This window comes from Actinoplanes sp. NPDC023714 (genome assembly GCF_040639855.1).
In the GTDB taxonomy this organism is placed as follows: Bacteria; Actinomycetota; Actinomycetes; order Mycobacteriales; family Micromonosporaceae; genus Actinoplanes.
Genome location: NZ_JBFAAR010000004.1, coordinates 520,815 through 578,070, shown reverse-complemented (window position 1 = coordinate 578,070; position 57,256 = coordinate 520,815). Strand labels below are relative to the sequence as shown.

General features: G+C 72.1%; 46 protein-coding genes (1 of these 46 running past the window's edge). 19 read left to right on the top strand and 27 right to left on the bottom strand.

The window, feature by feature from the left end; genetic code table 11:
• From AB0G10_RS21895 to AB0G10_RS21875, 5 genes are all read right to left on the bottom strand, one after another.
• On the bottom strand, positions 1 to 2,554 hold the 5' portion of the coding sequence (locus AB0G10_RS21895; protein ID WP_360924442.1) for a LuxR C-terminal-related transcriptional regulator. It extends 119 nt beyond the left edge of the window; 2,554 of the gene's 2,673 nt are visible here — the first part of the coding sequence; its start codon is at positions 2,552 to 2,554; the stop codon falls past the left edge of the window.
• 114 nt (positions 2,555 to 2,668) lie between these two features.
• The gene (locus AB0G10_RS21890) at positions 2,669 to 4,138 is read right to left on the bottom strand and encodes an alpha-amylase (protein WP_360924439.1); all 1,470 of its coding nucleotides are present in this window, start codon (positions 4,136 to 4,138) and stop codon (positions 2,669 to 2,671) included.
• Positions 4,135 to 6,822 carry a glucosidase gene (locus AB0G10_RS21885; protein WP_360924436.1) on the bottom strand — a complete coding sequence of 896 codons (2,688 nt, stop codon included), beginning with the start codon at positions 6,820 to 6,822 and terminating at the stop codon, positions 4,135 to 4,137. The genes AB0G10_RS21890 and AB0G10_RS21885 overlap by 4 nt, the downstream gene beginning before the upstream one ends.
• 21 nt (positions 6,823 to 6,843) lie before the next feature.
• Positions 6,844 to 8,550, bottom strand: coding sequence for a sulfate permease (gene sulP / locus AB0G10_RS21880; protein WP_360924434.1), 1,707 nt, complete (start codon positions 8,548 to 8,550; stop codon positions 6,844 to 6,846).
• 69 nt (positions 8,551 to 8,619) lie between these two features.
• Entirely contained in the window at positions 8,620 to 9,114 is a 495-nt protein-coding gene (locus AB0G10_RS21875; protein ID WP_360924431.1) for a DUF1269 domain-containing protein, read from the bottom strand.
• A 215-nt stretch (positions 9,115 to 9,329) separates the two neighbouring features.
• Between AB0G10_RS21875 and AB0G10_RS21870 the strand changes: the two genes are divergently transcribed.
• From AB0G10_RS21870 to AB0G10_RS21850, 5 genes are read left to right on the top strand one after another with little or no spacing between them, the layout of a single operon-like run.
• Positions 9,330 to 9,605: a hypothetical protein gene (locus AB0G10_RS21870; protein ID WP_360924427.1), complete on the top strand. Its 276-nt coding sequence runs from the start codon at positions 9,330 to 9,332 to the stop codon at positions 9,603 to 9,605.
• Positions 9,606 to 9,615: 10 nt separating this feature from the next.
• A complete protein-coding gene (locus tag AB0G10_RS21865) occupies positions 9,616 to 10,059 on the top strand; it encodes a hypothetical protein (RefSeq protein WP_360924424.1) in 444 nt (147 codons plus the stop codon).
• Complete coding sequence (locus tag AB0G10_RS21860) at positions 10,043 to 11,200, top strand: AI-2E family transporter (RefSeq protein WP_360924421.1); 1,158 nt, start codon at positions 10,043 to 10,045, stop codon at positions 11,198 to 11,200. The genes AB0G10_RS21865 and AB0G10_RS21860 overlap by 17 nt, the downstream gene beginning before the upstream one ends.
• The gene (locus tag AB0G10_RS21855; RefSeq protein ID WP_360924418.1) at positions 11,197 to 11,691 is read left to right on the top strand and encodes a DUF1269 domain-containing protein; all 495 of its coding nucleotides are present in this window, start codon (positions 11,197 to 11,199) and stop codon (positions 11,689 to 11,691) included. Before AB0G10_RS21860 ends, AB0G10_RS21855 begins: the two co-directional genes overlap by 4 nt.
• Entirely contained in the window at positions 11,688 to 13,088 is a 1,401-nt protein-coding gene (locus tag AB0G10_RS21850) for a DUF2252 domain-containing protein (RefSeq protein ID WP_360924415.1), read from the top strand. The genes AB0G10_RS21855 and AB0G10_RS21850 overlap by 4 nt, the downstream gene beginning before the upstream one ends.
• A gap of 46 nt (positions 13,089 to 13,134) precedes the next feature.
• Here AB0G10_RS21850 and AB0G10_RS21845 read toward each other — a convergent pair whose 3' ends face one another.
• Entirely contained in the window at positions 13,135 to 14,595 is a 1,461-nt protein-coding gene (locus AB0G10_RS21845; RefSeq protein ID WP_360924412.1) for a hypothetical protein, read from the bottom strand.
• A 218-nt stretch (positions 14,596 to 14,813) separates the two neighbouring features.
• On the opposite strand from AB0G10_RS21845, the gene AB0G10_RS21840 reads away from it, so the two are divergent.
• From AB0G10_RS21840 to AB0G10_RS21830, 3 genes are read left to right on the top strand one after another with little or no spacing between them, the layout of a single operon-like run.
• Positions 14,814 to 15,236: a DUF6325 family protein gene (locus AB0G10_RS21840; RefSeq protein WP_360924409.1), complete on the top strand. Its 423-nt coding sequence runs from the start codon at positions 14,814 to 14,816 to the stop codon at positions 15,234 to 15,236.
• Positions 15,237 to 15,260: 24 nt separating this feature from the next.
• Entirely contained in the window at positions 15,261 to 15,725 is a 465-nt protein-coding gene (locus tag AB0G10_RS21835; protein ID WP_360924407.1) for a DUF6325 family protein, read from the top strand.
• Positions 15,726 to 15,730: 5 nt separating this feature from the next.
• Positions 15,731 to 16,057, top strand: coding sequence for an SHOCT domain-containing protein (locus tag AB0G10_RS21830; RefSeq protein ID WP_360924404.1), 327 nt, complete (start codon positions 15,731 to 15,733; stop codon positions 16,055 to 16,057).
• A 57-nt stretch (positions 16,058 to 16,114) separates the two neighbouring features.
• Here the strand turns inward: AB0G10_RS21830 and AB0G10_RS21825 are convergent, their stop codons facing one another.
• Genes AB0G10_RS21825 through AB0G10_RS21805 form a run of 5 tightly spaced genes read right to left on the bottom strand, consistent with a single transcriptional unit; the run spans position 16,115 to position 21,505 of the window.
• A complete protein-coding gene (locus AB0G10_RS21825) occupies positions 16,115 to 17,161 on the bottom strand; it encodes a YbdK family carboxylate-amine ligase (protein ID WP_360924401.1) in 1,047 nt (348 codons plus the stop codon).
• Between the two features lie 13 nt (positions 17,162 to 17,174).
• The gene (locus AB0G10_RS21820) at positions 17,175 to 17,651 is read right to left on the bottom strand and encodes an RDD family protein (protein WP_360924398.1); all 477 of its coding nucleotides are present in this window, start codon (positions 17,649 to 17,651) and stop codon (positions 17,175 to 17,177) included.
• On the bottom strand, positions 17,648 to 18,193 hold the full coding sequence (locus tag AB0G10_RS21815; protein ID WP_360924395.1) for a hypothetical protein: 546 nt from the start codon (positions 18,191 to 18,193) through the stop codon (positions 17,648 to 17,650). Before AB0G10_RS21815 ends, AB0G10_RS21820 begins: the two co-directional genes overlap by 4 nt.
• Positions 18,190 to 20,970 (bottom strand): HAD-IC family P-type ATPase, encoded by a 2,781-nt coding sequence (locus tag AB0G10_RS21810; protein ID WP_360924392.1) that lies wholly within the window; start codon positions 20,968 to 20,970, stop codon positions 18,190 to 18,192. The genes AB0G10_RS21815 and AB0G10_RS21810 overlap by 4 nt, the downstream gene beginning before the upstream one ends.
• A gap of 22 nt (positions 20,971 to 20,992) precedes the next feature.
• Positions 20,993 to 21,505 (bottom strand): DUF6069 family protein, encoded by a 513-nt coding sequence (locus AB0G10_RS21805; RefSeq protein WP_360924389.1) that lies wholly within the window; start codon positions 21,503 to 21,505, stop codon positions 20,993 to 20,995.
• 157 nt (positions 21,506 to 21,662) lie between these two features.
• Here AB0G10_RS21805 and AB0G10_RS21800 point away from each other — a divergent pair, with 157 nt between their 5' ends.
• The 5 genes from AB0G10_RS21800 (at position 21,663) to AB0G10_RS21780 (ending at position 29,259) form a co-directional block, all read left to right on the top strand.
• Positions 21,663 to 22,934: a histidinol-phosphate transaminase gene (locus AB0G10_RS21800; protein WP_360924386.1), complete on the top strand. Its 1,272-nt coding sequence runs from the start codon at positions 21,663 to 21,665 to the stop codon at positions 22,932 to 22,934.
• 67 nt (positions 22,935 to 23,001) lie between these two features.
• Positions 23,002 to 25,071: an ATP-binding protein gene (locus tag AB0G10_RS21795; protein WP_360924383.1), complete on the top strand. Its 2,070-nt coding sequence runs from the start codon at positions 23,002 to 23,004 to the stop codon at positions 25,069 to 25,071.
• On the top strand, positions 25,068 to 26,261 hold the full coding sequence (locus tag AB0G10_RS21790; protein ID WP_360924380.1) for a GAF domain-containing sensor histidine kinase: 1,194 nt from the start codon (positions 25,068 to 25,070) through the stop codon (positions 26,259 to 26,261). The genes AB0G10_RS21795 and AB0G10_RS21790 overlap by 4 nt, the downstream gene beginning before the upstream one ends.
• Before the next feature lie 30 nt (positions 26,262 to 26,291).
• A complete protein-coding gene (locus tag AB0G10_RS21785) occupies positions 26,292 to 26,876 on the top strand; it encodes a hypothetical protein (protein ID WP_360924377.1) in 585 nt (194 codons plus the stop codon).
• 31 nt (positions 26,877 to 26,907) lie between these two features.
• Positions 26,908 to 29,259 (top strand): PAS domain S-box protein, encoded by a 2,352-nt coding sequence (locus AB0G10_RS21780; RefSeq protein WP_360924374.1) that lies wholly within the window; start codon positions 26,908 to 26,910, stop codon positions 29,257 to 29,259.
• Between the two features lie 4 nt (positions 29,260 to 29,263).
• Here the strand turns inward: AB0G10_RS21780 and AB0G10_RS21775 are convergent, their stop codons facing one another.
• On the bottom strand, positions 29,264 to 30,031 hold the full coding sequence (locus AB0G10_RS21775) for a HAMP domain-containing sensor histidine kinase (RefSeq protein WP_360924371.1): 768 nt from the start codon (positions 30,029 to 30,031) through the stop codon (positions 29,264 to 29,266).
• 92 nt (positions 30,032 to 30,123) lie between these two features.
• Positions 30,124 to 32,142, bottom strand: a complete 2,019-nt coding sequence (locus AB0G10_RS21770) for an ATP-binding protein (protein ID WP_360924368.1) — start codon at positions 32,140 to 32,142, stop codon at positions 30,124 to 30,126.
• A gap of 170 nt (positions 32,143 to 32,312) precedes the next feature.
• On the opposite strand from AB0G10_RS21770, the gene AB0G10_RS21765 reads away from it, so the two are divergent.
• The 4 genes from AB0G10_RS21765 to AB0G10_RS21750 all read left to right on the top strand — a co-directional run bounded on the left by AB0G10_RS21765 (position 32,313) and on the right by AB0G10_RS21750 (position 36,540).
• Positions 32,313 to 33,476, top strand: a complete 1,164-nt coding sequence (locus tag AB0G10_RS21765) for a S8 family peptidase (RefSeq protein ID WP_360924365.1) — start codon at positions 32,313 to 32,315, stop codon at positions 33,474 to 33,476.
• 171 nt (positions 33,477 to 33,647) lie between these two features.
• Positions 33,648 to 34,979 (top strand): NAD(P)/FAD-dependent oxidoreductase, encoded by a 1,332-nt coding sequence (locus AB0G10_RS21760; RefSeq protein WP_360924362.1) that lies wholly within the window; start codon positions 33,648 to 33,650, stop codon positions 34,977 to 34,979.
• A 113-nt stretch (positions 34,980 to 35,092) separates the two neighbouring features.
• Complete coding sequence (locus AB0G10_RS21755; RefSeq protein WP_360924359.1) at positions 35,093 to 35,521, top strand: response regulator; 429 nt, start codon at positions 35,093 to 35,095, stop codon at positions 35,519 to 35,521.
• 83 nt (positions 35,522 to 35,604) lie between these two features.
• Positions 35,605 to 36,540, top strand: a complete 936-nt coding sequence (locus AB0G10_RS21750; RefSeq protein ID WP_360924356.1) for a PfkB family carbohydrate kinase — start codon at positions 35,605 to 35,607, stop codon at positions 36,538 to 36,540.
• On the opposite strand, the gene AB0G10_RS21745 is transcribed toward AB0G10_RS21750, so the two are convergent.
• From AB0G10_RS21745 to AB0G10_RS21735, 3 genes are read right to left on the bottom strand one after another with little or no spacing between them, the layout of a single operon-like run.
• A complete protein-coding gene (locus tag AB0G10_RS21745; RefSeq protein WP_360924353.1) occupies positions 36,526 to 37,119 on the bottom strand; it encodes a dephospho-CoA kinase in 594 nt (197 codons plus the stop codon). The two genes, AB0G10_RS21750 and AB0G10_RS21745, sit on opposite strands and share 15 nt — an antisense overlap.
• 10 nt (positions 37,120 to 37,129) lie before the next feature.
• A complete protein-coding gene (locus AB0G10_RS21740) occupies positions 37,130 to 38,335 on the bottom strand; it encodes a hypothetical protein (protein ID WP_360924350.1) in 1,206 nt (401 codons plus the stop codon).
• 29 nt (positions 38,336 to 38,364) lie between these two features.
• Complete coding sequence (locus AB0G10_RS21735; RefSeq protein WP_360924347.1) at positions 38,365 to 40,344, bottom strand: MDR family MFS transporter; 1,980 nt, start codon at positions 40,342 to 40,344, stop codon at positions 38,365 to 38,367.
• Between the two features lie 93 nt (positions 40,345 to 40,437).
• Between AB0G10_RS21735 and AB0G10_RS21730 the strand changes: the two genes are divergently transcribed.
• Positions 40,438 to 41,436 (top strand): SDR family NAD(P)-dependent oxidoreductase, encoded by a 999-nt coding sequence (locus AB0G10_RS21730; protein ID WP_360924344.1) that lies wholly within the window; start codon positions 40,438 to 40,440, stop codon positions 41,434 to 41,436.
• Between the two features lie 175 nt (positions 41,437 to 41,611).
• Here AB0G10_RS21730 and AB0G10_RS21725 read toward each other — a convergent pair whose 3' ends face one another.
• On the bottom strand, positions 41,612 to 42,157 hold the full coding sequence (locus AB0G10_RS21725) for a TetR family transcriptional regulator (RefSeq protein WP_360924341.1): 546 nt from the start codon (positions 42,155 to 42,157) through the stop codon (positions 41,612 to 41,614).
• Positions 42,158 to 42,282: 125 nt separating this feature from the next.
• On the opposite strand from AB0G10_RS21725, the gene AB0G10_RS21720 reads away from it, so the two are divergent.
• On the top strand, positions 42,283 to 43,365 hold the full coding sequence (locus AB0G10_RS21720) for a hypothetical protein (RefSeq protein WP_360924338.1): 1,083 nt from the start codon (positions 42,283 to 42,285) through the stop codon (positions 43,363 to 43,365).
• 129 nt (positions 43,366 to 43,494) lie between these two features.
• On the opposite strand, the gene AB0G10_RS21715 is transcribed toward AB0G10_RS21720, so the two are convergent.
• The 10 genes from AB0G10_RS21715 to kdpF all read right to left on the bottom strand — a co-directional run bounded on the left by AB0G10_RS21715 (position 43,495) and on the right by kdpF (position 57,003).
• A complete protein-coding gene (locus tag AB0G10_RS21715; protein ID WP_360924335.1) occupies positions 43,495 to 43,791 on the bottom strand; it encodes a MoaD/ThiS family protein in 297 nt (98 codons plus the stop codon).
• Positions 43,788 to 44,783, bottom strand: coding sequence for an exo-alpha-sialidase (locus tag AB0G10_RS21710; protein WP_360924332.1), 996 nt, complete (start codon positions 44,781 to 44,783; stop codon positions 43,788 to 43,790). The genes AB0G10_RS21715 and AB0G10_RS21710 overlap by 4 nt, the downstream gene beginning before the upstream one ends.
• A 176-nt stretch (positions 44,784 to 44,959) precedes the next feature.
• A complete protein-coding gene (locus tag AB0G10_RS21705) occupies positions 44,960 to 46,513 on the bottom strand; it encodes a methyl-accepting chemotaxis protein (RefSeq protein WP_360924329.1) in 1,554 nt (517 codons plus the stop codon).
• A 54-nt stretch (positions 46,514 to 46,567) separates the two neighbouring features.
• Positions 46,568 to 47,236: a response regulator gene (locus AB0G10_RS21700; RefSeq protein ID WP_360924326.1), complete on the bottom strand. Its 669-nt coding sequence runs from the start codon at positions 47,234 to 47,236 to the stop codon at positions 46,568 to 46,570.
• The gene (locus AB0G10_RS21695; protein ID WP_360924323.1) at positions 47,233 to 49,674 is read right to left on the bottom strand and encodes a DUF4118 domain-containing protein; all 2,442 of its coding nucleotides are present in this window, start codon (positions 49,672 to 49,674) and stop codon (positions 47,233 to 47,235) included. Before AB0G10_RS21695 ends, AB0G10_RS21700 begins: the two co-directional genes overlap by 4 nt.
• A gap of 248 nt (positions 49,675 to 49,922) precedes the next feature.
• The gene (locus AB0G10_RS21690) at positions 49,923 to 52,415 is read right to left on the bottom strand and encodes a DUF4118 domain-containing protein (RefSeq protein WP_360924320.1); all 2,493 of its coding nucleotides are present in this window, start codon (positions 52,413 to 52,415) and stop codon (positions 49,923 to 49,925) included.
• Between the two features lie 12 nt (positions 52,416 to 52,427).
• Entirely contained in the window at positions 52,428 to 53,189 is a 762-nt protein-coding gene (locus AB0G10_RS21685; RefSeq protein ID WP_360924317.1) for a potassium-transporting ATPase subunit C, read from the bottom strand.
• 6 nt (positions 53,190 to 53,195) lie between these two features.
• On the bottom strand, positions 53,196 to 55,271 hold the full coding sequence (gene kdpB, locus AB0G10_RS21680; protein ID WP_360924314.1) for a potassium-transporting ATPase subunit KdpB: 2,076 nt from the start codon (positions 55,269 to 55,271) through the stop codon (positions 53,196 to 53,198).
• Positions 55,268 to 56,914 carry a potassium-transporting ATPase subunit KdpA gene (kdpA, locus tag AB0G10_RS21675; RefSeq protein ID WP_360924311.1) on the bottom strand — a complete coding sequence of 549 codons (1,647 nt, stop codon included), beginning with the start codon at positions 56,912 to 56,914 and terminating at the stop codon, positions 55,268 to 55,270. Before kdpA ends, kdpB begins: the two co-directional genes overlap by 4 nt.
• On the bottom strand, positions 56,914 to 57,003 hold the full coding sequence (gene kdpF, locus AB0G10_RS21670; RefSeq protein ID WP_360924308.1) for a K(+)-transporting ATPase subunit F: 90 nt from the start codon (positions 57,001 to 57,003) through the stop codon (positions 56,914 to 56,916). Before kdpF ends, kdpA begins: the two co-directional genes overlap by 1 nt.
• Between the last annotated feature and the right edge of the window lie 253 nt (positions 57,004 to 57,256).

Below are 57,256 nucleotides of genomic sequence, written 5' to 3'. Positions count from 1 at the left end.
CGGCGATCTCCTCGGTCGGGAGCATCGCGGCCATCCCCCGCAGCACGTCCAGCTCCCGCTTGCTGAGCGCCTCCACCACGACCGGCTCGGCGCTCACCGCCGGGGCGGCCGCGCCCGCCGCCACGGCGCCCGGGGCCGCGCCCAGCCCGCCGAACTGCACCGCCAGCCGCTCGTCGTCGCGCAACAGCCGGCGCAGCTGTCCCCAGGCCTGGTGCACCGGGCGCCGGTGGTTCTCGGCACCGGCGACCCGCAGCGCCCGCCGCAGCGCCTCCCGGGCCCCGGTGGCGTCCTCGGCCTGCGCCGCCAGCACGGCGAGCAGCAGCCAGGCGTCCAGCGCGATCGGCGCCGGCACCCCGGCCGCGTCGGCGACGGTACGGGCGACGTCGTGCGCCCGTGCGCCGTCGCCGCGCACCGCCGCGAGGGCCGCCCGCACCACGGCGACCTCGGGCGACGCGGTGTCCGGGCAGCGGTCCAGCAGCCCGGCCGCGTCGTCCGGCCGGCCACCGGCGATCAGCAGCCGGATCTGGCTGAGCAGCACCTCGCGGGTGAGCCAGCGCGGCGCCGCCATCTCGGCGGTGGCCTGCTCGGCGGCCCGCAGCGTGTTCACCGCGCCGCGGAGCTCGCCGCGGGTGTGCAGGCGCCGGGCCCGCACCACGGCGTACGCCAGCATCGCCGGGGCGCCCGCGTCCGGGCCGCAGAGCGGCTGCGCCATCCGCAGGTGCCGGTCGGCGGCCTCGATGTCGTAGCGCTCCAGGGCCACCCAGGCGAGCGCCACCTCGGCGACCCCGGGCCGTTCGCCGCGGCCCAGACCGGCGTCGGTGGCCAGCTCGAGGGCCTGCCGGGCGTTGGTCTCGGCCCGGCCCAGCCGGCCCCGGTACGCCTCGGCCAACGCCAGCTGACCCAGGCAGTCGATCCGGACCGTCTCGCACCCGGGCACGATGCTCCCGGCAGCGTCGGCCAGGGCGTCCACCGCGGCGTCGACCGAGCCCAGGTTGTTCAGCGCGGTGCCCTCGGCGGTCCGCAGCAGCACCCGCAGCTCGGGGTGCCGGGCCAGGCGCTCCGGCGGCGCCACCGCGAGGAACGTCTCGGCCACCGAGCACAGCTCGCCGACCCGGTCCGGCTCGGGACCGCCGGCCAGCAGCAGGATCTGCACCAGGAAACCGGTGAGGGTCAGGCCGTCGCCGCAGGCGCTGCCGTGCACCGCGAGCAGCTTCCCGGCGTACGCCAGAAGATCCGCCGCCCGGTCCGGGCGCCGGTCGCCGTAGGCGATCGCGGCCTGGACCATCACCGCCTCGGGCAGCTCGACGTGCTCCGGCATGCCGGCGAAGAGGCCGCCGAGCCGGCCGGCGCTGCCCTCGATCACCAGGCGGCCGACCGCGTAGTCCTCGACCACCATGGCGGCGGCCGTGCCCCAGTCCGCGGCCTGCACCGCGTGCCCGACCGCCTCGACGAGCCGGCCCTGCTCGGCGAGCCAGGCCGCGGCCCGGGTGTGCAGGATCGGCACCTCGTCGGGCTCGGCCCAGGCCAGCTGCGCGCGCAGCAGCTCGGCGAAGAGGCGGTGGTACCGGTACAGCCCGGAGCCCTCGCCGACCGGCTGGATGAACGCGTTCTCCCGGGTCAGCGTGGAGAGCAGCCGGCTCGCGTCCGAGCGGTCGGTGACCGCCGCCGCCAGCGCCGGGGTGAACGTGTCGAGCACGCTCGTCTCCAGCAGGAAGCGCCGCACCTCGGGCGTCTGCAGCCGCAGCACCTCGCCGACGAAGTACTCGGCGATCGTCGACTCGTCCCCCGAGATCGTGTCGACCAGGCGTTTCGCGTCCAGGCTGCCCTGCAGCGCGCAGACGCAGAGCCGGATGCCGGCGGCCCAGCCCTCGGTGTGCTCCAGCAGCCGGGCCAGCTCCGGCGCGCCCAGCTCGACGCCGTGCAGCTCCATGAGCCTCGCGGCCTCGTCCGTGGTGAACGCCAGATCGGCGGTGCGCAGCTCGCGCAGCTGACCGGCGAGCCGGTAGCGGTAGAGCGGCAGCGGCGGGTCCCACCGGCCGGCCAGCACCACGCGCAGCTGCCGCACGTGGCTGAGCAGGAAGTCCAGGCCGGTCGCCCAGTCCCGGTCGGCGAGCTGGGAGACGCCGTCGAGGATCAGCACCACCGGGGTGGGCTGCTCGTCGATGGCCGCTGCCAGACGGATGAAGACGGCCCGGCTCATCGTGCCGCCGGGCACGGCGGGAACGGCCACGCCGGCCCGGCGCAGCCCCTCGATCACATAAGTCCAGAAGGCGGGTAGTTGTTCGTCACTGGTCTCCAGGCTGATCCAGGCGATCGGCCAGTCCACCGCGCCACTGTTCGCCCAGGAGGCCAGCAGCTGCGTCTTGCCGCTGCCGGCCAACCCGGTCACCAGGGTCACGGGGCCCTGCACGCCTTCGGTCACCCGGGCGAGCAGGGCGGGACGGGCCACCATGAACGGCGGTGCCGCCGGAACCGCGAATGTGGAGTCCAGCAACGAACTGTCCGCGTCGAAGCCCGACGCGCCGGGCATATCGGCGATCAGTTCTATGGACACGTTGTGTTCCTTCCGAGAGCCGACCCCTATTCGATCTCCTCACCCAGACTCGTCCGGGTGACTCACCCGCGCATCGTCCGGATCGGATAATCGTGACCCTCGGTGCCTCGTCCGCTACTGCACGGAGAGGATGTGCGCCCCCCATGCCGGTAGATCGATGTAGAGGCCGTTGGCGACGAGGTCGTCGCCGCCGCGCTCGAAGACCCGGCCGTCGAGCAGCTCGGTGAGCCGCCAGGCCCGGCCGGCGAGGGCGGGCCAGGGCAGCGCGACCCGCCCCTGCGAGGCGTGCGCCCCAAAGTTGATCACGACGAGGTGCGCCGGGTGGTCGCCGTCGTACCAGGCCCAGGCGAGCACGTCGTGGTGCGACGGGTTGTCCGGCCAGCCGTGGCAGTCGAGCATCCGCCACTCCCCCCGCCGCAGCGGCCCGGTCACCTCGATCAGCCGGTGGTAGAACTCGCGCAACCCCAGGTCGGCCGGCTCGTCGCGGTAGCGGGACAGGAAGACCGGCAGGTGCCACCGGCGCCCCTCGAACTGGCCGTCGTGCCAGAGGATCGCGCCGGGCAGCGTGGCCACGGCGACCGCGGCGGCCCGGTCCCGGCCGCCCGGCATGGTGGCGGCGGCCCGCGGCTCGTCGTGGTTCTCCAGGAACCGGATGAGCCGGTCCTGGTAGTCCCGCCCGGCCCAGAGGTGCTTGCGGACCGCGTCGGCGTCCTCGTGCGCGAGCCGGTCGTAGAGCCGCTTGTCGTAGCAGAAGTCGAAGCCCTGCTGCTGGAGGTTCCACTCCCAGTCCCAGTACGCCTCGGCGATCAGCACGAGGCCGGGATGGGCGGCCCGCACCTCGGCCAGGACGGCCGGCCAGAACTCCCGCTCCGGGGCCGGGCCGGCGTACTTCCCCCAGGTCCGGGCGAAGATCTCGTTGGCGAGCAGCATCGCCATGTCGCAGCGGACGCCGTCGCACTGCTCGCCGATGCCGATCAGCGCCGACGCGGTCGCCTCCCGCAGGCCGGGCGCGAACGCGTTCAGCTGGGCCACGTCCGGCCAGGGCGGGAAGTACGGGTCCCGGCCGTGCGCCAGCACCCGGTCGCCCGCGGTGAACCAGCCCGCCGGATCGGCCGCCAGGTCGTCCGCGGTGCCCTGGATGTACCACTCCGGGTGCTCGACGGTCGCCGGGTGGTCCGGCGCCGTGTGGTTCGGCACGTAGTCGAGCACCAGCTTCAGCCCGCGCCGGTTCAGCTCGGCCCGGGCCGCCACCAGCCCCTCCGGGCCGCCGAGCCGCTGGTCCACCCGGTACCGGCGCACGCAGTACGGCGAGCCGGCCACGTCGTCCGGGGTGTAGCCGGGCAGCGCGTCCCGGAACGCCCGCTGCAGGTTCTCGTTCGCCAGCGCCAGGGCCAGCCCGGCCGGGCTGCGCTCCCAGACGCCCATGAGCCAGACCGCGTCCAGGCCGGCCGCGGCCACCTCGTCCCAGATCTCCCCCGGCACGTCGCCGAGGGTCACCGGCCGGCCGAGACGTGTCGCCAGGCCGGTCAGCCACGGCCAGGTGTCGATCTCGTAGACCGCCGGCGCGGACGGCCATCCGCTCATGCGCTTCCCTCCGTCCGCTCGCCCGGGAGCTCGTGCAGCATCCCGGCCATGCCCTGGTCCAGCAGATGAGAGCCGGCCAGCCCGGCGAAGACGTTCGGGAAGAGCGCGACCAGGCCGGTCCAGCCGGTCTGGTGGGAGGCGCCGAGACCCGCGCCGTTGTCGCCGTGGTAGTACTCGTTGAACAGGATCAGGTCCCGCCAGTGCTCCGAAGTGAATATCTGCTGGCCACCGTAACAGGGACGCCCGCCGCCGGGCCCCGGCAGGAAGATCCGCGTCTGCCGTTCGGACAGCTCCCGGGCCACTTCGAAGAGATTCATGTGTACGCCGGAGCCGGTCGGGCACTCGACGGTCAGCTCGTCCCCGTACGCCAGGTAGAGGTTCAGCATCGCCCGGATCATCAGCACGTTGGCCGGGAACCAGATCGGCCCGCGCCAGTTCGAGTTGCCGCCGAACAGCCCGCTCCGCGACTCGGCCGGCTGGTAGTCGACCTGGTAGGTGCTGTCCCCGACGCGGAACTGGAACGGGTGCTCGGCGTGGTGCCGGGAGACCGAGCGGATCCCGTACGGGCTGAGGAACTCGTCCTCGTCGAGCAGCCGGGCCAGGATCCGCCGCAGCCGGCTCTCGTCGAAGAGCGCCAGCAGCCGCTCCCCGTGCTCGCCGCGCGGCCGGCCCCGGCTCATCACCGAGCTGACGCTGGGGTGCCGGTTCACGAAGTCCCTGATGTTCTCCATGAGCTGCGGATGGCGGCTGGTCTGCGCCGGGTCGTAGACGGTGGCCGCGGCCAGCGGCAGCAGTCCGACCAGGGACCGCACCCGCAGCCGCTGCGAGGTGCCGTCCGGCAGCCGGAGCAGGTCGTAGAAGAAGCCGTCCTCCTCGTCCCACATGGTCGCGCTGCCGGTCTCGTGGTTCACCGCGACCGCGATCCAGGCGAAGTTCTCGAAGTACGCCTGCGCCTGCTCGGCGTAGACCGGGTCGGTCTCGGCCAGCTCCAGGGCGATCCGCAGCATGCTCTGGCAGTAGAGCGCCATCCACGCGGTGCCGTCGGCCTGGTCCAGGTAGCCGCCGGTGGGCAGCGGCGCGCTCCGGTCGAAGACGCCGATGTTGTCCAGGCCGAGGAAGCCGCCCTGGAAGATGTTGTTGCCGTCGTGGTCCTTGCGGTTGAGCCACCAGGTGAAGTTCTTCGCCAGCTTGTGGAAGATCGACTCGAGCCAGGCGTGGTCGCCCCGCCCGTTGCGGGCCTTGTCCAGGTCGTAGACGAGGTTGACGGCCCAGGCGTGCACCGGCGGGTTCACGTCGCTGAAGTTCCACTCGTACGCCGGGATCTGCCCGTTCGGGTGCAGGTAGCGGCGGCTCAGCAGCAGGTCGAGCTGCTGCTTGGCGAAGCCGAGGTCGACGAGGCTCAGCGCGATCGTGTGGAACGCCAGGTCCCAGGCCGCGAACCAGGGGTACTCCCACTTGTCCGGCATCGAGATCACGTCGTGGCAGATCATGTGGAACCAGTCGCCGTTGCGCAGGTCGCGGGCCTGCAGCGGGTCCCGGTCGTGCTCGGTGAGCCAGCGTTCCACGTCGTAGCCGAAGTACTGCTTGCTCCACAGCATCCCGGCCATCGCCTGGCGGGCCACCTGGCGCTCGTCCTCGCCGAGGGACGGCGCGAAGCAGGCCGCGTAGAACTCGTCGGCCTCGGCGATCCGGAGCGCGAACAGGTCGTCCACCTCCTGCGCGGAGAGCGTCGCGCCCCGCTGGTCGCTGAACCGCAGCCGGATCACCGCCGTTCCCCCGGCCGGCACGTCGAGCGCGATGTCGGCGGCCGCCTTCGTGCCGGTCCGGGCCGGGTTCACCGCCTCCTTCTCCCCGCCGATCACGTACCGGTGGAAGGCGTCCTTGCGGTGGTCGCCGTCCGACTCGTTCTCGGTGAAGAGCAGTGGGTGGTCGCCGAGGACGGTGAGCCAGCGGGTGCCGGTCCGCTCGTGCGAGGCCTCGACCACGGTGCCGCCGCCGTCCGCCGCGCGCAGGCTCGGGCGCGGCCCGGGCAGGCCCCACGACCAGGTGTTGCGGAACCAGATCGACGGCAGCACGCGCAGCGGCGCCGCCTCCGGGCCGCGGTTGGCCACGGTGATCCGGGCCAGGATGTCCTCCGGGCCGGCCTTCGCGTACTCGACGACCACGTCGAAGTAGCGGTCCTCCGCGAAGATCCCGGTGTCCAGCAGCTCGTACTCGAAGTCCTCGTACCCGCGCCGGCCGTTCGTCGCGACCAGGTCGTTGTAGGGGAACTCCCGCTGCGGATACTTGTAGAGCATCTTCTGGTACGAGTGGGTCGGGGTGGCGTCGAGGTAGAACCAGTACTCCTTGGCGTCCTCGCCGTGGTTGCCCTCGGTGTTGGTCAGCCCGAAGAACCGCTCCTTGAGGATCGGGTCCCGGCCGTTCCAGAGCGCCAGGCCCAGGCAGATCGACTGCTCCTCGTCGCAGAACCCGGCGATCCCGTCCTCACCCCACCGGTACGCGCGCGAGCGCGCCTGGTCGTGGCTCAGGTGATGCCAGGCGTCCTGGTCCTTGCTGTAGTCCTCGCGGACCGTGCCCCACTGCCGCTCGCTGAGGTACGGTCCCCACCGCCGCCATGGCACGGTGGCGGCATCGGCGTCCGTCAGGCGCCGCTGTTCAGCGCCGGCTTCCTTGTTGATGGCCATGCCGCCAGCGTCGGCGCGCCGTCAGGTCGCGGGTTCCCCCGGCAGGGATGAAATCGAGCGGTACGCCGCGACGGCCTCCTCGACCGTCGGGTAGAAGTGCTCCGGGTCGATCGTGCGGGTCAGCCCGTACCGATTGATCTTCTCCCGCACCGGGTTCTTCATCTCGGCGAAGACCAGCGAGATCCCGGCCGCGTTGAGCTCCTCGTCCAGGTCCTCGAGCATGTCCGCGGCCGTGGTGTCCACATCGGTGATCGGCTCGGCGGCCACCAGGATCCACCTCGGCGGCGGGTCGGCGTGGGCCAGGTGCCGGACCTCCTCGCGGAACGTCCGGGCGTTCGCGAAGATCAGCGGCGCGTCGAACCGGAACATCACGAGGCCCGGGATGAGCTCGGCCCGCGGGTACTCCCGGGTGTCGTGGTACCCGTCCACGCCCTCGGCCCGGCCCAGCACCGCCCGGTACGGCCACCACACCCGGCGGAAGACGTTGAGCACCGAGAGCCCCACCGCGACCGCGATGCCGGGCAGCACGCCGAGCAGCGCGACGCCCAGGAACGCGGCGATCGCCAGCGAGAACTCGGTGCGCCGCTGCCGCCAGAGCCGGCGCATGCCGGGCACGTCGGCGAGCGAGATCGAGGCGGCGATCACCACGGCGGCGAGCATCGGCTGCGGCAGGTTCTTGAGCAGGCCCGGGGCGAGCACGAGCAGCAGGGTGATGGCGCCGGCGCCGATCACGCCGGTGAGCTGGCTGCGGGCGCCGGCCGTGAACGCCACGGCGGTCCGCGAGCCGCTCGTGCTCACCGGGAAGCCCTGGAAGAAGCCGGCCGCGATGTTCGCCGCGCCGATGCCGATCATCTCCTGGTTGCCGCGCACCTCCTGGCCGGTGCGCTCGGCGAAGGCCGAGGCCGTGGAGATGGTGTCGGTCACCGAGACCAGGGTGATGCCGAGCGCGCCGGCGGCCAGCAGGCCCAGGTCGGACCAGTCGATGTGCGGGATCGTGAAGGGCGGGAAGCCCTGCGGCAGCGGCCCGACCACGTCCACGCCGTCGTCACTGAGGCCCAGGAAGGTGACCGCCAGGATCCCGCCGAGCACCGCGATCAGGATGCCCGGCACCTTCGGCAGGAAGCGCCGCAGCAGCAGGATGACGAGCAGGCCGGCGACCCCGATCGCGAGCGCGGCCGGCACGGTCTCGCCGTTCACGACGCCGCGGGCGAACGCGGTGGCCTCCTCGATCAGGCCGTCGCCGTCCACCGAGAAGCCGAAGAGCTTCGGCAGCTGGCCGATCAGGATGGTCAGCGCCAGGCCGTTCACGTACCCGAGCTGGGTGGGGTGGGACAGCAGGTCGGCGATGAAGCCGAGCTTCAGCGCGCCGGCCGCGGTCATGAAGAGGCCGACCAGCAGGCCCAGCATCGAGGCGAGCGCGACCGCCTTGGCCGGATCGCCGTCCGAGGCGACGATCGGGATGATCACCGCGGCGATCATCGGGCCGAGCGAGGAGTCCGGCCCGAGGACCAGGACCCGGGACGGGCCGAAGACCGCGTACGCGAGCAGGCAGAGGATCGTGGTGTAGAGGCCGGTGATCGCGGGCAGGCCGGCCAGCTCGGCGTACGCCATGCCCTGCGGCACCAGCAGCGTGGTCAGCACGATGCCGGCCACCACGTCCTTCGGCAGCCAGGCGGGACGGTACTCGGCGACGGCCCTCAGCCCCGGAACCCAGTCGGCCGCTGCCATGAGAACCCCCCACGGATAGGGAGACGCCGCCCGGTTGCCCGGGCGGCGTGTCCGGTCGTCGATCGAACGTTACCGCTGCTCGCCTCCGTGCAGGGCCTCCTGCAGCTCCTCCTCGGCCTCCTTGGAGAGCGAGGACTTGAGGACGGTGCCGCCGTACTTGCTCAGCGCCTCGACGGCCTTGTCCGGGGTGGCCGCCTCGACCACCAGGAACAGGGCCGAGGTGCCCGGCTGCAGCTCGTCCCGGATGCGCTGCTGGAACTCCTTGTTGATGGCGCTCTTGGTGAGCTTGCCGGTCAGGGCGCCGAGACCGGCGCCGACCGCCATGCCCAGGACCGGGATGAAGAAGAGCATCCCGAAGAGCAGGCCCCAGAACATGCCCCACGTCGTGCCGCCGGCCACCGCGTGGTGGTTCGTCGTGACGTGGTACTTGCCCTCGCGGTCCCGGATGATCGTGGCGATGGCGTCGGGCTGAATGATCAGGTCCTTCGCCAGCCTGTCGGCTTCCAGCGACGCCGCCGTCGCCGTGGTCTCGTCGGGATACCCGATGGCGACCAGAGTTGCCATTGCGTTCTCCTCTCGTGCTGTGCCGCGGCGGGGCGGCACGGCGTCTGCGACCTAGTGAGCCACGGCGAGGATCGGCCGCCCTCATTCCGGACGGATGAACTAGTCCCCCTCCCTCCCGCCGGGGACGGCCCTCTCATCCCTCGCGGGGGAGGTGGACAGCCGTCACTCTCGGCAACGTCAGGGGAACACCGGGCGACGAGGAGAAGGAGCAGGTCATGGACGAGCGCTACGAGTTCCGCATCCGAGGCTTCCTGGGCCCACTGCTGCGGAAGGCGTTCAGTGATCTGCGCTGCCGGACCCTGCCGTCGCAGAGCACCATCCGCGGCCGGCTCTCCGACCGCGATCTCGAGCGGCTGCTCGCCAGCCTCGACCGCTCCGGGCTCGAAGTCGTCTGCCTGAGCCGGGTCCCCTCCGGTTCATTCGCTGCGGATGGCGTGCCGGCCACCGGCGCCGGAACACGATCAGGTCTCAGTCGCACTACCTCTGACTAGGAGATGGAGCATGACGGACACAGAGTCCAAGCGGTCGTACGACGACCCGCCGTACACCCCCGGGCGCCGGCAGCCCACCGGATGGGTCGGGATGGTGGTGTTCGCCGGCGTCATGCTGTTGATGCTCGGCGGATTCCAGATCGTGGAGGGCCTGGTCGCGCTCTTCCGCGACGACTTCTACCTGACCACCGACGCCGGTCTGGTCATCCCGATGGACTTCAGCGCCTGGGGCTGGACCTACCTCATCCTCGGCGCGATCACCCTCGGCACCGGCTTCGGCATCCTCTACGGACAGACCTGGGCGCGCGTGGTCGGCGTCATCATCGCCGTGTTCAGCGCGCTGGCGAACCTGGCGTTCCTGCCGGCCTACCCGATCTGGTCGACCATCGTGATCGCCCTCGACGTGCTGGTCATCTACGCCCTCACCGCACACGGCCGTGAGGTCAGGTACTGACGCCGAGCCGGGCGGGACCGTTTCGCAGCAGGCGGTCCTGCCCCGCGGCGTCCTCGTGCTGCTCGGCACGGCCTGTGTGGTGGTCGTGGTGGCCGGGATGCGCGGGGTCGCCGGCCTGATCGGACCGGTCTTCCTGGCTCTGATGCTGACCGTCACGGTCAGCCCGATCACGGGCTGGCTGCGCCGGCACGGCGCACCGGTCTGGGTCGCGGTGACCGCGATGATCGTCGCGGTCAACGCCATCCTGCTCGGGCTCGGCGCGGCCCTGGCCGTGTCGGTGGCGCAGCTGATCGACCTGATGCCGAAGTACGCCTCCCAGTTCGCCGACCTCCGCGAGGAGATCGTGAACGGGCTCGGCGGGCTCGGGATCAGCACGGAACAACTGCAGAACGCGGTGGCGGGCGCCGACCCGCGCACCGTGGTCACCCTGATCGAGGGACTCCTCGGCGGGCTGGCCGGCACCCTGTCGAGCACCCTGTTCCTGCTCGCGACCCTGCTCTTCATGTGCCTGGACGCGGTGTCGTTCCCGCAGCGGCTGATCACCACGACGAGCGAGCGGCCGCAGGTGGTCGGGGCGCTCCGGTCGTTCGCCCAGGGCACCCGGCGCTACCTCTGGGTGTCGACGGTCTTCGGCCTCATCGTGGCGGCCATCGACTCGGTGGCGCTCTGGGCGCTCGGCGTGCCGCTGCCGCTGCTCTGGGGCCTGCTCTCGTTCATCACCAACTACATCCCCAACATCGGCTTCGTGATCGGGCTCATCCCGCCCGCGCTGCTCGGCCTGCTCCAGGGCGGGCCGGAGCTGATGCTGACCGTGATCGTGCTCTACTGCGTGATCAACTTCGTGATCCAGTCGGTGATCCAGCCGAAGATCGTCGGCAACGCGGTCGGGCTCTCCGCCACGGTCTCCTTCCTCTCCCTGATCTTCTGGGCCTGGGTCCTCGGTGGTCTCGGCGCGCTGCTGGCCATCCCGCTGACCCTGCTCGCCAAGGGCCTGCTCGTCGACATCGACCCGGACACCCGGTGGATGAACGTCCTGCTCTCCAGCGACACGCCGGCCCCGGCCGGCGAGGCTCCCCGAAAGACCGAACCCGCCGCATCCCACGAGAACACCGCCGAAGAACCCGCGAGGAGCACGACATGACCACGTTCACGGTATGGAAGTTCGACGACCCGAACCGCGCGGAGCAGATGTCCGAGATCCTGCACCACGCCGCGGACGACGGGCTCGTGAAGATCGTCGACTACGCGATCGTCACCTGGCCCAAGGGCGCTGAGAAGCCGGAGACCCACCACGAGCACTCGAGCACCTACAAGCACGTCGGCTGGGGCGCCTTCTGGGGCATCGTGATCGGCGGCCTGTTCCTCGTCCCGGTCGTCGGCGGCGCCCTCGGCGCGGGCATCGGCGCCCTCGACAAGACGCTGCAGGGCACCGGCATCGGCCGCGACGAGCTGGAACGCATCCGGACCCAGATCACCGAGGGCACGTCGGCGCTGTTCCTGGTCACCGACCACGGCAACCTGGACCGGCTCGGCGAGCGCTTCCACGGCCTGCACAGCCAGCTCATCGCCACCAACCTGACCACCGGCGAGGAGGAGATCCTCCTGCAGACCTTCGGGGATCACACGCGATGACCCGTACCGATGGGAAGGCGAACCCTGCGGGACGCGCGGCAGACGGCCGCGCGGCCCGCAAGACCGCGCCCCTCGCCGGCCACGCCTCCTGGCAGCCGGCCGCCGGCCGCGCCGATCCGATCGCGCTGCTGACCTCGGACGAGGGCGACCGCCTCCCGGAGCTGCTGCCGATCAGGCACGCCCGGATGGCGGTCTCGCCGCTGGCGTTCCTGCGCGGCTCGGCCATCGTGATGGCCGCCGACCTGGCCTCCGGCGGGAACTCCGGGCTGATCACCCAGCTCTGCGGCGACGCGCACCTGTTCAACTTCGGGGTCTACGCGTCGCCGGAGCGCCGGCTCGTCTTCGACCTCAACGACTTCGACGAGACCTTCACCGGGCCGTTCGAGTGGGACGTGAAACGCCTGGCCGCCAGCATCGCGCTGGCCGGCCGGGCGAACGGCTTCAAACGCAAGGACCGGGCCGCCGCGGTCCGGTTCGCGGGCCGGCGCTACCGCGAGGCCATGGCGGAGTTCGCGGCGATGCGTGAGCTGGACCTCTGGTACGCCAGTGTGGACGTCGAGGAGCTGCGCCGGCAGTTCGGCGACCAGATCGGCAAGAGCCGGCTGGCCCGGCTCAACAAGGCCGGCGCGAAGGCGCGCACCCGGACCAGCCTGCAGGCCTACCGGAAACTGACCGCCCTGGTCGACGGGGAACGCCGCATCGTGGCCGACCCCCCGCTGCTCGTCCCGGTGCAGGACCTGCTGCCGGACGTCGGCCGCAAACAGCTGGAGAGCCAGATCCAGGTGCTGCTCGACGGCTACCGGGACAGCCTCGCCGAGGACCGGAAACGGCTGTTCGACGCGTTCCACTTCGTCGACCTGGCCCGCAAGGTGGTCGGGGTCGGCAGCGTCGGCACCCGCTGCTGGATCGTGCTGCTGACCGGCCGCGACGACGAGGACCCGCTGCTGCTCCAGGTGAAGGAGGCCGGCCGTTCGGTGCTCGCGCCCGCGGGCGTGCCCTCCGAGGTACCCGAGGGCCGGCGCGTGGTGAACGGCCAGCGGCTCATGCAGGCGGCCAGCGACATCTTCCTGGGCTGGCACAGCATCCCCGGCTTCGACGGCAAGACCCGCGACTTCTACGTGCGCCAGCTGCGCGACTGGAAGGGCGGGGCGGTCGTCGAGGAGATGGATCCCACCGGGATGCGCGTCTACGGCGGCCTCTGCGCCTGGACGCTCGCCCGGGCGCACGCCCGCTGCGGCGACCGGATCGCCATCGCGTCCTATCTCGGGTCGAGCGACAAGTTCGACCAGGCGCTCGTCGAGTTCGCCGAGAGCTACGCCGACCAGACCGAGGCCGATCACGCGGAGTTCGTGCGGGCCATCGAGGAGGGCCGGCTCTCCAGCGAGCCCGGCATCTGACGCACGGAGAAGGCCCCCTGCCGCGGCAGGGGGCCTTCCGTCATGCCTAGGCCGTCCGCGCCGGCGGTTCCTCCGATCGGTGGCTGCGGGCCAGCAGCGTCACCCCCACCTCGTAGACGGCGAGCAGGATGACGATGACGAACAGGCTGGTCCAGGACGACCAGATCAGCGCCGCCAGGACGGCCACCACCACCCCGCCGATCCGCACCGGGTCGAGGTTGCGGGACACGAAGCCGGGGCCCCGGGCCGCCACGATCCGGCTGCCGGCGGCCGTTCCGCGCCCGGCGGCCACGGCGCCGCGCCGCACCCAGCCGCGCAGCCACACCGGGAACCGGCCCGGACCGGCCAGATAGGCGATCAGCGCGAGCAGCACGCCGATCACGATGATCTGCACGCCGCGCTCGCGGAGCACGCTGAACACCATGGTGACGGTGGCGTCGACGCCGTCCCGGTAGACGCCCTCGGGCACGGCCTCCATGATCTCGCGGCGCACCGCCCGCAGCACCACCGTGATCGCCACCGCGGCGATCACCAGCCAGATGCCGAGCTGCACCATGGTCCGCCGGCGCCGCGGCGAGATCGCGAAGGCGGCGAGCAGCAGCACGACGGTCAGGGCGACGAACCCGACGAGATAGCGCTTCGCCGTGACGACCGCCTGCTGAGCCTCGTAGAGCTGACCGGAGTCGTAGACGGTGAACTGGGCGAAGTTGGCCGGCAGCGTCACCCCGACGGCCTCCTCGACGCGCAGCCGCAGGTTCGCCGGGATCTCCCCGCTGCTCAGGTCGGGCAGCGTGATCTGCTTGCCGAAGAGCGTCGGCAGCTGCGCGCTGAGCTCCCGCAGCACCTGATTGATCAGCGGCAGCAGGTCGATCCGCACGCTGTCCGCGTTCGCGGTGACCACGTCGCTGCGGCCCTCCAGCACGGCGAGCGCCCGCTGATGCAGCTGCTGGTTCAGGGACACCCAGATCGCCTGGAACCGATCGCTGGCGAGCACCCGCTCGACGGTCTTGTGGACCTGCTCGCGCAGCTGCCCGGCGATCGGCCCGGCCGCGAACGCCGCCTGCGGGGGCAGCACCTCCTGGAGCCGCTGCTGCACGTTCACGACGGTGAAGAGCTGGGTGGTGGCGTACTCCGCGACCGCGGCGTTGACCTTCGGGTCGGCCGGCAGCGGCGCCACGGTGGCCACCCAGCGGTCGGTGTTCAGCGTGGTCCGCGCAGCCCACAACCCTACCACGCTCGTCACCAGGCAGAACGCCGCGAGCACGACGAGGACCGCGGCGAGGCCCGAGCGGATGGCCCGGGCCGTCTGCCGCCGCCGGGGGCGTGCGTCCAACTGGGCGCGCAGATCGGCCAGCTCGGCCTTGAGGCGCGAGACCTCGGCGCTTTCGGGTACGCCGGGAGCACCGCCGTCCGGAGTCTCCACCGGGGCCTCGGCCGCCGGCGGATCCTCCGCGGACCCGGGACCGTTCGGGTGGCTGGTATCGGGCTGTCCCACCGGGATCGTCATGGCCCCTCCTCGACGGTTCGAAGGCGCCGGCGAGGCGCCGGATCGCGCGGGATCCCGGGCACGCTCGCCGGCTTCCGACGACGCTCCCGGACCCGCCGCCCGGCCACCTCACCCACCACGGATGAACCCGTCCGGGCCCCCGGGAGCGAGAATTCGGGCATCCGCTTTCATCCGCGGCGGGTGAGGGACGCGCGCCCCCGCTCGCGCAGGCTGAGGCAATGGCATTCGGGCCGCTGGAACTGATGGTGTTGTCCTTCCCCGCCGACCAGCTGAGCGACGGTGTCCGCGCGACCTTGAACCGGCTGGCCGCGGCCGGGGAGATGCGGGTCGTCGACGCGCTGGTGGTTCGTACCGACGCGGCCGGCGGCGCGTACTCCGTCGAGCTGAGTCAGCTCGGTGGCCTGCGCGACGACCGGAGGCGGCTGGCCCGGCTGGCGACCGGGCTGATCACCGAATCGGACATCGACGAGGTGGCGGCGATGGTGGACGACGAGACCGACGCCCTCGCCGTGCTGCTCGAACACCGCTGGGTCCGCGATCTCGCGGGCCCGGTGGCCGCGTCCCGGGGCAACATCGTGGCGCTCACCCACATCCCCGGAGCTCCCGGACACGGCCGGGTCCTGACCGGCACGACGATCTGACGACCGAGGCAAGAAGGAGTATCGATGCCTGACGAACTTCTGGAGATGGGTCCCATCGACTACCTGTGTGTGGAGTTCCCCGACGGCAGCCTGAAGGGTGACGCCTTCCCGCTGCTGCTCGACCTGGTGGACCGGCACATCATCCGGGTGCTCGACATCGCGTTCGTCCGCAAGAACCTGGACGGCACGGTGACCGCTGTCGAGGGCCGCGACCTCGACTTCGCCGAGCTGGGGGCGTTCCACGGGGCGGCCTCGGGCATGCTCGGCGGTGACGACCTTCGCGAGGCCGGCGAGGTGCTCACGGCCGGCTCGGCAGCGGTGCTGCTGGTCTACGAGAACACCTGGGCTGCCCCGCTCGCCGTCCGGCTGCGCGAGAACGGCGCCCAGCTGGTGGCCGGCGGCCGGATCCCGGTGCAGGCGCTGCTCGCGGCGCTCGACGAGACCGAGTCGGCGTTCGTGCCGGCCGTCTCCCAGCTCGGGGGGCGGTGAACGACATGCCGGGACTCCTGAGGGGCATGGCCCGTACCGCCGTGATCGCCGGAACCGCGACCGCCGTCTCGAACCGCGTCTCCCGCCGCCAGGCCGGCCGCTGGTCACGGCAGGCCGAGGAGGAGGAGATGCGCCAGCAGTACGACGACCAGCAGTACCAGCAGCAGCAACCACAGCAGGTCTACGTGGCCGCGCCGCAGCCGGCCGCCCCGGCGGCCGACCCGATGGCCGCGAAGATCGAGCAGTTGCAGAAGCTCGGCGAGCTGAAGACGCAGGGCGTCCTGACCGACGCCGAGTTCGAGGCGCAGAAGGCCCGCATCCTCAACCAGTGAGCTTGTCGCCGCGATCCCGGGGAGCCGCCTCCCGGGATCGCGGCAGAAAGGCGTCCGTCAGCGGGTCAGGACGGCGGGAGCGGTCTCCTCGGCCAGGGCGCCGACGAAGCCGCTCGTGGGCCCGTACCTCCGCCAGAGCCGCCGCTGGCGCGCCGCGCCGGTCCCCTCGCGCCGCAGGCGCTCGAACCCCGCGTAGATCTCCCCGGTGTCACCGAGGACGTCCAGCTGCGGGGTGATCTTCGCGAGCAGCCGGTCGGTGTCGCCGAGCGAGGCCCCGGCGCCGCGCGCGGTGGCGAGCAGCTGCTCGGTCACCAGATGCTCGGGCGGCGGCAGCACCTTGACCCGCTGCCGCACGTCCGCGATCAGCGCCGCCACCAGCGCCCGGGCCGCGCCGGCGAAGAGCACCGCGTCGGCCACGCCGAGGCCGGTGTCGGCCACCCGGATCTCGATGGTCGGGAAGCGGGCCGAGAGCCGGGCCATGAAGTGCACCCCGGCCGCGTCCACCGCCGTCCCCGCCTCGATCAGCTCGCTGACCTCCTGGTCGTACCGCTCCGCGCTGGGCCAGATCGACGGCGGGCGGAACGTCGGCCAGTGCATCTGGGTCGGGTAGCGGTAGCTCTGCCAGCCGGTGTCGCTCGCCCCGGACACCGGCGAGTTCACGGTGAGCGCCAGCAGGGCCGGCAGCCAGGGCCGCAACCGGGTCAGCACCGCGGTGGCGAGTTCCCGGTCCGGTACGCCGATGTGCACGTGGCAGCCGCAGCACGCGCCGGCCTCGGTCGCCGCCGGGAAGCGCCGGGCGATCTCGCGGTACCGGCCGGCCTCGCTCAGCGCGTCCACCGGTCCGGCCGGCAGCGGCACGGCCCCGCTCGCCACCAGGTAGGCGCCGGACCGCTCGGCGGCCTCGGCGGCCGTCACCCGGAGCGCGGCCAGCTCCCGGCGCAGGCCGCCGAGGGCGGTGTGCACCGAGCTCGTCGTCTCCAGCTGGTAGGCCATGTACTCCGGCTTGACCCGGTCGCCCGCGCCGATCCGGCGCACCACCTCGGCGGCTCTCGGCGCGACCGACCCGTCCGGTTCGAGGAGCAGGAACTCTTCTTCGACACCCATGGTGAGCACGTGATCAGCGTGCGATCCGGCCCTCCGGCGCGACCTCACCCCGGCCGGATGGTTCGACCCGGATCACCGTGGTGCGCGCCACTTTGTCCGGCAGGCCCTGGTACTTCCGATCCACGATGAGCCACAGCGCGCCGATCGGGAAGTAGGCCAGCAGCACGGCCCGCAGCAGCGCGGCGAGCCAGTGCAGCCGCGAGCCGTCGACCCGGACCACGCGCAGCCCGAGCACCGCCATGCCCGGGGTGCGGCCGGCGAGCAGCCAGAACAGCGCGCAGTAGACCGCCATGATGGACGGCAGGAAGATCAGGTACGAGGAGACGACGAGATCGCCGAGGTCCCGGGCCCACGGGCCGACCACCGACGCGATCATCGAGAACACGGTGGCCGAGCCGCCGGTCAGCAGGGCGACGATGAACGCGTCGGCCCCGTAGGCCAGCGTCCTGCTGACCAGGCCGGCGTAGTCCTCCGCCACGGCTGTCGTCATGTCGGGTCGGCGGCACCGTCACGGCGGGTCATCCGCAGGGTGAGCCGGTCCACCGCCGCGTCGCCGGCCGCCGCGCCGCTGCGCACCCGGCCGACCATCTCGCCCACCACGCTGTCGCGCTGGCCGCGGACCAGGCCCTGGATCCGCTCGGGCTCCTTCGCCAGCGTGCCGAGGATCCGGTCGACCTGGAAGTCCACGATCCGGTTGACCAGCGGCGAGGTGGCCACCGCGGTGACCACGTCGTCCACGGCCTGGGCCAGCGCGCCCTGGCCGCGGTGGCGTTCGGTCTCCCCGCGCCGGCGCAGCTCCTCGAGCTGCGCCCCCAGCTCGATCACCCGCTCCTGCGCCCGGCCGCGCATCTCGCCGGCCCGCTCCCGCAGGTCGCCGGCCCGGCCGCGGAGCTCGCCGGCCTTGCCGATCAGGCCGTTCTCGGGCGGCTCGACGGCCCGCAGGCTCTCCACCGCCTCGGCGGCGCTCTCCCGGGCCCGGAAGGCGGCGCCCAGTGCGAGGTCACCGAACGCCTTCAACCCCGGCACGTTCATCGTGCGCTCCCCACTGTGCTGTTCTGCGCCGCGGCCGCCGGCGCGGTGCCCGGCGGCGGAACCGCGGCGGCCCGCGCGGCCCTGCGCCGCAGGACCGCCTTGCGGATCTCGGTCGGCAGGATCACGATCGCGCCGGCGAGCAGGCAGATCAGCCACTGGCCGACGTCCAGGCTGGTGGTCTGCAGGATCTTCTGGAACAGCCCGAACTCGGTGGCCAGCACGATCGCGGCGGCCGACATGGCGCTGGTGATCAGGAAGCGCCGGTCGTCGAAGGTCTCCATGCTGAACACCGACCGGAGGTCGCTGCGGACCGTGAGCGAGAACGCCAGGTTCGCGATCGAGAACGCGGTGAGGCCGAGGGTGCGGCCGGTGTGCACGTCCCACGAGCGGTCGCCCCACCAGATGACCAGCAGGGTGGCCGCGGCCATCACCAGGCCGAGCGTGCTCAGCCAGTAGAGCGACTTGCGACTGAGCAGCGGCTCGTCCGAGCGTCGCGGCCTGTTCTTCATGATGTCCGGGTCGGCCTTGCCGTACCCGAGGCCCACCGACTGGAAGACCTGGGTGGTGAAGTTCAGCCAGAGGCTCTGCAGGGGTACGAACGGCACGCCGGCCGCGATGTTGCCGATGCTCGCCGCGAGGAACGTGACGATCATGCCGACCAGCACGCCCATCTGGAAGAAGATGTACTTCTTCAGGTTCGCGTAGAGCGACCGGCCCAGCTCGACGGCCTTCACGATGGTGGCGAAGTCGTCGTCGGTGAGGATCATGGCGGCGGCCTCTTTGCTGACCTCGGTGCCGGTGATCCCCATGGCGATGCCGATGTCGGCCTTCTTCAGCGCCGGGGCGTCGTTCACCCCGTCGCCGGTCATCGCGACGATGTGGCCCTTGCGCTTGAGCACCTCGACGAGGCGGACCTTGTGCTCCGGGGTGACCCGGGCGATCACGCCGATGCCGCCGATCTCCCGGTCGGCCTCCTCGTCGCTCATCGCGCCGAACTCGGCGCCGGTGATGGCCCGGCCGCGGATGCCCAGCTTGCCGGCGATCGCCGCGGCGGTCACCGCGTGGTCTCCGGTGATCATGCGGACCTCGATGCCGGCCGAGTGCGCCTGCTCGATCGCGGCCCTCGCCTGCGGGCGCGGCGGGTCGACGATGCCGACCAGGGTCAGCACGGTCATCCCGTCGAGCAGCGGGAGCAGGTCGGCGCCCGGGTCGAAGGTCTCCGGGTCGAAGTCCTTGCGGCCGGTCGCCATGACCCGCAGGCCCTGCTCGGCGAGCCGGGTGTTCTCGGCGAGGTACCGCTCGCGGAAGGCGTCGTCGACCGGGATGAGGGACAGGTCCTCCGGCGCCGGGGCGTAGGCGGCCCGGGCCAGCAGCTGGTCCGGCGCGCCCTTCACGAAGCAGCGGATCACCTCGCGGCCGCCGGGGCCGGTCATCCGGTGGAAGGTCGCCATCATTTTGTACGCGGCGTCGAACGGCAGCTCGGCCACCCGGGGGTACTTCTCCCGGGTCGCGGCGGTGTCCAGCCCGCCCTTCTCGGCGAGCACCACGAGCGCGCCCTCGGTCGGGTCGCCGATCATCGTGCCGTCGCTGACCACGGCGTCCGAGGCGAGCGCCATCGGCAGCAGGAACTCCTCGAGCGGCACGTCCGGCTGCCCGGCCACCCGCTTGATCACGCCCTCGGTGGAGTAGCCGCTCCCGGAGATCGTGTAGCGCCGGCCCGGGATGGTCATCTCGGTGGCCGTCATCTGGTTGAGCGTGAGCGTGCCGGTCTTGTCCGAGTTGATCGCCGAGGTGGAGCCGAGCGTCTCGGTGGACCGCAGCCGTTTCACGATCGCGTTCGCCTTGGCCAGCAGCTGGGTGCCGAGCGACAGGATCGTGGTGACCACGGCCGGCAGGCCGGTCGGGATGGCCGAGACCGCGAACGCCACGGCCGCCGTGAAGACCACGTTGAACTCGTTGCCCCGGGCCAGGTTGATGATCACGGAGGCCAGCAGCGCGATGCCGGCGATCACCAGGATCTGGTTGGTGAGCTTGCCGAGCTGCCGGGTGAGCGGGGTGTCCGCGTCCTTCTCGGTCTGCAGCATCCCGGAGATCCGGCCGACCTCGGTGGTCATGCCGGTCGCGGTGACCAGCAGCTCACCGGCGCCCCGGGTCACGTTGGTGTTCATGTAGGCCATGTCGGAGCGGTCGCCGAGCGGGGTGTCCTCGGCGGACACCGGGGCGATGTCCTTCGCCACCGGCAGGCTCTCGCCGGTCAGCGCCGACTCGTCGATCTCGAGGGTCGCGGCGCGCAGCAGCCGGCCGTCGGCCGGGACGACGTCGCCGGCCTCGAGCAGCACCACGTCGCCGGGCACCAGCTCCTCGGCCGGCAGCTCGGTGAGCGCGCCGTCCCGCCGTACCCTCGCCTTTATGATCATCATCTTTTGAAGGGCGTCGATCGCCGCGGCGGCCTTGCCCTCCTGGCGCAGGCCGAGGATCGCGTTGATCAGGGTGAGCACGATCAGCAGGATGCCGGTGCCCCACTGCTTCAGCGGGTAGAGGCTGCCCAGGCCGGCGCAGAGCAGGACGATCTGCATCGGGTCGGCGTACTGCCGGAGGAAGGACCGCCAGCCGGGCTCCTTCTTCGCCTCGGCGAACCGGTTCGGCCCGTACTTCTGCCGCCGGCTCGCGGCCTCCTCGGCGCCGAGCCCGCGCTGCTGGTCGACCTGCTCGCGCTCGAGCGCCTCGGGGATGGAGAGCACGTGATAGGACGGGGCCTCCGGGGGCGGAGTGGTCATCGTCGCCATGGGTGAGCGCCTCTCAGCGGTACTGGGGAGGGTAGGTCTGCGGCGGGTACGTCCTCGGCGCCAGCCGCGGCGGGATCACGATGGTCGCGGAGCGGGCCACGCCGGCCACCAGCGAGCCGATCGCGATGCCGAGGACGAGGTTGAGGCCGGCCGTGTAGATCCGGGCGCCCAGGCTGGCGTCGGTGACGAACGGCGCGAGCATCGCCACGACCGTGCTGAGCCCGACCACCCAGCCGAAGAACCGCATCGGCCGGGGCGTGGTGAGGATCAGCGCGTGCACCAGGCCGGTGGCGAGCAGCGCGGCCACCGCGGCGCCCAGCGCGTACCACCCGGTGCTGGCGTCGCCCCAGGTCCCCTGCCCCTTCGGCGCGAGCACGTCGATGTCGAAGAGGCCGCGGCCGAGCAGGATCCCGGCGATGGCGATGAGGGCCGCCACGGCGGCGGTCGCGGCGCCGCCGGCCCAGAGCTTGCCGCCGTTCACCGTGGGGCGCGGCGTCGGATCGAGCGGTGCGTTCATACCGGTCATGCCGTCCTCCGGGGCATCGGGGATAACAGCCCCGAGCCTGAATCGGCGAGGTCGTCACCGCCTCATCCGGTGCGGGTGAAAGGCCCGCTGAACGATTTCCCGCCCGGTCCCGTACTCAGGTCCGTTGGGGGCGGCGCCGGCACTGAGGAGGACCACCGTGGCACGGACCGGAATCGATACGTCGATCCTGCACAAGGGAGCGCACAGCGCCTCCTACTTCGACCTGGCCCGCGCGGCCGGTGAGGGGGCGGAGATCGTCGACTTCTGCATTCCGTGCAACCCGTACTTCCCGACCCCCGAGATGTTCGACGAGCTCACCCGCGACCTCAAGAGCATCCTGAAGTACTACCCGAGCGACGCGGCCACCATCACGAAGAAGCTGGCGAGCGTGCTGAACCTGCACCCGCAGACGGTCGCCATGGCGAACGGCTCCACCGAGCTGATCACCTGGATCGACCACCTGCTGGTCAAGGAGAGCGTCGCCATCCCGATCCCGACCTTCGGCCGGTGGACCGACCAGCCGCTGGAGACCGGCAAGCGGGTCGACATGTTCCCGCTGCAGGAGCGCGACGGCTTCCGCCTCGACCTGGAGGAGTACGTCGAGTTCATCCGCGAGCGCAAGTCCCGGGTCGCGGTGATCTGCAACGTCAACAACCCGGACGGCAACTACCTCCCGCGCCGGGACGTGATCCGGTTCATGGACGCGCTCAGCGACCTCGACCTGGTCGTCGTCGACGAGTCGTTCATCGACTTCTCGGACGCCGAGCGCTACCCCTCGGTCGGCCCGGACGCGGTGATCCGGCCGAACGCGGTGGTGCTGAAGAGCCTCGGCAAGAACTTCGGCCTGCACGGCATCCGGTTCGGGTACCTGCTGGCCAACCCGGCGATCGCCGGGAAGATCGCGAAGATGCTGCCGAAGTGGAACCTCAACTCGCTCGCCGAGAAGGTGGTCCACATGATCTCCGACCACGAGATGGAGTACGAGGAGAGCCTGCGCCTGCTCAGCCGGGACCGCCGGTCGATGGCCCGCGAGCTGAGCCGCATCCCCGGCCTGACCGTCTTCCCGTCGCAGGGCAACTTCTTCCTGGTGAAGCTGCCGACCGAGTGGTCCGGTGTGGCGCTGCGCGACTTCCTGGTCGCCAACCACGGCATCATGACCCGGGAGTGCGGCAACAAGCTCGGCATGACCAGCCAGTTCATGCGGCTCGTGGTGCGGCCCACCCAGGACGTGGACCGGCTGGTCGACGGCATGATGGATTACGGTCAGCGGTTCCACAACCGTTCCGTGTACGACGCCGACCCGCTGGAGCAGACCGGCCGCCGCTGGGCCGAGACGGCGTACGAGGAGCAGGCGGACAACCTGATCCCGTACCCGGGCCAGGACCGCCGCGGCACGGAGTACACGGCCCGCCGCGCCGCCGTGAGCTGACGCTCAGTCCGCCCCGCTTCCTGCCGAACAGTCCCAGGACGAGTCGGTTCGCGGAAGGCGGGGTGCGATGGCCTACCGCAGGGCGCTGGCGCACACCGTGGGCTTCTCGGTGGCGTACGCGGCTGCGACGGCCGCCGGCCGGGCCACCGTCATGGACGACGCCAACCTGAGCCTGGTCTGGCCCGCGGCCGGGGTCGCCGCCCTGTGGTTCGGCCGGCAGTGGGACTCCCCGCTGCGCCGGCTGGACATCCTGGCGCTCGCCGCGATCACGATCGGGGTGAACCTCGGAACCGGGGCCACGCCGTCCACCACCGCGATCTTCATAGCGGCCAACACGGCGCAGGCCGTCGTGTTCGTGAAGCTCATCCGCCGCTGGCGTCCCGCGCTGTGGGGCTCCGGCGGCGCCGAGCCGATGCGCAGCCCGCCGGACCTGTGGGCGCTGCTCGCCGCGGCGGTCGGCGCCACGGTGGCCGGTGGGCTGTTCGGGCCGGGGCTGATCTGGCTCACCACCGCGGACCACTCGTGGTCGGCCATGGCGGTGTGGCTGTGCCGGAACACCGCCGGCATCCTGGTGGTCGGCGCGGCGGGCTTCTGCCTCGGGCCGCGGCTCTCCCTGCGGATCCGGGTGGACCGGCCGTTCGAGTACGCGGCCTTCGCCGTCGCCTCCGCCGCCGCCCACCTGGCCGGCTTCGCGTTCAGCCACGGCCTTCCGCTCGCCTTTCTGCTGATGGGCGTGACGGCCTGGGCCGGCACCCGGCTCGCGACCTCCTTCGTGGTGCTGCACAACGTGTTCGCCGGCGCCGTCGTCGTGCTGTTCACCCTGCACGGCGTGGGCCCGTTCGCGGCGATCGGCGACAACGCCTCCCGGGCCGTCGTGGCCCAGCTCTTCGTCACGCTGACCGCCGTGATCGGGCTCTCCCTGGCCCTCGGCCGGGAGGAGCGGAGCGCCCTGCTGGCCGCGCTCGCCGCCGAGCGGGCCGAGCTCCGGGAGCAGCGGCAGCAGGCCTCGCAGCGCGCCGAGCTGTTCCGGGCGATCATCGACTCGACCGCGGACGGCCTCGCCGTGGTCGACGACGGGGGCCGGATGATCCTGCGGAACCCGGCGGCGGCCCGCCTGCTGGGCGGCCACTTCAGCCCGGACGGGGAGGTCTCCCGCCCCGCGCACTCCGGCTTCTGCCACCTGGACGGCACGCCGCTCCGGGACGACGAGATGCCGCACGCGCGGGCGCTGAACGGCGAGGTCCTGCGGGACGTGCAGATCCTCGTACGCAATCCGGGGGTTCCGGAAGGCCGGGTGATCAGCGTCCGGGCCACCACGCTGCTCGACGACGCCGGCCGGCGCAGTGCGGTGGTCCTCTTCCACGACGTGACGGCCGAACGGCGGCACCGCGACGAGCTGACCAACTTCGCCGGGGTGGTCGCCCACGACCTGCTCAACCCGGTCACCACGATCGAGGGCTGGAGCGACTTCGCCGGCGAGGCGCTCCGGCAGCTGCCCGACTCGCCCGAGGCCGAGGACGCCCGGGACGGCCTGGCCCGGGTGCACCGCGCGGCCCGGCGGATGCGGGGGCTGATCGACGGGCTGCTCGCCTACACGACGGCCCGGGACGCGACAGTGGCGACCGTCCCGGTGGATCTGGGGCAGGTGGTCACCGAGGTGACCGTGGCCCGGCTGGACGCGGCGATCGCGGCCGGCCTGCCGGTGCCCCGGTTCGTGGTGGGCGACCTGCCGGTGGTGCGCGCCGACCCGGTGCTGATCCGGCAGCTGCTGGACAACCTGATCGGCAACGCGATCAAGTACGTCGCGCCGGGCGTGACCCCCGAGCTGACCGTCACGGCCGGACATGACGAGGACATGGTGCGGGTGCGGATCGCGGACAACGGCATCGGCATCCCGGCCGGCCAGCACGAGGCGATCTTCGGCAACTTCCACCGCGCCCACCGCACCGCCAAGTACGCCGGGACCGGTCTCGGCCTGGCCATCTGCAAGCGGATCGTGGAGCGGCACGGCGGCACCATCGCGGCGGCGGACAACCCGGCGGGCGGATCGATCTTCACCTTCACCCTCCCTCCCGATTCCGCTCAGTTCGCCCTGGCGCGGGCCGAAGAGCAGTCGTGGAGGGAGCCCCGCCGATGAGCCGAGACGATCAGGAACTGGCGAGACTGGCCGCGCTCCGGTCGTACCGGATCCTCGACCGCCCCCGGCCCGTGGTCCTCGACGACCTCACCCGGCTCGCCGCCGGCATGTTCGGCACCCCGATCTCGGCGGTCTCCCTGATCGATCACGACCGGCAGTGGTTCGCCGGCCGGGTCGGCATCGCCGAGGACCAGACCCCGCTCGACGTGTCGTTCTGCGCCCACGTGGTCCCGGCCCGGGCGCCGCTGATCGTCCCGGACGCCACCGAGGACTCCCGGTTCGCGGGTTACGCGAACGTCGCCGGCGAACCCGGGATCCGGTTCTACGCCGGCGCCCCGGTGATCGACGAGGACGGCCACGTGCTGGGCGCCATGTGCGTGGTGGACACCGAGCCGCGGGAGGTCAGCGACCGGCAGGTGGACGACCTCGTCACCTTCGCCCGGCAGGCGGCCGGGCACCTCGCCGCGGTCCGCGGCCGGCTGCGGCTGGCCGGCCTCGGCGACGAGCTGGCCCGCTCGGCGCAGCGCGAGGACGACCTGGTCGCCTCGATCACCCACGAGCTGCGGACGCCCGTCGCGATCATCCAGGGCTACCTGGAGGTGCTCGGCGACCAGGAGGGGCTGGCGGAGTACCGCCGGCTGATCGACCCGATCCACCGCAACGGCCGGCGCCTCGTCCAGATGGTCGACCACCTCCTGGCCGGCACCCGGCCGCCGGAGGCGCCGATCCCGGCGCTCTCCGCCACGGTCGACCTGAACACGGTGGCGTCCGCCGCGCTCGCCGCCTGCCGGCCGCTGATCGTCACCCGCGGCGGCCCGGTCGACCTGGCCGCGTACGAGCCGGTCCCGGTCAGCGCGGACCTGGCCCGGCTCACCCACGCGGTCGAGCAGCTGCTGCGCAACGCCCTGTTCTTCACCCCGCCGGACCGGCCCATCATGATCCGCGTCGAGGCGGTCCCCGGGCCGGCCATCGAGGTCCGGGACGGCGGATGCGGCATCCCCGAGGACGAGCTGCCGCTGGTCTTCGACCGGTTCCACCGCGGGCGGCACGCCCGCGAGCAGGCCGTGCCCGGCGTGGGACTCGGCCTCACCATCGCCCGCAACATCGTGCGCGCCCACCGCGGCGAACTGACCGTGCGGAACACCACGGACGGCGTCTCGGCCCGGATCGCGCTGCCCGGCGCCCGCTGAGGGCCGCCGGCGACCGTTACGGTGATGAGTATGGAGCGCCCCGGTGCGATGACCCTCGGCGACCTCGTCGCGGAGATCCTGCGCCGCCTCGGCGAGACCGGCCGCGTGGTCCCGGAGTACGTCGTGCGCGACGCCGTGGAGGCCGCGCTGAGCCGGCAGTTCCCGGGCGCCGCGCCGGGGTCGCTGATGGTGCCGGGCGAGCTGGCCGGCGAGCTGATCGAGGGGTTCTGCGCCGGCGGCACGTCCGCCGAGGAGGACGCCGCCACCATGCCGGCCGTGCTCAGCGGCGACGAGACCGGACGGCTCATCACGGCGCTCGGCCTCGCCGTCCACGTGGCCGCCTTCAACCTCGACCGGGACCGCCTGCACGTCGCCCAGATTCTGAACGGCGCGGCGGCCGCACTGGTCGCGCTCGGCGCCGCCGAGCGGGCCGCGCACGCCGACGGCACGTCCGCGGTGCTGCTCTCGCCGGCGACGCTGCGCACCGTCCGCACCACGGTGGCCGGCGTGCTGCAGGGCGTCGAGCACCGGGGATGGCAGGCGCAGCATCTCGACCAGGATGTCACCAGCGCCCTGTTCACCGGCGTCCTGACGATGCTGGGAGCGGTGCCCTAAGGACAACCGGTTCGCAACCGATCAGGACGGTGTGGCCGATCCGCAGCTCCGGGTTCGCGACCCCGAGCGTGTGACGGCGCTCCGGGCCACCGGCGTGTTCGACGTGCCCGAGCCGCCCGGCCTGCGGCGGCTCACCAGGCTGGCGAGCCGGCTGCTCCGCAGCCCGACCGCGCTGGTCTCGCTGGTCCTCGACGACCGGCAGGTCTTCGTGAGCCAGGTCGGCCTGCCCCAGCCCTGGGCCGACCTCGGGCAGACCCCGCTGTCGCACTCGTTCTGCCAGCACGTCGTGGACGACGACGCCCCGCTGGTGGTCAGCGACGCCCGCCTGAACGACCGGCTCAAGGACAACCTCGCGATCCCGGACATCGGGGTGGTCGCGTACGCCGGCATGCCGATCCGGGTGGACGGCCGCACGCTCGGCTCGTTCTGCGCCATCGACGGCGAGCCGCGGGACTGGACGCCGGAGGACCTCGCGATCCTGGAGGACCTGGCCGCCGCGGTGGCGACCGAGATCGAGCTGGTCCGGGCCGCGCGGAACGCCGAGGAGACCTCCGCGGTGGTGCGCCGGATCCTGGAGGTGTCGCAGGACGCGTACGTCTCGATCGACGCGGCCGGCACGGTGCTGGAGTGGAATCCGGCCGCCGAGAAGCTCTTCGGCCGCGCCCGCGAGGAGGCCGTCGGCGCCGACCTGGCCCCGATGATCATCCCGGAGATCTACCGGCAGGCGCACTACTCCGGGCTGGCCCGGGTGCGCGCCACCGGCGAGTCGAAGCTGGCCGGCCAGCGCATCGAGCTGCCTGCGATGGACCGGTCCGGGCGCCGCTTCCCGGTCGAGTTCACGCTCCAGTCGACCGCGCATGGCGGCCGTACCGTCTTCCACGCCTTCCTGCACGACATCAGCGCCCGCAACGAGAGCCAGCGCCAGCTGCGGCGGCAGGCCGAGCTGATCGACGCGGCCCCGGCCGCGATCATCGTGCGCTCCCCGGACGGGATGATCCGCTTCTGGAACTCCGGGGCCGAGCACATGTACGGGTGGCCCGCCTCGGCAGCGGTCGGCCGCAACATCCACCGCCTCCTCGGCACGGTCTTCCCCGGCGGCAGCTCCGCCGTGGAGAAGGCGCTCGCCACCGACGGCCGGTGGGAGGGCGAGGTGACCCACCGCCGGGTCGACGGCGGGAGCCTCGTGGTGCTCAGCCGGCACGTGCTGCGCCCGGACGCCGGCGGCGAGGGCGACGAGGTGATCGAGACGAACACCGACATCACCGCCCGGCGCAACGCCGAGGAGCGGCTCGCCGCGAGCGAGCGGCAGTTCCGGGTGCAGTTCCACCAGTCCACCGTGGGCCAGGCCATCGTCGGGCTGGACGGGCGGATCCTGCACGTGAACGAGGCGTACGCCCGGATGATCGGCTACCGGCCGGAGGATCTGATCGGCCGCCGCAACGAGGACTTCACGCATCCCGAGGACCGCGCCGAGGGCGTGCTGCTGACGGCCCGGCTCTTCGCCGGCGACCTGGCCTCGTACGAGCGGACCAAGCGGCTCGTCCACGCCGGCGGGCACACCGTCGACGTGCACATCGGGGTCCGCCTGGTCCGGGACGCGGAGGGCGCGCCGGTGCACCTGATCGGCGTGATCCAGGACATCACCGAGCGGACCCGGGCCGAGCGCGAGCGCGACGCCACCCAGGTCGTGCTGGCCGAGCGGAACGCCCAGCTGGAGCTCGCGAACGGCCAGCTGCAGCGCGCCAACCTGCTGAAACTCGACCTCATGGGGATGCTCTCGCACGACATCGGCACCCCGCTGACCTCGATCCTCGCGTACGGCGAGATGCTCGCCGAGAGCGATCTCCCAGGCCCGCTGGCGATGCCCACCTCGAAGATCATGAAGGCCGCCCACCGGATCGACGAGCTGCGCCTCAACGTGCTGTCGCTGTGCACCGTGGACGAGACCCGGCTGCGCACCGACCGGCAGCGGGTCGCGCTCGCCGGCGCGCTGCGGGACGCGCTGGACGCGGCCGACCAGGACGTGCCGGTCTCCTGCCCGCCCGGCGCGGCGGTGCTGGTCAATCCGGCGCACCTGCGGCAGATCGTGGTGAACTTCCTGACCAACGCCCGCAAGTACGGCGGCGGGGCGACCGGGATCGCGGTGACCGTCCTCGGGGTGACCACCCGGATCGCGGTCCGGGACGCGGGGCCCGGAGTGCCGGAAGGGCTGCGGGACCACCTCTTCGAGCGCTTCACCCGGGCCGGCGGCACCGGGGCCGCGGGGCACGGGCTGGGCCTGCACATCGTGGCGAGCCTGGCCGAGGCGAACGGCGGCGCGGTGGGCTACGAGCCGGGCGAGCCGGCCGGCAGCGTCTTCTGCCTGACCCTGGAGAGCGGTTAGCCGATCACCAGCGGTCGACGGGGAGGAGGGACGCCGGCAGGTCGATCGTGACGGTGGTGCCGAGGCCCGGCTCGCCGTCGATCCGCAGCGCGCCCTGGTGACCGTCCACGATCGCCTTCACGATGGTCAGCCCGAGCCCGGCGCCCTGCACCTCGGCGCGCTCGGCCGCGACGGACCGCCGGAACGGCGCGAGCACCCGGGCCCGGTCGCCCGGGTGGATGCCGGCGCCGGTGTCCCGGACCCAGAGCTCGGCCCGGCCGTCGCGGGCGCGGGCGCCGACCGCGATGGTGCCGCTGTCGGTGAACTTGACCGCGTTCCGGATGAGCCGGTCCAGGGCCTGGCCGAGCCGGGCGGCGTCCACCTCGGCGAGCACCGGGGCACCGGTCTCCACCCTGACCGACAGGCCCTTCGCGGCGATCAGCGGCTCGTTCTGCTCGACCGCGCTGGTCGCCAGGTCGGTGAGGTCGGCCGGCCGCCGGCACAGCGACCCGCACCCCGACTCGGCCTCGGCCTGCGCCGCGAGCAGCATGTCGTCGACCAGATCGAGCAGCCGGTCGGAGTTGCGCTGGATCCGCTTGATGAACCCGTCGCGGGCCTCGGCCGGCAGCTCCGGATCGGCGAGCACCTCCAGGTACCCGTGGATGGAGCTGAGCGGCGTACGCAGCTCGTGGGTGATCCGGGAGACGAACTCGTCCTTGATCCGCTCGGTCTCGCGCAGCCGCTCCTCCAGGTCCCGCACCCGGGCGGCCAGATCGATCTCCTGCGGGGTCATCCCGACGCTCCTTCCGGCCTCGTCCGCTGCCGACGGCCCTAGAGGTCGGCGGGGTGCGGCCGGGCTTGAGACGGGCCCGGGGTGCCTTCCGGTTAGCGGGAGGCGGCCCACTGGTTCTCGAGCGTCCGGGCATAGACGGACCGGCCCATCGGCAGCGTCAGCGACATCCGGGTGCCGCTGCCGTACGGGTTCGCCAGCGCCTCGATCGTCCCGCCGTGCCGTTCCACGATCCGCTTGCAGACCGCGAGCTCCAGGCCGTTGCCGCGGTCGTCCTGCCCGCTGTGGAAGCTGGTGAAGGCGTCCCGCCGCCTGCCCGGCGTCAGACCCAGCCCGTTGTCCAGGATGTCGACGCGCAGCATCGCGTTGGCGACCGGCTGACAGGAGATGGTCACGTACGGGGCGACGCCCGGCGCCATCGGCCCGAGCGCGTTGTCGATCAGGTTCTCGAACAGCTGCCGGATCAGCACCGGGTCACCCTCGACCGGCTCCATCTGGCTGATCTCGAAGTACGGCGGCGCCTCCCCGCTGCTGTCCGCCTGGTCGAGCCGGCTGTTCACGATGTCGCCGAGCAGCAGCTGCAGGTTGACGGTGGTCGGCATGAGCTTGCCGTCCCGGGCCGCCGTGTAGGCGAGCAGGCCGTTCAGGAACGTCCGCATCCGGGCCGCCGCCCGCTGGATCCGGGCCACCCGCTCGGCCGGCTGATATCCGGCCAGCTCCTGCTCCAGCACCTCGGACCAGCCCTCGATCGTGGTGAGCGGGTTGAGCAGGTCGTGCGCCACCTGACCGGCGAACGACATCAGCTCGTCGCGGTGCCGGCGGTCCGCCGTGACGTCGTGGAAGACGACCACGACGTGCTGCGGGCCGTCCGGGCGGACCGCGATCCGGGCCACGTTGAACCGCACGATCCGGCCCTCCGGCACGGCGGCGTTGCGCACCAGCACGTCCATCGGCGGGACCTCCTCGCCGGCCAGCGCGCGGGCGTACGGCAGGTCGGCGTCGGCGAGCGGGGTGCCGTCCGGGTGGAAGAACCCGTAGTCGCTGCCGAGGGCGACGCCACCGGCCACCGTGTTCACGCTGCCGAGCAGCCGGCCGGCCGCCGGGTTGCGCAGCACCAGCCGGCCGTTCTGGTCGAGGATGGCGAGGCCCTCGGTCATCGAGTTGACGATCATGGTCATCATCCCGGCCTTGTCGGTGGCCTCCTGCTCGGAGTCGCGCAGCCGGTCGATCAGCGCGTCCCGCTCGTCGCGGCTGAGCGCCAGGGCCAGGCCGACGACGGCGAGGATGCTGACGTAGAGCTCGATCACGAGGCCGCGGGTGGCCGGGTCGGCGATCTCGGCGTACGGGCCCCAGCCCCGCTGCGTGAAGACCGCCGCCACGCCGGCGAACACCAGGGTGTGCCCGATCGCGAGCGGGGTCGGCATCCGGATGCCGGCCCACACGGTGAGCGGCAGCAGCGCGAACCCGATCGGCAAGTGGTGGTTCACGAAGAACGTGAAGTAGTAGGCGCCCGCCGAGGACACGAAGATCGCGACGAACTCCAGCGTGCGCTCCCGGTCGAGCCGGCTCCAGTGCCCCCGGATCAGGTAGACCACGCGCTGGATCGCCACCCCGAAGATCAGCACGGCGGCGACGTCCCGGACCAGCCGGGTCGCGAACCTCAGGGCCGAGACCTCCTGCTCGGCGAGCCGGTCGCCGAGCGTGTCGATGCACGACATCATGGTGGCGGCGAGCGCGGCGGCCACCAGGATCCGCCACAGGTCGTCGAGCTTCGCGAGCGGCCGGTCGCCGCCGGTGCCGGCCCAGACGCCGGGCAGCAGGCGGGCCATCGCCACCGCGAAGGTCATGCCGGCGGCCACCGCGGCGCCCGCGTGCACCACCGAGACCGCCGGGTCGGCGCCGGTCGCGAGCAGGCCGGTCACGGTCAGCACGGCGAGCACGGCCATGTCCAGCCAGCGCCAGCGCGACTCGCGCCGGGTGACCATCCAGACGGCCGCGACACCGGCGGCCGGCCACACCACCGGCTCGTTCACGCCCGCGAGCACGGTCTGCCGGCCCGCCACGAGCGCGACCAGGTAGAGCGCCCCGAATCCGGCGGTGGCGGGAACGGACATCCTCTTCACAACACTCGTTTCGGCACGTTCGGCGATGAACTGAACGTGTCTTTGATATATCCATTTCGATATATAGGTGAACGGCGGCAACCCGCCTACGCTCGACCCAGAGCCGAGTGACGAGCGTCTATACCCCCCGGGCGTTCGCCGGCTGGCGAGAGAGGAAGAACATGGCGATTCGAGGACACGGCCGCATCCTGGCCGCAGGTCTGTTCGCGCTGGCGGCCGTCGCCGCGGCGACCCCGGCCGAGGCCGCGGCCCCGGTGCTCGGGCAGATCAAGCTGGCCGGCTCCGCGAACGCGGTGGACGGCAGCTACATCGTGGTGCTCAAGTCCGGCGCGCAGCAGGCTTCCCTGAGCAAGACCTACGGAGCGACCGTGAAGCGCAGCTTCGGCAAGGCGCTCAACGGCTTCGAGGCCACCATGACCGAGAACCAGGCCCGGCGCCTCGCGGCCAACTCGAAGGTGGCGTACGTCGAGCAGAACCAGGTCATCTCCCTGGCCGCCACCCAGACGAACGCGACCTGGGGCCTCGACCGGATCGACCAGCGGGCCCGCCCGCTGAGCACCACCTACACCTACCCGGTCACCGCCTCGAACGTCACCGCCTACATCATCGACACCGGCATCCTCTACAGCCACAGCCAGTTCGGCGGGCGGGCGCGGGCCGGCTACGACGCGGTGGGCAGCGGCGGCGTCGACTGCAACGGCCACGGCACGCACGTGGCGGGCACCGTCGGCGGCAGCACCTACGGCGTCGCGAAGGCCGTGAAGCTGGTCGGCGTCCGGGTCCTGAACTGCTCGGGCAGCGGCACCACGGCCGGCGTCATCGCGGGCGTCAACTGGGTCACCGCGAACGCGGTGAAGCCGGCGGTCGCCAACATGAGCCTGGGCGGCGGCGTCAGCAGCTCGCTGGACTCCGCGGTCGCCAACTCGATCGCGTCCGGCGTGACCTACGCGGTCGCGGCCGGCAACTCCAACACCAACGCGTCGAGCTCCTCGCCGGCCCGGGTCGCCTCGGCGATCACCGTCGGCTCCACGACCAGCACGGACGCCCGGTCCAGCTTCTCCAACTACGGCAGCGTGCTGGACATCTTCGCGCCCGGCTCGTCGATCACCTCGGCCTGGTACACCAGCACCTCGGCCACCAACACGATCAGCGGCACCTCGATGGCGTCGCCGCACGTGGCCGGCGCCGCGGCGCTCGTCCTCTCCCGCAACACCGGCTACACCCCGGCCCAGGTCGCCTCGGCCCTGACCAGCAACGCCACCACGGGCGTCGTGACCAACCCCGGCTCGGGCTCCCCGAACCGGCTGCTCTTCGTCGTCCAGTAACACCCTCGTGAGGGCCCGCCTCCGCAGCAGGGAGGCGGGCCCTTCCGCGTGCGACGAGATGACCTACCGGTTTGTGACAGCCGGCCCTGGTGATCATCCTCATCACTGCGTGACGGACTTCCGGCGCCCTTTCCACGGTTGTATGGAGTGGAACCAAGGAGCGTGAGAGTGATGACCGAGCAGGGACAGCACCGCGTCGTCATCGTCGGAGCCGGCTTCGGCGGCAAGTACGCCGCGAAGGCGCTGCGCAACGCCCGGGACGCCCGGGTGACCGTCATCAACGGGACCAACCACCACGTCTTCGAGCCGCTGATCTACCAGGTGGCGACCGGCCTCCTCTCCCCCGGCGAGGTCGCCACCCCGGTCCGCGAGCTCGTCCGCGGGCAGCGCAACACCGAGGTGCTGCTGGGCTGGGTCACCGACGTGGACGTCGACGGCCGCGTCGTGACCGCCACCGCGCCGGACGGGGTGCCCTACCAGGTCCCCTACGACACCCTCATCGTGGCGGCCGGCACCACCGGGTCGTACTTCGGCAACGAGCGGTTCGCCGAGCACGCCCCCGGCCTGAAGAGCCTCGACGACGCGGTCGAGCTGCGCGCCCGCATCCTCACCGCGTTCGAGATGGCCGAGCTGGAGACCGACCCGGCCGCGGCCGCCCGCTGGCTCACCTTCGTGATCGTCGGCGCCGGCCCCACCGGCGTCGAACTGGCCGGCCAGATCGCCGAGATCGCCCACCGCACGCTGCCCGGCGAGTACCGCCGGATCGACCCGGCGCAGGCCCGGATCGTGCTGGTCGACGCGGTCGATCGGGTGCTGCCGACCTTCTCCCCGCAGTCCTCGGCCGCCGCCGCGAAGCGGCTCCGGAAGATCGGCGTGGACGTCCGGCTCGGCAAGCGGGTCGTCGACGTGGACGCCACCGGCGTGGTGCTCGATGCCGGCGACGGGACCGAGCGCCTCGAGGCGATGACCAAGATCTGGAGTGCCGGCGTCGCGGCCGCCCCGCTGGCCGCTCGCATCGCCCAGGCCACCGGCGCCCCGGCCGACCGTTCCGGCCGCATCGAGGTGAACCCCGACCTGACCGTCCCCGGCCACCCGGAGATCTTCGTGGTCGGCGACCTGATGAGCCTCGGCGGCCTGCCCGGCGTCGCCCAGGTCTCCATCCAGGGCGGCGGCTACGCCGGCCGGACGATCAGGCGGCGGCTCGCCGGGAAGCCGGCCGGCAAGCCGTTCCACTACTTCGACAAGGGCAACATCGCGACGGTGTCCCGGTTCTCCGCGGTCGCCGACCTGCGCGGCCTGCACCTGAGCGGCCTGCTCGGCTGGCTGCTCTGGCTCGGGGTGCACTGGGCGTACCTGCCGAAGGGCCGGAACCGGGCGAGCGCGCTGGTCCGGTGGGCGGTCGCCTTCCTGGGCCGGAGCCGGCCCGAGCGGGCGGTCACCAGCCGGCAGATCAACGCCCGGGCCGCGCTGGCCCAGGCCGAGCCCGAGAAGGCCCCGGCCTAGACCGCAACCGTCCGGCAACCGGCGTTTACCTGGCGGGGGCCCCGCCCCCGCCGATGACTCCGATCACCTCGGCGGCACCCCCGGTGCCGCCCCCGCTCGAGGATCGGAGCAGCATGACGGCCATCGTCGACTCCCTCGCCGTTCTCCCGCCCGTCACCGCCGGGCCGTGCGTCCCGACCGTCCTGGTCGCCGACGACGACGAGGGCATCCGTGACCTGGTCAGCTTCAAGCTGGAGATGGCCGGTTACCGCACCGTCTGCGCGGCGGACGGGTGCACCGCGCTCACCCTCGTCACCGAGGCGAAGCCGGACCTGGTGGTTCTCGACATCGTGATGCCGGGCCTGGACGGGCTGAGCGTCTGCTACCGGATGCACGACGACCCGGCGACCGCCGAGATTCCGGTGATCATGCTGAGCGGCTGCGCCAGCGCGACCGACATCGAGCTGGCCTTCGTCTCCGGCGCCGAGGAGTACCTGCCGAAGCCGCTCAACACCGCCGACCTGGTCCGCCGCGTCGGCTGGCTCCTGCCGCACCACCCCTGAGCCGGTCCGCGCACCATTGTGGCGGGTGTCACAGCCGGCAAGATGAAGGGTTTGAAGTGTGGCAAAAGGGGTAGCAGACCGAGATGCCTGCCGACGAATCCGGCACGATCATGGTCTTCGCACCGGTGCCACTGCTGACAGTGACCATCGAGCAACAGTCCGGCGAACCCGAGTTGCACGTCCATCCCGGCGGCCAGGGAATCTGGCAGGCCCGGATGTGCGCGGGCCTCGGCGCGTCGGTCACCCTCTGCGCCGCCGTGGGCGGCGAGATCGGCGAGGTCATCTCACTGCTGCTGCGGGACGAGCAGATCGAGGTACGGGCGGTCCACCGCATGTCCGGGAGCGGCTGGTACATCCACGACCGCCGGGACGGCTCCCGGGACGAGGTGGCCGACCACGCCGGCGAGCCGCTGGGCCGGCACGACCTCGACGAGCTCTACAGCACGGCCCTGGCCGCCGGGATGCGCTCCCGGGTCAGCATCCTGAGCGGCCCGGCCGCCCCGGACGTGGTCGCCCCCGAGGTGTACCGCCGGCTCGCCGCCGACCTCGGCGCGAACGGCGGCACCGTGGTCGCCGACCTCTCCGGGGATCACCTGACCGCCGTGCTCGAGGGCGGCGTCGACTTCCTCAAGGTCAGTCACGAGGAGCTGATCGACGCCGGCCGGGCCACCGGCGACAGCGTCGAAGAGCTCGTCGACACCGGCCGGGACCTGCGCAAGCAGGGCGCCGGATCGGTGCTGATCAGCCGGGCCGACCAGCCCGGCATCGCCCTGATCGACGACGAGGAGCCGCTGCTCGTCGAGCTGCCGTCGCTCCAGGTCGTCGACCACCGCGGCGCCGGCGACTCGATGACGGCCGGGGTGGCCGCCGTCCTGGCCCGCGGCGGCAAGATCCACGAGGCGGTGCGTACCGGGGCCGCCGCCGGCGCGCTGAACGTGACCCGGCACGGGCTCGGCACCGGCCGCAAGGAGGCGATCACCGAGCTGACCAAGCGGGTCAGACTCTCACCCATCGGCTGACCCGACGTGGAACAGCAGGTCGGCATGTTCCCTGACCTGCTCGGACGCATAGAACGCATCCTCGTGCCGCGCCCACCGGGACCAGTGCGGCGCATAGGTCTCGCCATCCCGCGCCAGCGCCCGCCGCTTGCGCACCGCCTCCGGGCTTTCGAGCCAGACAAGACCTTCGAGGTACGGCCGGAGCACCGTGGCTCCGGCTCCCACACCTTCGACGACCAGCCAGTCGGCGTCCGGAACAGGATGCTCCTCGGCGTACCGGCCGGCGGCCCAGTCCCAGCGCCGCCAGACCGCCGGCCGGCCTCGAGCGAGCGGTTCGAGAACCCAGTCGCGGAGCACCTCGACGCCCTTCTCCAACCCGTCCCAGCCGGCGTAGAGGTCGTCCATCCGGATGAGCGGCGCGCCCAGCCGCCCGGCGACTACCCGGGCCAGCGTCGTCTTCCCCGACCCGGACCGCCCCTCGATGGCCAGGACCCGCCGCCCGGCCGAGGGCGGCACATCCCCGGCGAACGCGACGACCCGCTCGACGGCGCCGTCGAGCCACCCGCTCATCCGCGGCCCCGCCTCGATGCCCCTGTCCATCGCGGCGGCGTCAGAGCTCGCTCTCCCGCAGGCTGCTCAGCACCGCCGCGGCCGGCCAGTCCTCGACCCGGTAGCGGGCCGGCGCGAGCAGCGGCTCCGGGCTCAGGCCGGCCTGCTCCTCGACCAGCCGCCACGGCGCGCGGAACTCCACACCGGACTCGGGGCGGGCGAACGCCACCGAGTCGGCCCGGGGCAGCAGCGTGCTGACCCCGGCGACCCAGGTGGCGATCGTCTCGGCCGGTCCGCCGTCCGGCGGCTCGACCGCGATCAGCTTGCCGACGTGCACGTCGACGCCGGCCTTCTCGTACTGCTCGGTGAGCCAGTCGGTCTGGTTCGAGTACTCGGTGAGGGCCAGCACCGCCTCGGCGCGGCGGGCCGGCAGGAAGTGCACATGCCCGGCCGGCGGGGTGTACGGGACGGCCGCTCCCCCGGCGCCCGAGACGTAGCCGACCGGCGACAGGTAGCGCACCGCCTCCTGGAAGCTCCGCTCGACCACGGCGTAGAGCTGGTCGGCCTCGTTCTCCGGCAGCGGGCTGAGCAGCAGCGTGTTGTTGTCCGGGGCGAACGCCAGCACCGGGGTGCCCATCCGCTCGCTCACGTCGGCCAGCCAGCCGGGGTTGAGCAGCAGCGAGGTGAAGTAGCCGTCGCCGTCGTCGAGCATCCGGATCAGGCTCGGGCCGGACGGCCACGGCCGGGCCAGTGAGCGGCGGGCCAGCTCGGCCAGGTTCTCCCGGGCCGCCACGAAGACGTCCTCGGCCGTGACGCCCCACTCGTCGAGCCGGTCCGGGATGACGTAGGCCATCGCGTCCGGCGCGTCGATGACGACCAGTTCGCGGAGGAACGGCATGGCCGGCCGGGACAGCGGCGGCCGCATGCCGACCGGTCCGGCCGCCCCGAAGGTGACCGGACGGACCACCGGGCGCAACTTCGCGCGTACGGTCTCCCAGGTGTCCTCGGCCGGCGGCGAGGCCATCAGCCGGACCAGACGCTCCAGCCGCTCCCGGCGTTCCGCCGGGGTGGCGCTCGCCGTCTCCCGGAACACGTTCGACAGGTAGAGATGGGCCGGACCACCCCCGCCGGCGCGGTGGATCGCGATCGCGAACTCGTCGGCGCGGTAGTCGGCGCGCTCCACCCCCGGGGTCCCGCGGGCCACCCGGAGGGCCAGCTGGGCGAAGCGGCGCTGCGGTGAGCCGGCGAACCGATCCAGCAATCCCATTGGTGCACGGTAGCCTGTCGCGGCCTAGATCAAGCGGGCCGATGCTCGTCGACCAGCCGGGTGGCGATGTTGTTCAACGCCCGGTCGATCAGCACCTTGTCGTCCGGATCGGTGCGCGCGATGTCGTCGAGGTTGGCGTCGAGCCACTGCCGCCAGGCGTGCCGTACCCTCTCGAACTGCTCCTGCCCGGCCTCGGTCAGCAGCACCTGATCGCCGTCGACCCGGGCGTAGCCGGCCTGCTCCAGATCTTCGAAGGCGGGTTCCAGCACTTCAGGCGGCATCCGGTGCTGACGGGCGATGGCCGCCAGCTCGGCCCGTCCCTTCGCCGTGAGGTGAAGATGCGTCTGCCCGATCGCCCACGCCTGGGACGGGTTCACGTCGGCGCCGGAGTCGGCCAGGACGCGATCGAGGACCGTCCGGTCGTCGCGGGCCCGCCGCATGGTGTCGCTGATCTGTCGCTCCAGCTGCCCGAGCCGGTCGTCCGCGACGGGCGCCGAGAAGCCCTCGCCGACGTCGGTGGCGGCCACCCGGGCGCTGTCCCGCAGCGGCAGCTCCTTGAGCAGCCAGGCCACCAGGAAGCCGAGCACCGCGACCGGCACCACCCACCGGAACACGTAGTTGATCGCGTCGGCGTAGGCCGCGATGATCGGACCGGACTGCGCCGGGTCGAGGGCGTTCAGCGCCTCCGGGCTCTGCGCGACGGCGGGCGGGACACCGGTCCGGGCCAGCGCCTCCGCCAGTCCCTCCTCGAGCCGGCCGCTGTAGAGGGTGCCGAAGACGGCGGTGCCGAAAGAGCTTCCGAGGGTACGGAAGAACGTCACGCCGGACGTGGCCGTGCCGAGGTCGGCGTAGGGGACGGTGTTCTGCACGACGATCGTGAGCACCTGCATGGACAGGCCGATGCCGGCGCCGAGGACGAACATGTAGAGCGACTCGAGCCAGGTGCTCGTGGTCGTGTCCATGGTCGACATGAGATAGAGGCCGAGCGTCATCACGGCCCCGCCGGCGATCGGGAACACCTTGTAGCGGCCGGTGCGGCTCACCACGTTGCCGGAGACCATCGACATGATGAAGAGGCCGGCCACCATCGGCAGGGTGCGCACGCCGGAGCCGGTGGCCGAGACACCGTCGACGTACTGCAGGTAGGTCGGCAGGAACGTCATCGCGCCGAGCATCGCGAAGCCGACGATGAAGCTGAGCGTCGAGCAGACCGTGAAGACCGAGTTGCGGAACAGCCGCATCGGCAGCATCGGCTCCCTGGCCCGGAGCTCGACGACCACGAAGCCGGCGAAGAGCGCCACCGAGGCGGCGAACATCCCGATGATCGTGGGCGAGGTCCAGGCGTATTCGCTGCCACCCCACTCCAGCGCCAGGATCATCGTGGTGGCGCCGGCCGCGACCAGGCCGATGCCGGCGTAGTCGATGACCGGCCGGCCCCCCGAGGAGATCGACGGGATCGCCTTGGCCGCCATCCCGATCACCACGATCGCGATCGGCACGTTGATGTAGAACGCCCAGCGCCAGCTCAGGTGGTCGGTGAAGAGCCCGCCGAGGGTGGGGCCGACCACCGTGGTGACGCCGAAGACCGCGCCGAGCGCGCCCTGGTACTTGCCGCGGTCGCGGAGCGGGATGACGTCGGCGATCAGCGCCATCGCGGTGACCATGAGACCGCCGCCGCCGACGCCCTGGATCGCCCGGGCCGCGACCAGCATGATTATGTCCTGGGCCACGCCGCACAGCGCCGAGCCGGCCACGAAGACCACGGCGCTCACCTGGAACACCAGCTTGCGGCCGAACAGGTCGCCGAACTTGCCGGCCAGCACCGTGGCGATCGTCTCGGCCAGCAGGTAGGCCGTCACGACCCAGGACATGTGCCCGGCGCCGCCGAGGTCCGCCACGATCGTCGGCAGCGCGGTCGAGACGATCGTCTGGTCCAGGGCCGCCAGCAGCATCCCGAGCAGGATCGCCACGAAGACGACGTTGACCTGGCGTTTGCTCAGGACGGCCATGTCCTGATCTTCACCTTCTGCCGGTGCTCGCGCGGCGCTATGCTGAAGTAAACTAAGTTCACTTCGCGTTTTCCCTGTTCATGGAGGTTATCGATGGCTCTCGGCGCCAACAGCACGGTCGGTGAATGGCTGGACCACCCGGAGGGCGGGCCGGCCTTCCGGGCGCTGCTCGGCCAGGGCGGCGACTTCGACGAGTCCCGGCTCGCGCCGGCCCGCGGCCTGCCGCTGCAGCAGCTCGTCGCCCTGAGCCAGGGGCAGATCCCGCAGGAGGCGGTCGACCAGCTGGTGCTCGCGGTCAACGCCGGCGTCGTGCCCGCGGAAGCCTCCTCGGGCGGCTGGGCCGAGAAGATCACGCCGGGCCGGTTCGACGGGCAGACCGTGATCGTGACGGGTGCGGCGTCGGGGATCGGCCGGGCCACCGCTTCCCGGATCGCGCGCGAGGGCGGCCGGGTGATCGCCGTCGACATTTCCGAAATTTCCCTCAAATCCCTCGCGGATGATCTCGGCGCGGCGATCGTGCCGGTGGTCGCCGACATCACCGTCGACGCCGGCATCGCCCGGATCGTGGAGGCCGCCGGCGACCGCATCGACGGCCTTGCCAACGTGGCCGGCGTGGTCGACGACTTCTCCCCCATCCACGAGACGGCCGACGACATCTGGGACCGGGTCTTCGCGGTGAACGTGGACGGCCTCTTCAAGCTGACCCGCGCCGTACTGCCGGCGATGCTCGAGGCGAAGCGCGGATCGATCGTCAACATCGCGTCCGAGGCGGCGCTGCGGGGCAGTGCGGCCGGCGTCGCCTACACGGCCTCCAAGCACGCGGTCCTCGGGATCACCAAGAACACCGCTTTCATGTACGGGCACCAGGGCATCCGCACCAACGCCGTGGCGCCGGGAGGCGTGGCCACCGGAATGGTCCCGCGCAACCAGTCGGAGTTCGGCCTGGCCCGCACCGGCCCGCTGCTGCGCACCATCCCGGGCGTGGCGATGCCGGAGCACCTGGCCGCCTCGATCACATTCCTGCTGAGCGACGACGCCATTAACCTGAACGGCGCAATCCTCCCCTCCGACGGCGGCTGGTCAGTGCAGTAGCCCCGCCCTCGCCTCGCCTCGCCGATCTTGTTGATCTGCGCAGGAACGGGGCGTCCCGGATCAACAAGATCGGCTCAGGCTCGATCTTGTTGATCCGCGCGGCCCCCTTTTGCCGATCTTGTTGATCTGCGCAGGAACGGGGCGTCGCGCATCAACAAGATCGGCTGAGGGAGGCTCAGGGGGAGGTGAGCGCCTGCTGGAGCAGCGCGCCGTAGCGCTTCACCAGCTCCCGGGGGTCGGCGGCGACCAGCGCCTCGTCGCCGACCACCCACAGGACGTAGAGCAGGCCGCCCACGACCGCGGCCGCGAGCCGGGCCCGGATGTCCGCGTCCGGTCCGTCGAGCCGGGCCCGCACCGGGCCGACGAACATCTTCTCGTGGATGTCCTGGAGCCGGGCCTTGATCTGCTCCTCGTTGCTGCCGCGGACCAGCGCCAGGTAGACGCCGCGGATGTCGTCGTCGGCGAGCAGCACCTCGACGAACCGCTTCCCGAACTCCTCCATCGGCACGTCCAGCAGCGGCTCGTCGTCGATGGTGAGGTGCATGGTCTCGAGGAAGAGCAGTTCTTTCGTACCGAAATGCCGGATAACCAGGGCCGGGTTGCTGCTCGCCAGCGCCGCGATGTCCCGCACCGATGTCCGGGCGAAACCTCGCTCGCGGAACAGGCGGGTCGCCGCCGTACGGATCTCCTCGCGGGTTGCCTCACCCGTACGCCTGACCATATTCCGATCGTAAGCCGACGCCGACCTTGCCCCCTCAGGGCCAACCCCCGCCGAACGCGAGGAAGGCTCGGATTGCCCGTGCTCAGCTATCCGGGATACGGCAGCCGAACACGGAAAGGTATGACATGAGCAAGGCGACACGGAGCCTGACCATCGCCGGCCTCGGTGTGCTGGCGAGCGCAGCGATCGGCGCAGGCCCCGCGCAAGCGTCACCGAGCACCACGCCGGACAACCCGCCGCCGGACTCGGCGGGCTCCTTCGAGACCTTCGCGGCCTGCGAGACGATCGGCAAGATCGGCAAGAAGCTCGGCGACTGGGACCGTCACGAGTGCATGAAACAACTGAGCGGAGCACGCCGCCTGAAGATCCTCTATGTCGAGTACGAGAGTGGAGCCCCGGCGTGGCCGGCCCCGGGCGGCCAGCAGAACGGCGGCCAGCAGCCGGGCGGCCCCCAACCAGGCGACCAGCAGCAGGGCGGCGGCCAGACCGGCGACCAGGGCAACCAGCAGCAGGGCAGCCAAACCGGCGATCAAGGCGGCCAGGCCGGCGACCAGCAGCAAGGCGGCCAGACCGGCGACCAGCAGCAGGGCGGCCAGACCGGCGACCAGCAGCAAGGCCAGACCGGCGACCAGGGCAACCAGCAGCAGGGCGGCCAGACCGGCGACCAGGGCGGTCAGGGTCAGCCCGCAGGCCAGGACCAGTCCGCTCAGCCGGGCGCCGTTCCGTCACCCGAGCCCACGACCGCTTCCCCGGCTCCCGTAGACACCAGCACCCCCGCCATGGCCGACACCGCCACCCCGACCCCGGCCGACACGGCGACCCCGGCCCCGGCCGACACCGCCACCCCGGCAGCGACCGAGACCCCGGCACCCACCGACACGGGCACCCCAGCCGCCGACGTGACCCCGGCCCCGGCCACCACCGACAACGGCACCGACACCACGACGGGCACGGACACCACGACCGGCACCGACACCACGACCGGAACCGAGACCCCGGCCGCGACTGAGACCCCGGCCGCCACCGACACCGGCACTCCGGCCACCACCGACACCACGACGGGCACCGGCACGGACACGACCGGCGCAACCGGCACCGACACGACCGACACCACCGGCACCGGCACGACCGACACCACGACGGCCCCCGCCAGCGAACCCGCCGGCGCGGAGACCACCACCACCGTCACCGGCATCACCGGCGGCTGACCTGAAACGACGGGCCACGCAACGACGGGCCACGCAACGACGGGCCACGCAACGACGAGCCACGCAACGACGAGGCACAAGACGACGGGAGACGGCGGCCGCGGACATCCCGGCCGCCGTCTTCGCCGATCACCCTCCGGCCATCGCCCCCACGACCATGAACGGCTCCTCGCCCTTGACCACCCGATCCGGCAGCAGATCGTCCGGCGAGGCGTTCGACAGGTCCTCCTCGCAGGCGAAGAAGCGCACCAGCGGCCGCCTCTGCCCGGTCCGCCGGTCCCGCATCGTGCCGAGCAGCATCGGATAGTCCCGCTCCACCGCGTCGAGCACGCTCCGCTGGGTGACCGGGGACTCGACGGAGACGGTCACCTCCTTGCCCACGTTCGCGAGGGTGCGCAGGTGGACCGGGAGGATCACCCGGATCACGGCAGCACCTGGGCTTCGACCGAGAGCACCGGCGGCAGGTCGCGCACCAGCGCGCGCCAGGTGTCGCCGCTGTCCGACGACCCGTACACCTGGCCGCCGCTCGTCCCGAAGTAGATGCCGCACGAGTCCAGCGTGTCGACCGCCATGGCGTCGCGGAGCACGTTGACGTAGCAGTTCTCCTGGGGGAGGCCGGCCGTGAGCGGCTCCCAGTTGTCGCCGCCGGTCCGGCTGCGGTAGACGCGCAGCTTGCCGTCCATGACGTAGTGCAGCGAGTCGCTCGTGATCGGCACCACGTAGATCGTCTCGGGTTCGTGGGCGTGCACCGCGATCGGGAAGCCGAAGTCGGTGGGCAGGTCGCCGCTGACTTCGCGCCAGTTCGCGCCGGCGTCGTCGGTGCGCAGCACGTCCCAGTGCTTCTGCATGAAGAGGGTGTCCGGCCGGGACGGGTGCTGGGCGAGCCGGTGCACGCAGTGGCCGACCTCGGCGCCCTGTTCGGCGATGCCCTCGGAGACCAGGCCGCGGTTGATCGGCTGCCAGCTGACTCCGCCGTCGTCGGTGCGGAATGCGCCGGCCGCCGAGATGGCCACGAAGATCCGGTCCGGGTTCACCGGATCGAGGATGATCGTGTGCAGGCACATGCCGCCTGCGCCGGGCTGCCATTTCGGAGCAGAGGCATGGGTACGAAGACCGGCCAGCTCCACCCATTTCTGGCCGCCGTCGGTCGACTTGTAGAGGGCCGCGTCCTCGGCGCCGGCGTAGACCACGTCCGGGTCGGTCCGGGACGGCTCGAGGTGCCAGATCCGCTTGAACTCCCACGGGCGCGGGGTCCCGTCGTACCAGAGGTGGTCACCGACCGGCGGTTCGTACACGAAGTCGTGGTCCACCTGCTGCCAGGACTTCCCGCCGTCGTCGGACCGGTGGATGACCTGGCCGAACCAGCCGCCGGACGCGGACGCCCAGATCCGGTCGGGATCGGCGGGCGAGCCGTTCACGTGATAGACCTCCCAGCCCGGGAAATGCGGGCCGTCAACCGACCATTCGCCCCGGTGGTAGGAGGACGTCAGGATGAAAGCACCTTTACGGGTGCCCACTAGCAAACGAACGCCGCTCATGTCTGCCCCCCTCGGGTGTGTTGTAGGAAACATCACACCACGAGGGTCCGACAGGATCAGCCCTGCAACGCTCGCGCCATCTCGGCCTGCTCGGCGAGCACCTCGTTCATCCGCGCCTGCACGCTGTCCATCCGCCCGATCGTCTCGCTCGTGGTGTGGATGCCGGCCGCGACCGTCTCGGCGCTGGCCTGGATCCCGGCGATCTGGTCGGCGACCTTCTGGGTGGCCTCGGCGGTCTCCCGGGCGAGTTCCTTGACCTCGCCGGCCACGACGGCGAAGCCCTTGCCGCTCTCCCCGGCCCGGGCCGCCTCGATGGTGGCGTTGAGCGCGAGCAGGTTGGTCTGCTCGGCGATCGACTCGATGATCTTGATGACGTCGCCGATCGCGGCCGAGGCCTGGCCGAGCGCGGCCACCTCGGCGGTCATCGCCGAGGCGCGGTCGACGGCCTGCTCGGCGACCGAGGTGGCGTCGCCGGAGGCGCTGCGCAGGCGGTCGACGGTGTCGAGCAGGGCCCGCGCGTTCTCGGCGGACCGTTCGGCGGCGCGCAGCACGTCGAGCCGTTGAGAGACGAGCTGCTGCACGTTGCGCAGCGAGGCGGCCCGGGACTCGGACAGGTCGATGTACTCGGTCGTGAAGAAGTCCATCGTGCCGACGATCCGATCACCGCTCATGATCGGGAAACAGACCCCCGACCGTACGCCGGCCCGCTGTGCCGCCGGCGCCCGCACACAGTCCGTCAGCTCGGCGAGGTCGCGGACGAAGACCAGGTCCCGGGATCGCCAGGCCCGGCCGGAGAGCCCGACGCCCTCGGCGAACGTGGCGGCGAGGGTGACCCGGCGGAACTCGTCGCCGGCCGACCCCGACTCGATCTGGAACTTCAGCACGTTGTCGGCCGGGTCGACCTCCCAGTACGACCCGTACGCCCAGCCGAACGCGCTGCGCACGCTGTCCAGGGCCACCTTGATCGCGGTCTGGCTGTCCGGCGCGGCGCCGAGCTTCGCGACGACGGTGGTGACGGCCATCCGGTCGTCGGCGACCTGCCGTAATTCGGCGGCCGCGACCGCGCTCTCCCGGGCCCGCTCGGCGATCCGGGCCAGGGCGGTGAACTTCTCCCGCCGGTTCGCGTCGAGGTAGAGCGGCGTCGGCGAGTAGTACTCGAGGACGGCATGCACCTCGGCGCCCTTCACGACCGGCACCACCACGGCGCCGACCATGCCGGCCTGGAAGGCGGCCTCGGCGCGGCGGCATTCGCCGTACTCGGCGGGCGACTCGGCGTAGACCGCCTGCCGGGTGCGGCACGCCTTGCCGACCAGCCCGGCGTCGGCCGGCAGTGTCCGGCCCGGGACGACGCCACCGGCCGCGGCCTGGAGCTGCGGGGTGATCCGCCCGGTCTCGTGCAGCAGGCGCAGGTGGTTGCCTCCGTCCGGGATCCAGATCGCGCCGTAGGCGAACCCGTGCGACTCGACCGTGCTGGTCACCGTGATCCGCCAGGCCGAGTTCTCGTCGACCGCGTTCTCCAGCGCCAGCACCAGCTCCTCGAGGGCCTCGACGTCGCGCGGCACGGGACGGGTCGCGGCCGGGGCCGCCTCACGGGAACCGAAGAACCGCATGGGTCTCCTCACGGAAGTGACGGGTGCGTCCCCAATATCGACCCGAAACCAGGATCATTGAGGCCGGAATCGATAACCCATACCGGGTTCGGTGATCAGGTGCTGGGGATGGGCCGGATCGGTCTCCAGCTTGCGGCGCAGCCGGGCCATGTACTGCCGCAGGTAGTTCGTCTCGGTCTGGTACTGCGGCCCCCACACGTCGTGCAGCAGCTCGCGCTGCGTGATCAGCTTGCCGGGGTGCCGGACCAGGTGTTCGAGCAGCTGCCACTCGGTCGGGGTGAGGCGTACCTCCGGGACGATGGAGCGCTCCGAAAGATCAACGACATAGGAGCCGATGCGTACGGCCGGAGTCGCGTCCACGGGCTGCACCCGCCGGGTCACGGCCCGGATCCGGGCCAGGAGCTCGTCGATCCCGAACGGCTTCGTGACGTAGTCGTCGGCGCCGGCGTCGAGGGCCGCCACCTTGTCGGTGCTGCCGTCCCGCCCGGAGAGCACGATGATCGGCACGTTGGTCCAGCCGCGCAGGCCGCCGATCACCTCGGTCCCCTCCATGTCCGGCAGGCCGAGGTCGAGCACGACCAGGTCGGGGTGGTGGTGCGCCGCCAGGTGGAGCGCGGTCGCGCCGTCCTGGGCGGCGTCCACCTCGTACCCCCGGGCCTTGAGATTGATCCGGAGAGCCCGCACGATCTGGGGCTCGTCGTCCACCACCAGGATGCGCGTCAAGGGGACACCGCCGGCAGGGAAATGATCATGGTGAGGCCGCCTCCGGGGGTCTCGTCGGGGATCAGGGAGCCGCCCATCGCCTCGGTGAGGCCGCGGGACAGCGCGAGGCCGAGGCCCACACCGGTGTGGTTGTCCCGGTCGCCGAGCCGCTGGAACGGCAGGAACACGTCGTCCCGCTTCGCGGCCGGGATGCCCGGCCCGTGGTCGACCACCCGGAGCTCGACCACGTCGCCGTGCGCGCTGCCGGTGATCATCGGCGGCCGGCCGGGCGGGCTGTAGCGCAGCGCGTTGCCGACCAGATTCACCAGCACCCGTTCCAGCAGGCCCGGATCGGCACGCAGCAGCGGCAGATCATCCGGGACGCGCACGGCGACCGTCCGGCCCTCCGGTCCGAGATCGTCCAAGGCCCGGGGTACGACCTCCTCGGCGCCCACCTCGATCACGGCGACCCCGAGCGCACCGGCCTGCAGACGGCTCATGTCCAGCAGATTCGCCACCAGCCCACCGAGCCGGTCCAACGACTCGCCCGCGGTGGCGAGCAACTCCGCACGATCCTCCTCACCGAACGCCACCTCGGAGCTGCGCAGCGACGCCACCGCCGCCGTCGCCGACGCCAACGGCGTACGCAGATCGTGACTCACCGCCGCAAGCAACGCGGTGCGCAACCGATTCGCCTCGGCCAGCGGCCTCACGCTGGCCGCCTCGGCGGCCAGCCGCTCCTGACGCAACGCCACCGCGGCCTGCGCCGCGAACGCCTCCACGATCCGCCGGTCGGCCGCCTCCAGGACCCGCCCGCGCAGCAGCATCAGCAGGTCGCCGTCGGCCTTCACGACGTCGTCGGCCCGGTCCGCCCGCAGCCCGGGACGACCGACCTCGGCCACCGTCGTCCCGTCCTCGGTCAGCGCCACCGACTCCAGCGCGAACGTCTCCCGGAGCCGGTCGAGCAGCGCCATGAGCGGGCGCTCGCCGCGCAGCACGCTGCCCGCCACGGTGGCGAGGGTCTGCGCCTCGGCGGACGCCCGCGCGGCCTGCCGGGTCCGCCGGGCCGCCGTGTCGACCACCCAGCTCACCGCGACCGCCACGATCACGAAGATGGCGAGCGCCAGCAGGTTCTGCTCCTGCGCCACCAGGAACCGCCCGTACGGCGGGGTGAAGTACCAGTTGAGCAGCAGCGATCCGCCGACCGCGGCGAGCAGGGCCGGCCCGAGCCCGCCGATCAGCGCGACACCGACGACCACGACCAGGAAGAGCAGGATGCCGGTGATCAGCGGCTGGCCGGGCAGCGCCAGCAGCAGCGCGGTGAGCAGCGGCAGGCCGGCCAGGACGGTCGCGAACCCGGCGATCCGCCGGCGCCGGGACAGCGCGGCCGGCATCGGCCGGCGGCGGCCACCCCGGGCCGCCCGCTCGTGGCCGACCAGGTGCACGTCGATCGACCCGGCCAGCATCGCGGTGGTGGCGCCGGCCCGGGCGCTCCTCCTCCCCCGGCCGGAGACGCCGAGCACGATCTGGGTGGCGTTCACGCCCCGGGCGAACTCCACCAGCGCCCGCGGCACGTCCAGGCCGGCGACCTGGTGATAGGTGCCGCCGAGGCTCTCCGTGAGCACCCGCTGCCGGGCCAGCTCGGCCGGGTCGGCGCCGGCCAGCCCGTCGCTGCGGGTCACGTGCACGGCGAGCAACTCGGCGCCCCGGCTCCGGGCCGCGATCCGCGCGGCCCGCCGGATCAGCGTCTCCCCCTCCGGCCCGCCGCCGATCGCCACGACCACCCGTTCCCGGGCCTCCCAGGTGGCGTCGATGCCGTGGTCGGCGCGATACCGGCCCAGCTGCTCGTCGACCTTGCCGGCCAGCCAGAGCAGGGCCAGCTCGCGCAGCGCCGTGAGGTTCCCGGTCCGGAACCGGTTCGCCAGCGCCGCGTCCACCTCCCCGGGACCGTAGACGTTGCCGTGCGCGACGCGACGCCGCAGCGCCTCCGGCGTCATGTCGACGAGCTCGACCTGCTCGGCGGCCCGGACCACGGCGTCCGGCACGGTCTCCCGCTGCTCGACGCCGGTGATCCGGGCGACCACGTCGCCGAGCGAGGCGAGCTCCTGGACGTTCACCGTGGTCAGCACGCTGATCCCGGCGTCCAGCAGCTCCTCGACGTCCTGCCGGCGGTACGCGTTGCGGGAACCGGGAGCATTCGTGTGAGCGAGCTCGTCGACGACCGCCACCTCCGGCCGGCGCCGCAGCAGAGCGTCCAGGTCAAGCTCCGAGCCCCGGAGCGGAACCGTCTCGAGATCGCCGATCATGGCCGCGGTGTGCGCACGCCCGTGCGTCTCGGCGACCCCGATCACCACGTCGGTCCCGCGGCCCGCGCGCCGCCGGGCCTCCTCCAGCGCGGCGTACGTCTTCCCGACCCCCGGAGCCGCCCCCAGGTAGATCCGCAATTCCCCGCGCGCCACACCCGAGAACCTACCCGCCCCTCCCACCAGCCTCTCCCCGCCCGCGATCTTGTGAATCCGTGCGAGAACGGCGCAGCCCCGATCAACAAGATCGCGATGAGAGGGGCGGCGGCAGACAGCCGGCCTGCGCGGCGGCAGGCAGCGGCCTGCGCGGCCTGCGCGGCGATCACCGTGGCGGCGGCCGCGAGGACGACCATCGGCGGCGAGGCCGATCCGGTACGGGTCACCGTAGGCGGAGGAACGCCTGGTCATGGCGATACCGCGGGCAGTGCGAGGATCATCGTGAGGCCACCGCCCGGCGTCTCCTCGGGCGTCAGCGTGCCGCCCATCGCCTCGGTGAGGCCGCGGGACAGCGCGAGCCCGAGGCCCGCGCCGGTGTGGTTGTCCCGGTCGCCGAGCCGCTGGAACGGCAGGAACACGTCGTCCCACCGGTCGCTCGGGATGCCCGGCCCGCGGTCGATGACGCGCAGTTCCACGGTGTCGCCGTGCGCGCTCCCGGTGATCATCGGCGGCCGGCCGGGTGGGCTGTAGCGCAGCGCGTTGCCGACCAGATTCACCAGCACCCGTTCCAGCAGGCCCGGATCGGCACGCAGCAGCGGCAGATCATCCGGGACACGCACGGCGACCATCCGGCCCTCCGGTCCGAGATCGTCCAAGGCCCGGGGTACGACCTCCTCGGCGCCCACCTCGATCACGGCGACCCCGAGCGCACCGGCCTGCAGACGGCTCATGTCCAGCAGATTCGCCACCAGCCCACCGAGCCGGTCCAACGACTCGCCCGCGGTGGCGAGCAACTCCGCACGATCCTCCTCACCGAACGCCACCTCGGAGCTGCGCAGCGACGCCACCGCCGCCGTCGCCGACGCCAACGGCGTACGCAGATCGTGGCTCACCGCCGCGAGCAACGCGGTGCGCAACCGATTCGCCTCGGCCAGCGGCCTCACGCTGGCCGCCTCGGCGGCCAGCCGCTCCTGACGCAACGCCACCGCGGCCTGCGCCGCGAACGCCTCCACGATCCGCCGATCGGACGCCTCCAAAATCCGGCCGCGCAAAAGCAACCTCAGCTCACCGCCGCCCGAGACCCCACCGCCGGCCGTGACCTCGACGTCGGCCTCGCCCCGGGTGCAGGCCCGGCCCACCGAGGCGACCACGACCTCCCCTTCCAGCAGCGTCACGGCGTCCAGCGCGAACGTCTCCCGCAGCCGGTCGAGCAGCGCCATGAGCGGGCGCTCGCCGCGCAGCACGCTGCCCGCCACGGTGGCGAGGGTCTGCGCCTCGGCGGACGCCCGCGCGGCCTGCCGGGTCCGCCGGGCCGCCGTGTCGACCACCCAGCTCACCGCGACCGCCACGGTCACGAAGATCGCCAGCGCCAGCAGGTTCTGCCCCTCGGCGATGGTGAACCGGCCGACCGGCGGCGTGAAGAACCAGTTGAGCACGAGCGAACCGCCGACCGCCGCGACCAGGGCCGGCCACAGGCCGCCGATCAGCGCGACGCCGACGACCGCCACCAGGAAGAGCAGGATGTCGTCGATGAGCGGCAACTCCGGGGCGATCGTCAGCCCCGCGGTGAGCAGCGGCAGGCCGAGCAGCGCGGTGAGCAGCCCGGCGATCCGCCGTCGCCGGGAGAGCGCCGGCGGGAGTGGCCCGCCGCGGCGCCCCCGGCCGGCCCGCTCGTGCGGGACCAGGTGCACGTCGATCGAACCGGACCGGGCGATCGTGGTGACCCCGACGCCGGCCGCGACCAGTTGCGCGAGCCGTCCCCGGCGGGACGCGCCGAGCACGATCTGGGTGGCGTTCACGCCCCGGGCGAAGTCGAGCAGCGCCTGCGCCACGTCGCCGCCGGCGACCTGGTGGTACGTGCCGCCGAGGCTCTCCGTGAGCACCCGCTGCCGGGCCAGCTCGGCCGGGTCGGCGCCGGCCAGCCCGTCGCTGCGGGTCACGTGTACGGCGAGCAACTCGGCGCCCCGGCTCCGGGCGGCGATCCGGGCGGCCCGGCGGATCAGCGTCTCCCCCTCCGGGCCGCCGGTGAGCGCGACCGCGACCCGCTCCCGGGCCTCCCAGGTGGTGTCGATGTCGTGGTCGGCGCGGTACCGGCCCAGCTGCTCGTCGACCTTGCCGGCCAGCCAGAGCAGGGCCAGCTCGCGCAGCGCGGTCAGGTTCCCGGCCCGGAACCAGTTGCCGAGCGCGGCGTCCACCTTCTCCGGCCGGTAGACGTTGCCGTGCGCGAGCCGCCGCCGCAGCGCCTCCGGCGTCATGTCGACGAGCTCGACCTGCTCGGCGGCCCGGACCACGGCGTCCGGCACGGTCTCCCGCTGCTCGACGCCGGTGATCCGGGCGACCACGTCGTTGAGCGATTCGAGGTGCTGGACGTTCACCGTGGTCAGCACGCCGATCCCGGCGTCGAGCAGCGCGTGCACGTCCTGCCAGCGCTTGTCGTTCCGGGAGCCCGGCACGTTGGTGTGCGCGAGCTCGTCGACGACGGCGAGCTCCGGCCGGCGGGCCAGCACGGCCTCGAGGTCCATCTCGCCGAAGGCCGCGCCGCGATAGGTCACCTCGCGGCGCGGGATCACCTCCAGCCCGCCGATCATCGCGGCGGTGTGCCGGCGGCCGTGCGTCTCCACCAGGGCGATCACGACGTCGGTGCCGCGCCCGGCCCGGCGGTGCGCCTCTTCGAGCATCGCGTAGGTCTTGCCGACGCCGGGCGCCGCCCCCAGATAGATCCGCAGTTCACCGCGAGGCATGGCAGACAGCCTTCAGTTGTCCAAGGTCAAGTTCAGCTTGAGTACGTTGACCGTCGGCTGCCCCAGGAAGCCGAGCGCCCGGCCGTCGGTGTTCTCCGCGATCAGCTGCCGCACCCGGGCGACGTCCATGCCCCGTTCGCGGGCCACCCGGGGCGCCTGCAACGCGGCGTACTCCGGGCTGATGTGCGGATCGATCCCGCTCCCGCTCGCGGTGACCGCATCGGCCGGCACGGCGGGCGACGAGGGCGCGTCCCCGCGGATCGGCGTGATCACCCCGCCGGAGACCGCGACCGGCCCGGACTCGACGGGAACGCCCTCATAGGTGGGCACGAACGCCGGGCCGTTGACCGCCACCACCCGGGTCACCGGGCCGGTGAAACCGTCCCTGCGGAACACCTCGAGGACCGCGCCGACACCGTCGTCCGTGCAATAGGGACGACTCCCGTCGACGCCTTCGAGCCTGCCGATCGCGAGGCTGCGCGCGCAGACCTGGGTGAGCAGGCTCTTCCGGTCCGGGGTGTCGACCACGTCCTCCGGCCCGAGGTTGCTCGCGCCGGTGGCGGTCGGGTCGTAGGAGCCCGGCCGGCTCTGGAAGTACCTGCCGACGGGATTGCCGTCGGCGTCGGTGAACGCCTGACCGATCAGGGTGACGTCTCCCGATCGTCCGGAGATGAAGGGCAGCTTCGCCACCCCCACGAACACGAGGGGGTAGGCGACACCGAGCAGAGCCGTGAGGACGAGCAGCGCACGCAGCGCCGCGAGATGCAGTCTCATGAGGAATCAGATCCCGGGGATGAGCTGGACGAGGAGGTCGATGAGCTTGATGCCGAGGAACGGGGCGACGACCCCGCCGAGGCCGTAGATCAGCAGGTTGCGGCCGAGCAGGCTGCTCGCCGAGGCCGGCCGGTACCGGACGCCCCGCAGGGCGAGCGGGATCAGGAGGACGATCACGACGGCGTTGAAGATCACCGCGGAGAGGATCGCCGAACCGGGCGAGTGCAGCCGCATGACGTTGAGGGTGTCGAGGCCCGGGTAGACCGCCGCGAACATGGCCGGGATGATCGCGAAGTACTTGGCGATGTCGTTCGCGATCGAGAACGTCGTCAGCGCGCCCCGGGTGATCAGCAACTGCTTGCCGATCTCCACGATCTCGATGAGCTTGGTCGGGTCCGAGTCGAGGTCGACCATGTTGCCGGCCTCCTTCGCGGCCGACGTGCCGGTGTTCATCGCGACGCCGACGTCCGCCTGGGCCAGCGCCGGCGCGTCGTTGGTGCCGTCGCCGGTCATCGCGACGAGGCGCCCGCCCCGCTGCTCCTTCCTGATCAGCGCGAGCTTGTCCTCGGGCGTGGCCTCGGCCAGGAAGTCGTCGACCCCGGCCTCGGCGGCGATCGCGGCCGCGGTGCGCGGATTGTCGCCGGTGATCATCACGGTGCGGATGCCCATCCGGCGCATCTCCGCGAAGCGGGCCCGCATCCCGGGCTTCACCGTGTCCTTGAGGTGGATCACCCCGAGGATGCGATCGTTCTCGGCCACCACGAGCGGGGTCCCGCCCTCGGCACTGATCCGGTCCACGATCGCGTCCACCTCGGCGCTGTCCGCTCCGGCCCACTTGATCACGGAGGCGGCGGCGCCCTTGCGGATCTCCCTCCCGCCGATGTCCACGCCACTCATCCGGGTCTGCGCCGTGAACGGCACGAACGTCGCGCTCGCCATCAGCCCCGGCTCCCGCTCCCGGATGCCGAACTCGTTCTTCGCGAGCACCACCACCGAGCGCCCCTCCGGCGTCTCGTCGGCCAGGCTGGCGAGTTGCGCCGCGCCGGCGAGATCTTCCGGATCAACCCCCTTCACGGGTACGAACTCAGCGGCCTGCCGGTTGCCCAGGGTGATCGTGCCCGTCTTGTCGAGCAGCAGGGTGCTCACGTCGCCGGCCGCCTCGACGGCACGCCCGCTCATCGCCAGCACATTGCGCTGCACGAGCCGGTCCATGCCGGCGATGCCGATCGCGGAGAGCAGCGCGCCGATCGTGGTGGGGATGAGGCAGACCAGCAGCGAGACCAGCACGATGCCGGTGACGCCGTCCGCGTCGATCGCCGCGGTGTCCGGCGCCGCCGCCTGGTACGCCTTCGAGAAGATCGCGAGCGGCTGCAGCGTCACCACCGCGAGCAGGAAGATCACCGTGAGCGCGGCGAGCAGGATGTTGAGCGCGATCTCGTTCGGCGTCTTCTGCCGGTTCGCGCCCTCGACCAGGGCGATCATCCGGTCCACGAAGCTCTCACCGGGCTTCTGCGTGATCCGGACGACGATCCGGTCGCTGAGCACCTTCGTGCCGCCGGTGACGGCCGAGCGGTCGCCGCCGGACTCCCGGATGACCGGGGCCGACTCGCCGGTGATCGCCGACTCGTCGACGCTGGCGATGCCCTCGATCACGTCACCGTCGCCGGGAATGACCCGGCCGGCCTCGACGACCACCACGTCGCCCTGCTTCAGCGCGGTCGCCGCGACCTCCCGGCCGTCCGCCAGATAGGCCACGGTGTCCTGCTTCACGGCCCGCAGCGCGGCGGCCTGCGCCTTGCCCCGGCCCTCGGCGACCGCCTCGGCCAGGTTGGCGAAGACCACGGTGAGCCAGAGCCAGCCGGTGATCAGCCAGGAGAAGAGGCTCGGATCGGCGAGCGACAGCACGGTCGTGAAGACCGCGCCGGCCTCGACGATGAACATGACCGGGTTGCGCCACATCGTGCGCGGGTCGAGCTTGCGCAGCGCGTCCGGCAGGCTCCGGCGGAACTGGCGGGGATCGAGGAGGCCCGGTTTCACCGCGGATGCGGCGGCGGGCGGCTTCTCCAGTGTCGGGGCGGTCATGAGAGGCCCTCCGCGAGGGGTCCGAGAGCGAGAGCGGGGAGGAAGGTGAGGGCGACCAGGACGACCGTCACGCCGGCGACCATGCCGACGAAGAGCGGCCGGTGGGTGGGGAGAGTGCCCTCCGACTCGGGCACCGGCTGCTGCTTCGCGAGCGCGCCGGCCAGCGCCAGGACCAGGATCAGCGGCAGGAATCGGCCGAGCAGCATCGCCAGCCCGAGCGCGGTGTCCCACCAGCCGGTGTTCACGGTGATGCCGCCGAACGCCGACCCGTTGTTGTTCGCGGCGCTGGTGAACGCGTACAGCACCTCGGAGAGCGCGTGCGGCCCGGTGTTGAGCGCCGTGCCGCTGTTGCCGGTCGCGAACGCGGCGGCCGCGCCGGTGAGCACCAGCACCGGGGTGATCAGGAAGTAGGACGACGCCAGCTTCATCTCCCGGGCGCCGATCTTCTTGCCCAGGTACTCCGGGGTGCGGCCGACCATGAGGCCCGCGACGAAGACCGTGATCACGGCGAGGATCAGCATGCCGTAGAGGCCCGATCCGACGCCGCCCGGCGCCACCTCGCCGAGCATCATGTTGACCATCGGCATCATGCCGCCCAGCGCCGTGTACGAGTCGTGGAACGAGTTCACCGCGCCGGTCGAGGTCAGCGTGGTCGCCGCGGCGAACACGGCGGAGTTCGTCACCCCGTACCTCGTCTCCTTGCCCTCCATGGCGGCGCCGACGGCCTGCGGGACCGTTCCGGCGCCGTGCGTCTCGAAGGCCACGGTCAGGGCGACGCTGCCGAGCGCGAGGATCGCCATGACCGCCGCGATCGCGTAGCCCTGCCGGTTCTGCCCGACCATCCGGCCGAACACCCGGGGCAGGCTGAACGGGATCAGCAGGATCAGGAAGATCTGGATCCAGTTGGTCCAGGTCGTCGGGTTCTCGAACGGGTGGGCCGAGTTGGCGTTGTAGAAGCCGCCGCCGTTGGTGCCGAGCTCCTTGATCGCCTCCTGGGACGCGACCGGGCCGCCGGTGATGTGCTGCGTGCCGCCGGTCAGCGTGCTCACCTCCGTACCCCCGGAAAGGTTCTGCACCATCCCGGCGATCATGAAAACGAGCGTCGCGAGCAGGCACACCGGCAGAAGGATCCGCAGCGTGATCCGGGTCAGGTCGACCCAGAAGTTGCCCAGCGTGCTCTGCTTCCGCGCCGCGAACCCCCGCATCAGCGCCACGGCGACCGCGATGCCGACGCCCGCCGACACGAAGTTCTGCACGGCGAGGCCGGCCATCTGCACGAGGTGGCCCAGCGTCGACTCACCGGCGTACGCCTGCCAGTTGGTGTTGGTGACGAAGCTGACCGCGGTGTTCCAGGCGATGTGATCGGTCACGGCCGGCAGGCCGAGCGACAGCCACAGCCGGTCCTGCAGGCGCAGGAACAGGTAGAGGAAGAGCACCGAGACGGCGGAGAACGCCAGCACCGACCGGGCGTACACGCCCCAGGTCTGGCCGGCCGCGGCGTCCACGCCGACCAGCCGGAAGACGCCGCGCTCGGCGGCGCTGTGCCTCGTCCCGGTGACCACCCGGTGGATGTGGTCGCCGAACGGCCGGTACACCGCGGCGATCGCGACGACCAGCGACAACACGAAGAACCAGCCGGCCATCAGAACTTCTCCGGGAACAGCAGGGCGGCCACCAGGAAGGCGGCGAGAGCGACGGCCAGGATCAGGCCGGCCAGGTTGACGGCGCTCATCAGCGTTCGACCGCCCGGATCAGCACGGCGAACGCCGCGAACAGCGCCACCGTGAGAACGACGAACCCGAGATCAGCCACGGGAGGACTCCTGTTTCGGAGGGATTTTGCTTACCGGGGAAGCAAATCCCGCCGCGGACCGCCGTGACAGGTCTGTTCACACCACGCTGACGCCCCGGCCACCGTTGTTGACGCCCTGTTGACGCCACCACTCAAGCGTGTTGACTTGAGGCGCGGATTGCACCCCAACTCAA

What these genes read in the sequence shown, in the direction of transcription:
- AB0G10_RS21890 (WP_360924439.1), bottom strand. Translation starts at nt 4,138, where the DNA reads ATGAGCGGATGGCCGTCCGCGCCGGCGGTCTACGAGATCGACACCTGG.
- AB0G10_RS21885 (WP_360924436.1), bottom strand. Translation starts at nt 6,822, where the DNA reads ATGGCCATCAACAAGGAAGCCGGCGCTGAACAGCGGCGCCTGACGGAC.
- sulP (WP_360924434.1), bottom strand. Translation starts at nt 8,550, where the DNA reads ATGGCAGCGGCCGACTGGGTTCCGGGGCTGAGGGCCGTCGCCGAGTAC.
- AB0G10_RS21875 (WP_360924431.1), bottom strand. Translation starts at nt 9,114, where the DNA reads ATGGCAACTCTGGTCGCCATCGGGTATCCCGACGAGACCACGGCGACG.
- AB0G10_RS21870 (WP_360924427.1), top strand. Translation starts at nt 9,330, where the DNA reads ATGGACGAGCGCTACGAGTTCCGCATCCGAGGCTTCCTGGGCCCACTG.
- AB0G10_RS21865 (WP_360924424.1), top strand. Translation starts at nt 9,616, where the DNA reads ATGACGGACACAGAGTCCAAGCGGTCGTACGACGACCCGCCGTACACC.
- AB0G10_RS21855 (WP_360924418.1), top strand. Translation starts at nt 11,197, where the DNA reads ATGACCACGTTCACGGTATGGAAGTTCGACGACCCGAACCGCGCGGAG.
- AB0G10_RS21850 (WP_360924415.1), top strand. Translation starts at nt 11,688, where the DNA reads ATGACCCGTACCGATGGGAAGGCGAACCCTGCGGGACGCGCGGCAGAC.
- AB0G10_RS21845 (WP_360924412.1), bottom strand. Translation starts at nt 14,595, where the DNA reads ATGACGATCCCGGTGGGACAGCCCGATACCAGCCACCCGAACGGTCCC.
- AB0G10_RS21840 (WP_360924409.1), top strand. Translation starts at nt 14,814, where the DNA reads ATGGCATTCGGGCCGCTGGAACTGATGGTGTTGTCCTTCCCCGCCGAC.
- AB0G10_RS21835 (WP_360924407.1), top strand. Translation starts at nt 15,261, where the DNA reads ATGCCTGACGAACTTCTGGAGATGGGTCCCATCGACTACCTGTGTGTG.
- AB0G10_RS21830 (WP_360924404.1), top strand. Translation starts at nt 15,731, where the DNA reads ATGCCGGGACTCCTGAGGGGCATGGCCCGTACCGCCGTGATCGCCGGA.
- AB0G10_RS21825 (WP_360924401.1), bottom strand. Translation starts at nt 17,161, where the DNA reads ATGGGTGTCGAAGAAGAGTTCCTGCTCCTCGAACCGGACGGGTCGGTC.
- AB0G10_RS21820 (WP_360924398.1), bottom strand. Translation starts at nt 17,651, where the DNA reads ATGACGACAGCCGTGGCGGAGGACTACGCCGGCCTGGTCAGCAGGACG.
- AB0G10_RS21815 (WP_360924395.1), bottom strand. Translation starts at nt 18,193, where the DNA reads ATGAACGTGCCGGGGTTGAAGGCGTTCGGTGACCTCGCACTGGGCGCC.
- AB0G10_RS21810 (WP_360924392.1), bottom strand. Translation starts at nt 20,970, where the DNA reads ATGACCACTCCGCCCCCGGAGGCCCCGTCCTATCACGTGCTCTCCATC.
- AB0G10_RS21805 (WP_360924389.1), bottom strand. Translation starts at nt 21,505, where the DNA reads ATGACCGGTATGAACGCACCGCTCGATCCGACGCCGCGCCCCACGGTG.
- AB0G10_RS21795 (WP_360924383.1), top strand. Translation starts at nt 23,002, where the DNA reads ATGGCCTACCGCAGGGCGCTGGCGCACACCGTGGGCTTCTCGGTGGCG.
- AB0G10_RS21790 (WP_360924380.1), top strand. Translation starts at nt 25,068, where the DNA reads ATGAGCCGAGACGATCAGGAACTGGCGAGACTGGCCGCGCTCCGGTCG.
- AB0G10_RS21785 (WP_360924377.1), top strand. Translation starts at nt 26,292, where the DNA reads ATGGAGCGCCCCGGTGCGATGACCCTCGGCGACCTCGTCGCGGAGATC.
- AB0G10_RS21775 (WP_360924371.1), bottom strand. Translation starts at nt 30,031, where the DNA reads ATGACCCCGCAGGAGATCGATCTGGCCGCCCGGGTGCGGGACCTGGAG.
- AB0G10_RS21770 (WP_360924368.1), bottom strand. Translation starts at nt 32,142, where the DNA reads ATGTCCGTTCCCGCCACCGCCGGATTCGGGGCGCTCTACCTGGTCGCG.
- AB0G10_RS21765 (WP_360924365.1), top strand. Translation starts at nt 32,313, where the DNA reads ATGGCGATTCGAGGACACGGCCGCATCCTGGCCGCAGGTCTGTTCGCG.
- AB0G10_RS21760 (WP_360924362.1), top strand. Translation starts at nt 33,648, where the DNA reads ATGACCGAGCAGGGACAGCACCGCGTCGTCATCGTCGGAGCCGGCTTC.
- AB0G10_RS21755 (WP_360924359.1), top strand. Translation starts at nt 35,093, where the DNA reads ATGACGGCCATCGTCGACTCCCTCGCCGTTCTCCCGCCCGTCACCGCC.
- AB0G10_RS21750 (WP_360924356.1), top strand. Translation starts at nt 35,605, where the DNA reads ATGCCTGCCGACGAATCCGGCACGATCATGGTCTTCGCACCGGTGCCA.
- AB0G10_RS21745 (WP_360924353.1), bottom strand. Translation starts at nt 37,119, where the DNA reads ATGGACAGGGGCATCGAGGCGGGGCCGCGGATGAGCGGGTGGCTCGAC.
- AB0G10_RS21740 (WP_360924350.1), bottom strand. Translation starts at nt 38,335, where the DNA reads ATGGGATTGCTGGATCGGTTCGCCGGCTCACCGCAGCGCCGCTTCGCC.
- AB0G10_RS21735 (WP_360924347.1), bottom strand. Translation starts at nt 40,344, where the DNA reads ATGGCCGTCCTGAGCAAACGCCAGGTCAACGTCGTCTTCGTGGCGATC.
- AB0G10_RS21730 (WP_360924344.1), top strand. Translation starts at nt 40,438, where the DNA reads ATGGCTCTCGGCGCCAACAGCACGGTCGGTGAATGGCTGGACCACCCG.
- AB0G10_RS21725 (WP_360924341.1), bottom strand. Translation starts at nt 42,157, where the DNA reads ATGGTCAGGCGTACGGGTGAGGCAACCCGCGAGGAGATCCGTACGGCG.
- AB0G10_RS21720 (WP_360924338.1), top strand. Translation starts at nt 42,283, where the DNA reads ATGAGCAAGGCGACACGGAGCCTGACCATCGCCGGCCTCGGTGTGCTG.
- AB0G10_RS21705 (WP_360924329.1), bottom strand. Translation starts at nt 46,513, where the DNA reads ATGCGGTTCTTCGGTTCCCGTGAGGCGGCCCCGGCCGCGACCCGTCCC.
- AB0G10_RS21690 (WP_360924320.1), bottom strand. Translation starts at nt 52,415, where the DNA reads ATGCCTCGCGGTGAACTGCGGATCTATCTGGGGGCGGCGCCCGGCGTC.
- AB0G10_RS21685 (WP_360924317.1), bottom strand. Translation starts at nt 53,189, where the DNA reads ATGAGACTGCATCTCGCGGCGCTGCGTGCGCTGCTCGTCCTCACGGCT.
- kdpB (WP_360924314.1), bottom strand. Translation starts at nt 55,271, where the DNA reads ATGACCGCCCCGACACTGGAGAAGCCGCCCGCCGCCGCATCCGCGGTG.
- kdpA (WP_360924311.1), bottom strand. Translation starts at nt 56,914, where the DNA reads ATGGCCGGCTGGTTCTTCGTGTTGTCGCTGGTCGTCGCGATCGCCGCG.
- kdpF (WP_360924308.1), bottom strand. Translation starts at nt 57,003, where the DNA reads ATGAGCGCCGTCAACCTGGCCGGCCTGATCCTGGCCGTCGCTCTCGCC.